Below are 56,500 nucleotides of genomic sequence, written 5' to 3'. Positions count from 1 at the left end.
CCAAGCTGTTCGACGTCCTGCCCGACGAGACGTGGATCTACCCCGGCCATGGCGACGACACCGCCCTGGGCGTGGAGCGTCCGCATCTGCCGGAGTGGCGCGCGCGGGGCTGGTAGGCGGCGCTCCCGCACGGGGGCGTCCGCCCCGGCGGGTGGGGCTTACGTCCGCGCCAGTCCCGGGCCGGCGAGCGCCGCGATCCGCTCCACCGCGAACACATAGCCCTGGACGCCGCATCCCGCGATGACCCCGTCCGCGCGGAGTGAGACGTAGGAGTGGTGCCGGAACGACTCACGCCGGTGGATGTTGGAGATGTGGACCTCGATCACCGGCAGCCCGTCACAGGCATTGAGGGCGTCCAGGATGGCCACGGAGGTGTGCGAGTAGGCGCCGGGGTTGATGACGATCCCGCAGTGGTTCAGCCGGGCCTCGTGGATCCAGTCCACCAACTGCCCCTCGTGGTTGGACTGGCGAAGCTCCACCGTGCCGCCCCGGGCGGCCGCCGCCCCGGCGCACATCGCCTCGACGTCGGCGAGCGTGTCGGACCCGTAGATCTCCGGCTGGCGCTGCCCGAGCAGGTTCAGATTGGGGCCGTTGAGGATCATGATCGGGGCGTTGGCCAGATTGCGGGGCACGGTTCCTCCGGTCCGTCGGGGGCGGGCGGTTCCCGGCGGAACCGCTGCTCGCCCCCGGTCTATCACGGTGCGGCGCGGGCCTGTCGGGCCCTGCCTCCCGGTCCGTGAGGCGGGCGACGCGGACCTGCGCACCCGGCGCCTCCCCGTGTGCGTTGTGGACCCCGGGCGCACCGGCCCGCACCGGGTGGTCCTCTCCGGGGACGTCGTCCGCGTCGACGGTTCCGCCCGGCGCGTCACCGTCACGTACGGACGCCGGGCGGAACCGCCCGCTACGGGTTGATCGCCAGTTCGAGGTAGGCGGCGAGCAGCACCAGGTGCACCCCTCCCTGGAGGGGTGTGGCCCGCCCGGGGACCACGGTCAGCGCGCCCACCACCATGGTCAGCGCGAGCAGCACCATGTGGGTGCTGCCGAGCCCGAGGACGAGCGGGCCGGTGAGCCAGAGGGAGGCCAGTGCGACGGCCGGGATGGTCAGGCCGATGCTGGCCATCGCCGAGCCGAGCGCGAGGTTCATGCTGGTCTGCACCTGGTTGCGGCGCGCGGCACGCACCGCGGCGATGGTCTCCGGGAGGAGGACCAGCAGGGCGATGATCACACCGACGACGGAGTGGCCCAGCCCCGCGGCCTGTACGCCCGACTCGATGGTGGGTGAGACCCCTTTGGCCAGACCGACCACGCCGATCAGGGCAAGGCCCAGCAGGCCCAGGCTGATCAGGGCGGTGCGGTTGGAGGGCGCCGGGGCGTGCTCCTCCGCTTTGGGCGTCTCGCCCTGCTTGGCCACCGGCAGGAAGTAGTCGCGATGTCTGACCGTCTGGGTCGCGACGAACAGGCCGTAGAGGACCAGTGAGGAGACCGCCGCGAACGAGAGTTGCACGGTGGAGAACTCCGGTCCGGGCTTGCTCGTCGTGAACGTCGGCAGGACGAGGCTGAGCGTCGCCAGCGTCGCGACCGTGGCGAGGGCCGCTCCGGTGCCTTCCGAGTTGAAGACCGCCGTGCCGTGGCGCAGTGAGCCCACCAGGAGGCTGATCCCGAGGATGCCGTTGACGGTGATCATCACGGCCGCGAACACCGTGTCCCGGGCGAGGGTCGCGCTCTGGTCCCCGCCGTCGATCATCAGCGTGACGATCAGAGCCACTTCGATGACGGTCACGGCGACGGCGAGGACCAGGGAGCCGAACGGTTCGCCGACCCGGTGTGCGACCACCTCGGCGTGGTGCACGGCTGCCAGCACGGACGCCGCGAGGACCAGGGTCACCAGGGCGACGATCCCGCCCGGCAGATCGCGTCCCCAGGTCAGCAGCAGCAGCAGCACGGCGAGCACGGGCACGATGGTCGTCCACCGCGTCGCGAGGGCGCTGAGCCGAGCGATCATGGTGTGATCGTCGCAGACGTGAAGGGGCACCGCACCTTGCTGGAGGCGCCCGCCCGCGGGGCGACCGAGGTCGGTACGGGAGTTGTCACCCCCGTGCGGCGTATCCCTCCGCGACGTCCTCCTGATCGCCTCGGGGTCATCAGGGTCATACATGGCCTCCTGGTACGGGTCGGATCGGTCGGCGGCGCCGGTGAGCGGCGCGTGCGGAGACAGAGGGTCACCGGGAGCGGTGGCCGGCGATGTACTGCGCCCCGCTCCCGGTGCCGGTGTCTCGATGTGCGTCCGACGGGGTCAGACGTCGATGCTGTTCTTCGCGGAGCTCTCGCCCTGATCGGCGGCCGGCGTGGCCTCCGCCATCTTCCGGGTGGCCCGCAGGCTGGTGAGCGTGGTGATGACCAGGACTCCGCAGATCACGCCCAGCGACACGGGGATGCTGATCTCGGGGACGTGAACCCCGGACTCGTGCAGTGCGTGCAGCACCAGCTTCACACCGATGAAGCCGAGGATGATCGACAGGCCGTAGGAGAGGTGGACCAGCTTCCGCAGCAGTCCTCCGATGAGGAAGTACAGCTGCCTGAGGCCCATCAGCGCGAACGCGTTCGCCGTGAACACGATGTACGGGTCCTGGGTCAGGCCGAAGATCGCGGGGATCGAATCGAGCGCGAACAGGACGTCCGTGGTGCCGATGGCGAGCATGACGACGAGCATCGGGGTCATGGCCCGCTTGCCGTTCTGCTCGATCCACAGCTTGGTGCCGTGGTAGCGGTCGGCCACGCCGAAGCGGCGCTCGGCGGCCTTGAGGAGCTTGTTCTCCTCGAACTCCTCTTCGTCCTGGTCTGCGCGGGCCTCCTGAATGAGCTTCCAGGCCGTCCAGATGAGGAAGGCGCCGAAGAGGTAGAACACCCACGAGAAGCTGGCGAGGATCGCGGCACCGGCGGCGATGAATATCGCGCGCAGCACCAGCGCGATGAGGACACCGACCAGGAGAACCCGCTGCTGATACTGCGACGGCACCGCGAACTTCGCCATGATCAGGACGAAGACGAAGAGGTTGTCGACGCTCAGCGATTTCTCGGTGATGTAGCCGGCGAAGAACTCGCCGCCTGCCTGTCCCCCGCCCCAGATCAGCAGGCCGACGCCGAAGAGTGCGGCCAGCACGATCCAGACGACGGTCCAGATTCCGGCTTCTTTGATGGATACGTCGTGCGGCTTGCGGCCGATGATGAAATCGACCGCGATCAGGGCGCACAGCCCCACCACGGTCAGGACCCACAGGGTCATGGAAACTTCCACTGCGCCTCCGGCAGATGCGTCACAGGCAATGTCAGCGTCGTCGCTGCCGGAGGTCTCTTCCACCCGGGCCGCCGGGCGCTGGTACACGTCCGGACGGTCCTTCGGGCCGACGCCCCGGGATCTGGCCTGATCCGTATTGACGGGGTCGCCGCACAGACAGGGAGTACTCCCCTCCGTGCTCCCCACCGTACCCAATCACCAAGGGTTGGTAAAGGGATGGGTAAAGAAATCTACAAGTGCACTGCTCAGGGGCCTTTGCATGATCTTGGTGAAGGCGGGTACGGGGTCACCGGTTCCATGCGCGGCGGGCCGCGGCGACCTGGGTGAGCACCTGATCGAGAATCTGACTGCCCGGCGGCACCAGCGGCGGCTCGTACGTCCAGGCATGGCCCACCCACGGGTCGGCCAAGTGATCGTCGGGCACGGGAGTCAGCCGCAGCAGCGCACGCCAGAGCGGATCCAGCAGCGGACCGTAGGCCGAGGACTCCTCACGGTCCGCGACCATCATCAGATGGACACCGACGGACGGGCCCTCGTCCGCGAGATAGCGCAGCTGGTTCACCGCCCGGTCGTCGAAGCCGTGCGGGAACTCGTTGACGATCAGCAGCTGTTGAGAGGTGTCGAAACCGGGCGGCAGCGCGTCCGGCGCACCTCCGCGCAGCGCCATCTGCACCAGGTCGACCCGCTGGGTGAGCCGGCCCAGCACGTCCGTGACGCCCGCGGCACCCTGGGCGGGCGGGCCGGCCAGTACTCCGGTCCGGATCAGCGGCGCCAGAGCCTGCGCGCCCGAGCCGGCCGGGTCGATGACGTGCACGGTGAACTCGCCCGCCGGGTACACGGCGAGCAGCCGGGCCGCGTGCGCGACCGCCGTCTCCACGGCGAGGCGCCGCGCGTCGTGCGAGTCGGTGAACGACCCGTCGAGGGAGTCGGTCCGTCCACTGTCGATCCACACGCCCCGCTCCAGGGGCAGCCGGAGCAGCATCGGAATGCGGATCCGGTCGGCCTCGGGGAGGCGCAGGTCGCCCAGGCGGACCGCCATGGGTATCTCCATGGGAACCCGGTAGGCGTGCCAGGCGGGGTTGTCCCAGCGGGCGAACGCCGGGGGGAGGGCGGGTTCGACGACCTCGGCCTCGGCGACGAGCTGGGCGAGGTCCCGATCGAGGGCCTCCTGTGCCTGGCCGACGAGCTGGGCGTGCCGGGCCCGTGCGGTCTCCCGGGCGGCGTCGCCCTGGCCGCCGATCCGGCTGCGCGGGTCGGACAGGGCCTGCTCGAGCTCCTTGTCCATCCGCGACTCGGCGAAGTCGACGGCGCTCCGATAGGCGGCGGTGGTGCGGGCCAGGTCTTCGAACATGCCCCAGACCTGGTTGTAGAGCCGCTCTTCCATGGACCAGCCGGTCGCGTCCCCCGCGACCGGCTGCGCGGGCTGCCCGGGCCGGGACTGCGGCGCGGTGGGCGGAGGCGACGGCGGAGCGGAGTTCTGCCGCCGGGGGTGGCTGTAGTCGACCGGGCCACCGCCGGTCGTCGCGGACGGGTCCGCGACGTCGGCCGCGCCGTAGGCCGGCTGCGGTCCCCCCTGACCGGGTCCATCGGCCGGCTGTCCGCCGTACGACGGCGGAACCGGGCCCGGTGCGCCCTGAGGCGCGGTGCCGCTCTGGTCGGGGCCGACCGCCGGCGCGGCCGCCTGCCGGGAGCGGTCGCCGTCGGAGGGTCGGGGCGGCGGCGCCTGCACGGAGCGGGCGAGGCCCCGCGCGACCGCCTCGTTGATGCTGCCCGCGAGCTGTACGGCCTCGGGCAGGCCCTGATCGGTGAGCAGTTCGGCCAGACCGCCCGCGTAGCCCTGGCCGACGGCGCGTACCTTCCAGGCGCCCTGGCGCCGGTAGAGCTCCAGCGCGACGACGGCCGACTCGGATTCCAGGCCGGTGATGGTGTAACTGGCGACCTCGTCGCCGTTCAGACCGGTGACGGCGACGAAGGGGGCCGCCACGGCGCCGAACCGGGTGGGTCCCGGCCCGCCCGGGGCGGGCAGGGCGAGCAGCACACTGACGCGGTGGACCGCGTCCGTCATGGCGTCCAGGTCCACCGCGAGACGGTGGTCGGCGGCCGCCTGACGCGGCACCTCAAGACCTGGCTGGGTGGGTGCACCGGGGTGCGCCACCCACTCCACTCCGTGGATCCTGCCGTTCTCGTCGCCGAGCGCGGCCGTGGCCACGACCGGCGTGCCGGCCGAGATCCGGATCTCCAGACGGGACTGGGAGAGCGGGTGGTTCTGTCCCCGCACCAGCTCGGCCGTCATCGCCTTCGTCCCCCTGCGTCGCGTGTGATGAGTCGTGTGCCGCTCACCGGCCCCGCCCCGGGACCGGTTCGCCCGCGGAGTCCTACAGAACCGGCACGATGGCCGGCATCAGATCCTGGAAGGTGCGGCCGTTCGCCGGGTTGCCGAGCGCCGTCATCGTCCAGCCGGTGCCGGAGCGGTGCACCTTGGCCATGATCTGGGCCGTGTAGGCGCCACCGCCGGCCAGTGTGTAGCGGGCCAGCTCCTGTCCGTTGGTCTCGTCGACGAGGCGGCAGAACGCGTTCTGCACCTCCTGGAACGTCTGGCCCGTGAAGGAGTTCACGGTGAAGACGATCTGGTCGATGTGGACCGGGACGCGCGCGAGATCGACGAGGATGGCCTCGTCGTCGCCGCCCTGGCCGACACCGCCGACGAGGTTGTCACCGGTGTGGCGCACGGAGCCGTCGTCGCTGACGAGGTGACGGAAGAAGACGACGTCGACCGGCTTCTTGTCGGCGAACAGGACGGCCGAGGCATCCAGGTCGATCTCGCGGGTGCGCGAGCCGAACAGGCCACGACGGGGAGCCGCCTGCCAGCCGAGACCCATGCGCACCGCGGTCAGGCTGCCACCGTCCTTCTTCTCCAGACTGATGGCCTGACCCTTGGTCATGTTGACGGTCACGCGCTGATTCCCCTCTCGAACTGTCCCCTGTTGCCGCGGAACCGCGGTTGACCAGAACCCTACGCAGGGGCACTGACAGTGACGTACCCAGGCCCGCACTTTGTGTCGGTCTTGCAACACATCCCGTACGGGACGTCAGGACAGGCCGGCCTCCTGCATCTGCCGCAGTTCCTTCTTCATCTCCGACACCTCGTCGCGCAGCCGTGCCGCGATCTCGAACTGGAGGTCCGCCGCGGCGGACCGCATCCGCGCGGTGAGTTCCTCGATCTGCCCGGCGAGTTCGGCGGCGGGGCGATCGGTGGGCACGGTCTCGGCGGCCTTCCCCCTGCCCTTCCTCGTGCCCTTGGCGGCCTTGTCGCCGAGGGCGGGGACGGGCGCCTTGGTGCCGCCGCCGTCCTTCTTGGCCTGGCGGTAGCCCGAGCCGAGCAACTGCTCGGTGTCGATGTCCTCGCGGGCTATCTGCGCGACGATGTCGTTGATCTTCTTGCGCAGGGGCTGCGGGTCGATGCCGTTCGCCCGGTTGTACGCGACCTGCTTCTCCCGGCGGCGGTTGGTCTCGTCGATGGCCTTCGCCATCGCCGGGGTGATCTTGTCGGCGTACATATGGACCTGGCCGGAGACGTTGCGCGCCGCGCGGCCGATGGTCTGGATCAGGGAGGTGCCCGAGCGCAGGAAGCCCTCCTTGTCCGCGTCGAGGATGGCGACCAGGGACACCTCGGGCAGGTCGAGGCCCTCACGCAGCAGGTTGATGCCGACGAGGACGTCGTACTCACCGCTGCGCAGCTCCCGCAGCAGCTCGACCCGGCGCAGGGTGTCGACGTCGCTGTGGAGATAGCGCACCTGGATGCCGAGTTCCAGGAAGTAGTCGGTGAGGTCCTCGGCCATCTTCTTGGTGAGTGTGGTGACCAGGACGCGTTCGTCCTTCTCCACCCGGGTGCGGATCTCGTGCACCAGGTCGTCGATCTGGCCCTCGGTGGGCTTGACCACGACCTCGGGGTCGACGAGGCCGGTGGGGCGGATGATCTGCTCGACGAAGCCGTCCGACCGGGAGAGTTCGTACGGTCCGGGGGTGGCCGACAGGTAGACGGTCTGGCCGACGCGCTCCTGGAACTCCTCCCACTTCAGCGGGCGGTTGTCCAGGGCGGAGGGGAGCCGGAAGCCGTGGTCGACGAGGGTGCGCTTGCGGGAGGCGTCGCCCTCGTACATGGCGCCGATCTGCGGGACGGTGACGTGCGACTCGTCGATCACGAGGAGGAAGTCGTCCGGGAAGTAGTCCAGCAGGGTGTTCGGCGGGGAGCCGGGAGAGCGGCCGTCGAAGTGCATCGAGTAGTTCTCCACGCCGGAGCAGGAGCCGATCTGGCGGAGCATCTCGATGTCGTACGTGCTGCGCATGCGCAGGCGCTGGGCCTCCAGTAGTTTGCCCTGCTTCTCCAGCTCGGCCAGGCGCTCGCCGAGTTCCTTCTCGATGTCGTTGACCGCGCGCTCCAGCCGCTCCGGGCCGGCGACGTAGTGGGAGGCCGGGAAGATGTACAGCTGCTGGTCGTCGCTGATGATCTCGCCGGTGAGCGGGTGGAGCGTGGACAGCGCCTCGATCTCGTCGCCGAACATCTCGATACGGACGGCGAGCTCCTCGTAGACCGGGAAGATCTCGATGGTGTCGCCGCGCACGCGGAAGGTGCCCCGGGTGAAGGCCATGTCGTTGCGCGTGTACTGGATGTCCACGAAGCGGCGCAACAGCTCGTCGCGGTCGAACTCGTCGCCCACGCGCAGGGGGACCATGCGGTCCACGTACTCCTGCGGTGTGCCCAGGCCGTAGATGCAGGAGACGGAGGCGACCACGACGACGTCGCGGCGGGTGAGCAGCGAGTTGGTGGCCGAGTGGCGCAGCCGCTCGACCTCCTCGTTGATCGAGGAGTCCTTCTCGATGTAGGTGTCCGACTGCGGGACGTACGCCTCGGGCTGGTAGTAGTCGTAGTACGAGACGAAGTACTCCACCGCGTTGTTCGGCAGCAGCTCGCGGAACTCGTTGGCCAGCTGGGCGGCCAACGTCTTGTTCGGCGCCATGACCAGGGTGGGGCGCTGGAGCTTCTCGATCATCCACGCGGTGGTGGCGGACTTGCCTGTGCCGGTCGCGCCGAGCAGGACGACGTCCTTCTCACCTGCTTCGATGCGCCGCGCGAGGTCGGCGATGGCCGTCGGCTGGTCGCCGCTCGGCTGATAGGGACTGACGACCTCGAAGGGCGCCACCGTGCGTTCGATCTGGGAAACGGGCCGCATGCCTTCCACCGTACGACCCCGCACTGACAACGGGTCCGGATCAGTGGCGCTGCGGGGTCCGGGAGCGGTGCTCGACGGGTCCGCGCAGCCGCAGGCGTGCGCGCGCCGGAGGATGGTGGGCCGGAGGGTGGGCGGGAATGCCGGGCCTGTGCTCGGCGGGGGGCCTGCCGGACCCGCCGGTGACCATCAGTGGGTCGAGGATCACCACGATGCCCGCGAGGACGAGGAAGGAGAGCGGACCGACCATCAGGGGTCCGAGCAGCGCGGCGGCGGATTCTCCCTGTGCGGGGGTGGCCGTGCCGTGGACGTGGACGTCGAGCGCTGCCATGCCGGTGTAGTGCATTCCGGTGACCGCGAGCCCCATGACGAGACTGGCGCCCACGCTCCACTGGAAGCCCCTGTCCTGTCCGGCCGCCCACAGGGCGGCACTGGCGGCGGCCATGGCGATGACCACGGAGACGGCGACCAGGCCGGTGTGGTACTCCAGCGTTCCGTCGAGAGTCATGCCGGCCATGCCGAGGTAGTGCATCGAGGCGATGCCGAGACCGGTGACAGTGCCCCCGGTGAACAGGGCCGTTCCGGAGGCGCCCCGGTAGCCGACGATGAAGATCCCGGTGCCGACCATGACGATGCCGACGGCGAGGCTCGCGAACGTCAGGGCGCGGTCGTAGTGGATCGGGGTGCCCTTGATCGCGAAGCCCATCATGCCGATGAAGTGCATCGTCCATATGCCGGAACCGATGGCGACGGATCCCAGGGTGAGCCAGCCGGCCCGCCGGCGCCGGGACGCCGACCTGGATCTGGTGGTGCAGCGCAGACCCAGTGCGCCGCCGAGGCAGGCCATGAGAAAGGCCACCAGCGGTGTGACCAGGCCGTAACTGAATCCGTCGACCGTGCCTTGCATGCGCGGCTGCCCTTCCGCCCGGTTGGTCTCGCGATATCCCGATGTCAGCCCCCTCCCAGATCCGCGACGGCGTCCCGGGTTGCCGCAGAGAGTATGACCCCCACCGGAATGGTCGAACGACTTTCCAGTAAACAAACACGTCCTTGCCCCAGGTGTGTGGCACCGGTGTGCGGACTTCGGGCAACTTCGTTCAATTCATGGCCATCCCGCGCCCGTCTCGTATTGACCCTCTGCTGTCAGAGTTGAGCTGACCGTGATCGTTCGACGCGAGGAGTACGCATGCATGCACGCGCCGTCGCCGCCTCGACCACCGCGCTCCTGGGAGCAGCCGCCTTCCTGCTCCCGTTCACCCCCGCGCGGGCCGCCGACCACGGCGGTCCCCGGCCCGTGATCGCCGACGCCGGCATCCCCCGCCCCGTGATCGTCGACCACGGCACCGCCCACCCCGTGATCGTCGCCCACCGGGGCGCTTCCGCCTACGCGCCCGAGAACACGCTCGCCGCCGTCGACAAGGCCGCCGCGCTCGGTGCCGAGTGGGTGGAGAACGACGTCCAGCGCACCAGGGACGGAGAACTCGTCGTCCTCCACGACGACAGCCTGCAGCGCACCACCGACGTCGAGGAGGTCTACCCCGACCGGGCTCCGTGGAAGGTGAAGGACTTCACCGCGGCGGAGATCGCCCGGCTGGACGCGGGCAGCTGGTTCGACCCCGCGTACGCGGGCGCGCGCGTTCCCACACTTGAGCAGTTCGTGCACCGCGTGGAGCGGAACGACCAGAAGCTGCTGCTGGAGCTCAAGAACCCACAGCTCTATCCGGGCATCGAAGGCGAGACGCTCGAGGTCCTGAGCAACGAGGGGTGGCTCGACGACCGGCATGTGCGGAACCGGCTGGTCGTGCAGAGCTTCAGCGCGGACAGCGTGCGTACGGTCCATGATCTGAAGCCCGCCGTGAAGACCGGGTTCCTCGGAACGCCGCCCGTCGCGGACCTGCCCTCGTACGCGACCTTCACCGATCAGATCAACCCCTCGCACGGCTCGCTGTCCACCCCCTACGTCGCCGCCATACACGGCTTCCGGGGGCCGCACGGACAGCCGATGGAGGTGCTCACCTGGACCGTGAACGACGCGGCGGCGGCCCGCCGGGTGGCCGGGTTCGGGGTGGACGGGATCATCACCAACACGCCCGACGTGGTGCGGGACGCGGTGGGCGGCTGATCGTCCCTCCGGGGCACCGGCGTCCGCCCGGCATTGTCAGCGGCGGGTCGTACGGTGGGGCGCATGAACAGCCATGGGCAGGACAGGCAACGGGTCGTGTGGGCCGTCGTAGGCACCGGCATCGGCCCGCTGCTGCTGGCCACGACCCGCGAGGGCCTGGTCAACGTCGTGTTCCACGCCACGGAGGAGGTGCGCGACAGAGCCCTGGAGCGGCTGGCGTCCCGGCTCGGCACCGAACCGGCCGAGCGGGGCAGTGTGCCGGCCGAGGAGTCCGGCTCCGTGCTGCTGGATGAGGCGATGCGCCAGGTGGAGGCGTACTTCGCGGGTGAGCGGCAGTCCTTCGAGCTGCCACTGGACTGGTCGCTGATATCCGGCTTCCCCCGCGAGGTGCTGCGGGAGCTGGCCGCCGGTGTGCCGTTCGGCACGGTCGTCGGGTACGGCGATCTGGCCGGACGGGTGGGGCAGCCGGGCGGCGCACAGGCGGTGGGGGCGGCCATGGGCGCCAACCCCTTGCCGGTGGTCGTGCCCTGCCACCGGGTCGTGGAACGCGACGGGGGCATCGGCGGCTTCGGCGGCGGGCTGGAGACCAAGCGCCGGCTGCTCGCCCTGGAGGGTGTACTGCCCGAGCCGCTGTTCTGACGGCGCGGGAGCACCGGGCGCCACCGGCCGGTCAGTCGTAGTGCCGCGCCTCGAACACATTGCCGTCCGGGTCGCGGAAGTAGAAGCTGCGCCGGGCCTGTCCGCGGGCCCCGAAGGAGTCGTACGAGAGGTCCGTCACCTGTACGGACTGCTCCTCCAGCCGGCTGCGGAGGGCGTCGAAGCGGTCGGCCGGCAGGGACAGGCAGACGTGGTTGACGGGGTGGCCCGAGCTTTCCGCGGCGCCGGGAAGCATCGTCATGCGTTCCGCCATGGTCAGTGGCATGAGGTCGAGAATCGTCTCCTCGTTGACCCGCACCGAGGGAAAGGGTGCCTCGCCCGCGGAGTATTCGGTGAGCCGGACGGGCTCCAGGCCCACCGCCTTGTCGTAGAAGCCGGCGGCCGCGATGGGGTCACGCACCCACAGGACGATGTGGTCGAGACGAGTCGTCTGGTCCGTCATGTCTGCCAGCCTCCGTGATCGGTGTCGGGGCACGCAAGGGGTTTGGCCCGGGGCGTGGCCCGCCAGAGATGAGGGAGAGGCGGCAGACAGGAGGCAGGCGCGTGGTGCTCACGGTGTCCGAAGAGGTGCGGGAGGCGATCGCCGCCGGCCGGCCGGTGGTGGCCCTCGAGTCCACGATCATCGCGCATGGGCTGCCCCGGCCGCGCAATCTCCGGGTGGCTCTGGAACTGGAGGCGGCCGTACGGCAGGAGGGCGCGGTCCCGGCGACCATCGCCGTGCTGGACGGTCGTCCTCGGGTCGGTCTGGACAAGGAGCAGCTGGAGCGGGTCGCGAACGAGGACGGCATCCGCAAGCTGGGCCATCGTGATCTGCCTCTCGCGGTGGCCACCGGGGCGAGCGGGGCGACCACGGTGTCCGCCACGGCCCTGCTCGCGGCGCGAGCGGGGATACGGGTGTTCGCCACCGGAGGGCTCGGCGGTGTGCACCGGGAGTGGACGGTGACCCAGGACGAGTCGGCGGACCTGGGTCTGCTGGCGCGGACGCGCATCACCGTGGTGTGCGCGGGGGTGAAGTCGATCCTGGACGTACCGGCGACCCTGCAACGGCTGGAGACCCTGGGGGTGGCGGTCGCGGGGTACGGCACGGACCGCTTCCCCGGCTTCTATCTGTCCGACTCGGGTCACCCCGTGGACTGGCGGCTGGACACCCCGGAGCAGGTGGCGGGGGTCATGCGGGCCCAGAGTGCGCTCGGCGGGCCGGAGTCGGCGCTGATCGTGGCCAACCCCGTTCCCGAGGACGAGCAGCTGGATCCCGGGGTGCACGCGCGGGTGCTCGACGAGGCGCTGCGCGCATGCGAGGCGGAAGGGGTGACGGGGCAGGGGGTCACCCCCTTCCTGCTCGGTCATCTGGTCCGTGGCACCGACGGCGCCTCGCTCGCCGCGAACCTGGCCGCGGTCCGGGGCAACGTACGCCTGGCGGCACGCGTCGCGTCGGCCTGGGCCGCCGGGGAGTGACGGGACCGTGCGGGAGGGGGCGCTGCTGGTCGTCGGCGATGTGATCACGGATGTGGTGGCCCGGCACCGGGGCCCGCTCGCCTCGGGAACGGACACGCCGGCGGTGATCCGGACGGTGCCGGGTGGCGCGGGCGCCAATGTGGCCTGCTGGGCGGCGCGCCGGGGCGGCGTCGAGGTGCGTCTGCTGGGGCGGGTGGGCTCGGACTCGGCGGCCTGGCACGAGAGGGAGCTGGCCGCCAGTGGGGTCCGCCCCCTGCTCGTCGTGGACGGACAGGCGCCGACGGGGACGGTGATCTGCCTGGTGGACGACGGTGCGGCGGCCGAGCGGACCTTCCTCACCGACAGCGGCGCGTCGCTGCGGCTCGGTCCCGGCGACTGGTCGGACACACTGCTGGACGGTGTGGCGCGACTGCATCTGTCGGGCTATCTGCTGTTCACCGAGCCGAGCCGCGCCTTCGTCGCGGTCGCGTTGAGGGCGGCGCGTGCGCGGGGGGTGCCGGTGAGCCTGGACCCGGCGTCGGCCGGGTTCCTCGTCACGCTGGGCACCGACCGCTTCCCGGCCCTCGTCGAAGGGGTGGACGTGCTGCTGCCCAGCCGTGACGAGGCGTGCCTGCTGACCGGGGCGTCCGATGCCGCGGACGCCGCGGCGGGGCTGAGCCGCCATGTTCCGCTGGTGGTGGTCAAGCAGGGGGCGCGGGGCGCCCTGCTGGCGCGGTCCGGCGAGGTGTACGCCCGCGTCCCCGCCGTGCCGGCGACGCCCCACGACACCACGGGCGCCGGCGATGCCTTCACCGGCGCGTTCCTCGCGGCCCTGCTCACGGGCGCCGACCCGGAGCAGGCGGCGGCCGAGGGCTGCGGGGCGGGCGCGCTGGCGGTGGAGCGGACCGGTGGCCGCCCGCCGGCACGCGCCTGACGCGCGGCCCTCGCCGGGGCACACCCCCGTTGTCCACAGGCGGGAACGGAGCGGGGCAGGCGTTGTCCACAGGCCCGCCCGCGTTTCCCGGCGGACTGGCAGACTGCCGATGCGGCGCGAGGAAGGACCACCGCGTGAGGAAGCCGCGCGAGGGGACGTGAGGGGGCCTGATGGTGAGCGGACTGATATCGACGGTGTGAGACGGTGTGACTGGTGCGGTGCGCCGTGGTCCGGGGCGGGTCAGCCCGTGGCGGACCTGGCGTAGACGCTCTCGGCCCAGGTGGCGATCTGGCTCTCCGTCAGGTGCTGGGCGAGATCGGCTTCGCTGATCATGCCGACGAGGCGCTTGTTGTCGATGACGGGGAGCCTGCGGATCTGGTGGGTCCGCATCTCCCGCAGGACGTCGTCGACACCGGCATCCGCCTCGATCCAGCGCGGGGTGCCCTTGGCCATCTCGCCGGCGGTGACCTGGGCGGGATCGTGGCCCATCGCCACGCAACCGACGACGATGTCGCGGTCGGTCAGGATGCCGCAGAGCCGCTCGTTCTCGTCGCTGATGGGCAGCGCGCCGACGTTCAGGTCGCGCATCAACTGGGCGGCACGGTCGAGGGTTTCGTGAGCGGGGATCCACTGGGCGCCGCGGTGCATGATGTCTGAGGCGGTGGTCATGGAGTACCTCCTGTTTCCGGACGGCCGGCGCGGCGCGGGTCGCACCGCGAGTCCCGACGTCCCTCATTCTCGTCGCGCCTTCCGCGGACGGCACCCGGAGCGGGACGAGGCCGGGCACAGCGGGGAGAGCCGGGAGGAGCCACCCTGCCGGCGGAGGTCAGCCGCGCCAGGCCGGATGGCGGGGATCGTCGGCCCGCACCAGTACGTCGGCCGTGCGGGCCGGGTCGGTCTCCTGCTCGTAGCGCGCGAAGGCCGGGAGCATCCAGTGGTCGGCCTCGGGGGTACGACGGCGCAGGGCTCCCGGGGAGAGGAGGACATGGACGCTCAGATCGAAGGGGAACCAGTGGCGCAGAAGGAGGGGGCCGTGCAGCAACAGCACACCACCGGGCGGTAGTTCGGTGTAGGGACTGCGGGTGGCCCGGTCCGTGACGGGGTCCCGGAGATCGGGCAGGACCCGTCCGCTCCCGCCCGGTTCGAGGCGTCCGAACACCTCGCGCCACAGGGCTCCGGTGTCGTACCAGCCGTTGTAGTAGGACTCCTCGTCCTGGTGGCCGTACTCGAGCCGGACCGAGGCCGGGCGCAGAAAGCCCTCGGTGCCCACGACCAGGGAGGGACGGCCGCGTATCCGCAGCGCCTCGGCGACCCGCTCGGCGAGGTCTCCCGGGCGAGCGGCCGGGGCGCCGTCGAGGGCCACCCGGGGCCAGGGTCCGCCGTCGGCCGTCTTCAGCTCCAGCAGGCGGTCGGCGAGGAGGTCGCCGAGCCGGTCCCAGGTGATCGCTTCGAGTCGCACACGGCCATGATGCGCCGCCCGGTGTCCGGGGCGCGGCTCGGGGCCGGTGAAGGCAGGGAATCAGGGAGGAGGCCCCCGCCCACCCGCGGCCGCCTGCTGATGAGCGGGTACCGCAGGACAGACGCGGCGGTGGGGAGGGTGCGGAGACGGTGGTCGCAGGACCGGCCGGGTTCCGCGGGGTGGCGAACGGGGCGTTCACCACAGCGGTGCTGGACGCTCGCGTATGCGTCGGCGTCGCCCGGCCATGGCCGGGCGTGCGGGCCACGCGTTCACTGGTGGTGGGTCGGCCGGGCAGGGTCCCGGCCGGGAGACGGGGGTGAGGACATGATCGATGGACCGTACTTCGTGCTGACGGTGCTGGGCGTGCTCGGGACCGGGCTGGTGGCGGGTGCCTTCTGCGCCTTTTCGGCCTTCGTGATGAGAGGGCTCGCGGCGCTGCCGCCCGCGCGGGGCGTGGCGGCGATGCAGGCGGTGAACGCGGCGGCGGTGCGGCCGGGCTTCATGCTGGTGTTCCTGTGCTCGGCCGTGTTGTGCGCGGTGCTCACGGTGGTGACGTTCGTGCGCCGGCCGGAGGAGGGGGCGGTCGAGCTGACGGTGGGCGGTGCGCTGTATCTCCTGGGGTCGTTCGGGCTGACCGTGATCGCGCACATACCGCGCAACGATGCGCTGGCCCGGCTGGAACCGGGGAGCCCCGAGGCGGCCGCGTACTGGCCGGTCTTCGTGCGCGAGTGGACCAGGTGGAACCACGTGCGCACGCTCGCCTCGGGCGGGGCGGCGCTGGCGTACGTGCTGGCCCTCACCGGGTGACGGGCCGGCGGCGCGGCAGGGGCGGCCGGACGATGTCGGGGCGCTCTGCGGGCGGGGCCGGGCGGACGTATCGTGGCCGGAGGAGTGTCGTCCGACGACGTGGTGTCCGACGCCGCACGGTCTGTCACCCGCGGACACGAGGAAGACGGCCATGGCCGATCCCAAGGGTTTCCTGACCACACCCCGCGAGGAGTGGCCGCGCAGGCCGGTGGCGGAACGGGTTCGTGACTGGGACGAGGTCGTCGTTCCCGGTGCGTTGCTGCCCATCATCGGCCGGCAGGCCGACCGGTGCATGGACTGCGGTGTCCCGTTCTGTCACGAGGCCTGTCCGCTGGGCAATCTCATCCCCGAGTGGAACGAGCTGGTGTCCCGGGAGGACTGGCGGGCGGCGGCGGAGCGGCTGCACGCCACCAACAACTTTCCCGAGTTCACCGGGCGGTTGTGTCCCGCGCCGTGCGAGGCGGGCTGTGTGCTCGCCATCAACCAGCCGGCGGTCACCATCAAGAACGTCGAGTGCGCCGTCGCCGACCGGGCGTGGGAGGAGGGCTTCGCTCCGCCGGCTCCGCCGGACCGGCTCTCGGACCGGACGGTCGCGGTCATCGGCTCGGGCCCCACCGGCCTGGCCGCCGCTCAGCAGCTGACCCGGGCGGGTCACACCGTCGCCGTGTACGAGCGGGACGACCGCCTCGGCGGGCTGATGCGATACGGCATCCCCGAGTTCAAGATGGAGAAGCGTCATCTGGAACGGCGCCTCGCGCAGATGCGGGCGGAGGGGACGAAGTTCCGTACGTCCACGACGGTCGGGCGGGATGTGGACGCGGCGGAACTGCAGGCCCGGTACGACGCGATGGTGGTCGCGACGGGGGCCACCGCCTGGCGTGAACTGCCCGTGCCGGGCCGTGAACTGGCGGGGATTCACCAGGCGATGGAGTATCTGCCGCTGGCCAACCGGGTGTGCGAGGGGGACCTGGAGTCGTCGCCGTTGTCGGCGGCGGGCCGGCATGTGGTCATCGTCGGGGGTGGTGACACCGGTGCGGACTGTCTGGGGACGGTCGTGCGGGAGGGCGCGGCGTCGGTCACCCAACTCGACATCTACGCCCGGGCGGGTACCGCGCGGGACGAGGACGCGGATCCCTGGCCCACCTATCCGAAGCTGTACCGGATGACGCCGGCGCACGAGGAGGCGGGCGGGTTGGGCATGGCGCCGGAGGCGGATGCGGATGTCCGGGTGTTCGCGGCGTCGACGCTGCGCTTCGCCGGGGACGCGGAAGGCCGGGTGTGCCGGCTGGATCTGGTGGAGGTCGACTCCGGGCGGCGGGCCGTGGCGGGAACGGAGCGGTCGTTGCGTACGGATTTCGTGTTGCTGGCGCTCGGGTTCTCCGGACCGGACCGGGGGGACGGGCTGATCGCCCGGCTGGGGCTGGAGACGGAGCCTCGTGGCACCATCGCACGGGATGCGGGGTTCGCCACGAATGTGCCGGGGGTCTTCGTGGCGGGGGATGCCGCACGGGGGCAGTCGTTGATCGTGTGGGCGATCGCGGAAGGGCGGGCCGTGGCGGCGTCGGTCGACAGCCATCTGACCGGTGGTGAGGCCCGGTTGCCGGCTCCGATCGGCCCCTTCGACCGTCCGATGACCGTCTGAGCGCATGTGCCGGGGCGGGCTCCGGGACACCCCGGTGCCGGCACGTTGCCCCGTGCCCGGGGCATGGCTGCCCGCGGGGGCGGGGCAGGCCCGGAGGGTGGCGAGGGCGCCCCCGTCGAGCGCGGGGGCGCCTCGCGGGCAATTACGGTTTGCGGGCCACCGCTCCGTAGCCGGGGATGATGCCGTCACCCTGGCCCGGGACCGGCTCACCCAGTTCCGGGTGCCACTCCTGGGGGACCTGGACACCGGGGGCGGCCAGGTCGAGGCCGTCGAAGAAGCGGGTGAACTCCTCTCGGGACCTCAGGGCGAGGGTGACGCCCGCCGCCCTGAGTTTCTCGGTTGCCGCCGCCGACTCCTCGGGAGTGAAGTCGGACGTCGCGTGGGTGATGACGAGGTGGCTGCCCGGGGGCAGTGCGTCCACCAGCCGCCTCACCAGCTCGTGCGCGCCGTCCTCGTCGGGAACGAAGTGCAGCAGCGCGATGAGCGACAGGGCGACCGGCTCGTTGAAGTCGAGGACCTTGCGCGCGCCCTCCAGGATGGCCTCCGGATCACGTACGTCCGCCTGGAGGTACTCGGTCACGCCCGCGTCCGTGCCCCGCAGCAGCGCCGCCGCGTGGGCCAGCACGATGGGGTCGTTGTCGCAGTACACGACGCGGGCGTCCGGCTGGATCTTCTGGGCCACCTGGTGCAGGTTGGGCTCGGTGGGGATACCGGTGCCGATGTCGAGGAACTGACGTACACCCTGGCCGGCCAGCCAGCGGGTGGCTCGCTGCATGAACGCACGGTTCACGCGCGCCATCACCGGCACTCGCGGATCGAGCGCCAGCATCTGCCGGCCCATGGCCTCGTCGACCGGGTAGTTGTCCTTGCCTCCGAGGTACCAGTCGTACATCCGCGCGGGGTGCGGCCTGCTCGTGTCGATCTCCACGGGGTGCTGCCCGGTCATGACGGACTCCATAAGTCTCTGCAAGCGTTAATGATCAAGTCGATGCCACGTCGGAAAGGGGACGAGCGCAAAGGTAGAGCGGACAACAAGGCTCAGGACAGCAGGAAATCCGCCTCTCCCGCCTTCGCTCCCTCGATGAAGGCCGTCATCTCGGCGGAGGTGTAGATGAGCGCGGGACCGTCCGGATCGGTGGACTGGCGTACGGCGATCCGGCCGTCGTCGAGCTTCATCGCCTCCAGGCAGTTCCCTCCGTTGCCGCCGCTCCACGGCTTGTGCCAGCCCTCGCTGCCCAGCTCCCGCGCGGGCATGCCGTTGTAGATCCGCTCGGTGCGGCCCCGCGACGGGGACAGGGATTTACGGGACTCCATGAGTTCCATTCACAGCTCCTTGCGGAGATCCCGGAGGATCTCCTTCGTGCGATGTGCCGTGGCGGCCTGCGCCGCCATGCGGTCCATGACTTCGAGGTGGGTCGCCACCTCGGTGCGCGCGTCCAGGTAGACGGCACCGGTCAGGTACTCGCTGTAGACCATGTCCGGAAGTTCGGGCACGGCGAATCGGAACAGCACGAACGGCCCGTATGTACCGGGGTGCGGTCCGCCGGCGAAGGTCGCGACCTGCAGTGTCACATTGGCCAGCTTCGTGGCCTCGAGCAACTTGTCGATCTGGGCTCGCATCACCTCCGGGCCGCCGACCTGGCGGCGGAGCACGGTCTCGTCCATCACGACCCACAGGCGGGGCGCGTCCTCACGAGTGAGCAGTTCCTGCCGTTGCATGCGCAGGTCGACGTGGCGCTCGATGTCCTCGGGCCGGGTCTGCCCTATGGCACCGGAGCGCAGCACGCCGCGCGCGTAGTCCTCGGTCTGGAGCACTCCGGGGACGAAATGGGGTTCGTAACTGCGGATGAGGGAGGCGGCGCCCTCCAGGCTGACGTACATCGAGAACCAGCCGGGCAGGATGTCGTGGAAGCGCTGCCACCAGCCGGGGCGGTTGGCGTCCTCCGCCAGTTGCACGAAGGCCTCGGCCTCGTCGTCGGAGACGCCGTACGCCTTCAGCAGGAGCTGGAGATACGGGATTTTCAGCCCGACCTCGGCCATCTCCATGCGGCGCACGGTGGCGGGGGCGACCCGGAGGACACGGGCGGCCTCCTCGCGCTTGAGTCCCGCGCGTTCGCGCAGGTCCAGCAGGCGCCGGCCGAGGACGACCTGGCCGACCGTCGGCGCGGACCGGGGTTCGCTCACACTCCACCTCCCTCGAACAAATCCTGACAGCCCGGCGGCGCCATTCGAAGATCGTTTCGAAGACTCTTACGATTCGAACTTTCGTTCGAACCTGGCTTCGGGCGATCCCAACTGGCGCCGCGCGAGATGCTGTTGCGAGCAGTGTGCCACGGCCGTGCAGACCGTCACACAGCACTCTGCATTTTTCAGAGTGACACTTGCCAAGTGTTCACGGCGGGGCGATAGTGGCAAGCGTGATTCCGTCCGCGCCCTTAGGAACAGACGCCGCCGCAGGATCCGTCGGCCTCGGCGCCGCCTCGGTACCCGCCCCTTCCGGGGCCGCAGCCGAGCGCCGGTTCCGTTTCGAACTGACCGCCCATCCGGGTTCCCCGGCTCAGGCGAGACGCCTGACGAGGGCACGGCTGACCGGCTGGTCGGTGTGCGAGGACACCTGCGACACGGCGGAACTGGTCGTCTCCGAACTCGTCACCAACGCCATCGTGCACACCGCGAGCAGCCACATCGTCTGCGAGCTGCACGACGGCGGCGACGTGGTGCGCATAGCCGTGCGGGACGAGGGCTGCGCACCGGACAGGCCCCGGGCGAACATCCGGCAGCGGCCCGAGGACGAGCACGGGAGGGGACTGCTTCTGGTCGACGCCCTGTGTCACTCCTGGGGCGCCCACGAGCACGGTCCCGGGCTGCTGGTCTGGGCCGATCTCCCCCACAAGGCGGACACCCCGCGCGACCCCGCCGAGCCCCGCAACGACCTGGGCTGGGGCGCCCGCCCGAAGCCCGGTTCATCCGACGGCCCGGACAACGGCGACGGCGAGGGCGACACCGACGAGGCCGCCCACCGGGACGGAGGGCCGGCGTGACGAGCGCGACCGGCACCCGTGTGCTGACCCTGGACTCGCTGGTCGGCCTCCGGCGCGGACGGGACCCCCGAGCCGTCTCCCGGCGTCTGCAGGTCCCCGAGGGCATGACGGCCCCCATGGGCTGTGACGCCGTGGCGGTACCCGCCCGCTTCGGCCCGCTGGTGCTGCCCCGGCTGCCCCGGGTCGGGTGCGTCTACGCCGATGAGGCGCACTGGTGGTGGCTGGTCCCGTCCGACTCCGACTACGCCCTGGAGTGGCCCGCCCCCGCGCACTACGCGGCCGGCGCAGTGCTTCCCGACGCGGAGGCACCCGGTCTTCCCGGTCTGATCCACCGCCCCGACGGCACGCTCCCCTACACGCCGCCGATACCGCTCTATCTGGCCGTCTGCCGTCTGACGGGAACCGCCCCCGCCTGGTCCCGCCCGGTCACCGCGTAACAGCCCGTCACCAGGCTCCCCGGGGCACGGGCGCCCTCCGGCATCCGCTCACGCCGTCACATCACCGCCACCGTCCGCGCGGACGATCACCAGGAACATGTCGGTCGCGAGGTCCATGACAACCTCGGCGGGCAGGCCCTCCAGGCGCCGCGCATGCGCGAACTCCTCCGCCGGCCACGAGCCGCGCGGCCCACCTGCGGGAAAGCGTTCGAGCACAGTTCGCCCGTTCACCCTGCCACCTCCATGTCACGCTGTACTCGTAGAGTTAAACGCCAACCATGGGGTGAACACCTCGTTCAGTGACGGTACTGAGACGTAGTTGACATCCGTTCACCGCCAAGTGTGAGCGGGCTCTCGACTTTACGGAGTAACCCGTCACCTTCCGTAGCGGTGCTCGCACGCGTGGTATCGGCCGACCGGGCACTCACCGTGGCGCCGGTGGTACGCGAGGCACCCGGTCCTCGTGGCACGACCACGTCCTTGATCGTCGTGCGTGCGGACGGCGCGTGCGGTGATGATGAGCCCGGCGGGACTCTCCACCGCAGAAGGCGTCATCACGTCGACGTACGACGCGTTCCTGACCGGGGGTGAGCCGAGCCGTGACATCCCGTCGCGGCTCTGTCGCGGGGCGGGCCGGGCACGCACCCTGGCCTCACCACGAACCCGCCCACGGCTGAAAGGGGCCCGCGATGCTCCTCGGCACCTGGAATCTGGAGAACCTCTACCGGCCCGGCGGCCCCTTCGGTCCCGGGGACGAGGCCGCGTACGAGTCGAAACTGGCGGCGCTCGCCGCCGTGATCACGGAGCTCGATCCGGAGCTGCTCGGCGTGCAGGAGGTCGGCGACCCCAGCGCACTGGAAGACCTGGCCAGGATGCTGGACGACGCCTGGCACATCGCCCTCTCGGAGCACCCCGACGGCCGGGGCATACGGGTCGGCTTCCTGAGCCGCAGGGAGCTGACGGTGGTCGCAGACACCGCGGCGTTCCCGGCGAAGCTGCGCCCGGTGCAGGCGGACGACGCGGGACCGACCGCCGGTGCGGCGGGCCGGGGCTTCCTCGCCGTGGAGGTCGCCGGCGAGCAGGGGCCGTTGCGGGTGGCGGTGTGTCATCTCAAGTCGAAGCTGCTGTCGTATCCGAACGGCCGCTTCCATCCGCGGGACGAGGGTGAGCGGGCTCGTTACGGCGCCTACGCCCTGTACCGGCGGGCGGCGGAGGCGGCGACGCTGCGCGCCCTCGCGGACGAGTTGCTCGACGGCGACGGACGGGACCGGGACGTGGCGGTGCTCGGCGATCTCAACGACGAGGTGCAGGCGGCGACCACACAGATCCTGCTCGGCCCGCCGGGATCGGAGATCGGCACGCCGGGTTACGACCGCCCCGACAACGGCGACGCGGCCCGGCTGTGGGACGTGGCCCCGCTCATCCCGGCAGCCCAGCGCTACTCCCGGGTCAATGCCGGACGCCGGGAGCTGATCGACCATGTGCTGCTCAGTCATCGTCTGGTGCGGCGGGTGGCGGAGGCGGGTACGGGGCTGCCGGACGAGGGGGCGCCGCGACTGCCGTCGGTCGGGCCGGACCCCGCGGAGCGGCGTGGGGCGGCGGGATCGGACCACGCGCCGGTATGGGTACGGGTGGCCTGACCGGCCGGGTGCAACCGCCCTGCCCGGGCACCGGCGACCCGAGCCCGGCACCCGGACCGACGCCCCAGGCCCGGCGACCCGAGCCCGGCACCCGGACCGACGCCCCAGGCCCGGCGACCCGAGACCTGCCGAGGCCATCCGACGCCTCGCCATGTCCGGCACCCGGATCTGGCGGGCTGAGACCGGCCCCCAGACCAGCACCCCAAGCTCCACGGCCCAGGACCCGGCCGAAGCCACCCGGTCGCCGCCAGGTCCGGCCCCCAAAGCCCGGTGGCCCAAAGCCCGGTGGCCCAAGACCCGGTGACCCAGGACCCGGTGACCCAGGACCGGCCGAAGCCATCCGGTCGCCCGCCGGTCCGGCACCCCGAGCCCGGCGATCCAGGACCGGCACCCCGAGCCCGGCGGCCCGGCCGAAGTCATCCCGCGGTCAGCAGGTCCGGCACCCGGAGCCGCACACGGCCGTGGCGCCGGGTGAGTTCGTCCCGCAGCCCCGCGAGTCGTGCCACATGCCGGGGATCGATCCGGCCGGTGTCGTCAAGGTGGACGGCACAGGCGGTGGTGGTGTCGACGAACAGTTCGAGGGTGGCGGCGATCTCGTCGGCGCCGTGCGCGTGCCGGGCGAGCGTGGGCAGTTCGGCGGAGGCGAGGGCGATGGCCGTACGGGCTTCCGCGAGGGTGCGGTAGGCCTCGCGGCGCAGCGCCCAGCGGGTCTCGCGGTCACCGGACGCGCCGAGCACGTGGTCGAGGTAGGTCTGTGCGGCGGCGCCCGCTTCGGCGAGTCTGGCGCGGATGGCGTCGCCGCGCTGTCCCGGCATCGGCAGATGGCCGACGACCAGGATGACGGCGCAGGCCAGCAGCGTCTCGCCGATGCGGGCGGTCGATGCCTGGGGTTCGCCGCCGGCCATGACCAGGGCGAGGACGAGCACGGTGACGACGGCGGTCTGCGCCGCGAAGTGCCGGGCGGCCACCGGGAGCAGCGCCCCGCTGACCACGACCAGCGCGACGAGCCCTTCCGGACGGGGCAGCAGCGCGGCGAACCCGGCGAACAGCAGCGCCCCGAGGACGGTTCCGGCGGCCCGGGACAGCACCCGGGAGGCGAGCGGCCCGAGGTCCGGCTTGACGAGGAAGACGGCGGTGGCGGGCAGCCAGTACCAGTGTTCGTGCTGCCCGTACCAGCGGGAGTGATGGAGCGCCTGGGCCAGGGCGGCGCTCACGCCGAAGCTCAGGGCGACCCGCATGCCGTACTCACGCCCGCGGGCGCCCAGAACGGTCTTCAGCCGGACGGCCCGGGACCGCTTCCGGCTGTGCAGGTCGCCGCCCTCGCCCCGGTCGAAGGCCTCCGCGGCACGCAGCAGGGCGTCGTCGAGGGCACGCAGTGCGGGGACGGTCCGGGAGGGGGCGGGCAGCGGTCCGGTGGGGGTGCCGGCGCGTACGGCGACGGCCAGGCGGCGGGGTCCTTCGGAGGCGCGGGCCGGCACGGGGTCCCCCGCCCATGCCAGTGCGGTCGCGGCCTCGGCGAGCGGGAGGGCGGCGGCGTACCGGGCGTGCAGCCGGCGTTCCGTGGCGGAGGAGGCGTACCGCCGCAGCCGGGGCCCGGCGAGGGCGTCCTGCGCCTGGTCGAGGGTGGCGGTGAGTGCGGCGCGGCGTGCCGTGGCGGTGTCCGTACCGGCGGCGTCGAGGAGCGCGGCGATGGCCTCGTACACCCCGGCGACGGCGGCCCGCTCGCCGTCGAACCGGAAGTCGAGCCGGAAGTCGAGCCGGGCGCCGGACCGGAGGTTCCTGGCCGACGCTCCCGGCATCGCGAGCCGCAGAAGCAGCAGCCACCCGGCCCCGGCGAGGAAGGCGAGCGCCCGCTGCCATCCCGTTTCGGGCAGCGGCATGCCGGCCCCGACGGCGGCACCGACCAGCAACTGCGTACCGGCGGAGGAGCCCACCGGTCCCGGCGCGCTGACGGCTCCGGCGAGCAGCCCGAGTGCGGTCAGCATCAGGGTGAGCGGCACGGCGGAAAGGTGATCGCCGGCGTACGTCCCGAGGAGCAGCCCGGCCGCTCCCGCGAGCGCGGGCCCGCCGATCCGTCCGACCGAGGCGCGACGGCTGCCGGGCCGGTCGTTGATCCCGGCGAACATGGCACCGATGGCCGCGACCACCCCCACGGTGGGCCGCCCGGCGAGAACGGCGGCGAGCAGCAGGGGGCCACCACCGAGCGCGCCTCGGGTGACCGCGCTCCATGGGACGGGTCCACGCTGAGCGCGGAGGGCATGGGCGAGCCATGGAGGTGGCGCGGGGCGGGTCACGGGGCTCCAGTCGACGTGTCGGGAGGGTGCTCGCGGGCGACGGTGACCGGGCCGAGGGACGTGTGATCTCCACGGTAAGCGGGGGCGTGGCAGGAAAGCGAACGGCCGTGTTTCCGGGACATGACGAGAGACATGGCGAGGGACATGGCGATGCCGCCCGCGAGGCGCACTCCCCCGGCCACGGCAGTGCCCCGGGTCCGGGATCAGCGGTCGCGGGGCTCACCCTCGCGCTTCGCTCCACGCGGTCTGCCGGGCGGAGCGAACCCGGCGGACTCCGCCCACGCCCGCGGCACGGGGCCGGCCATGGGATCGGTCACGGCCTTCGCGTCCCGCGATTGGGCTGTTGGAAGGAATTACGCCGCCCCGCGCGCCCGAGCACCCGGTTCGATCTACGCTGCCGTGAGGGGGAGGAAAGGCCCACGCCATTCCTGCCGAGGAGATTCGATGGCTGAACGCGTTACAGCTCCACCGCGTCGTCGGGGTTATAAAGAAGGTCTCGGCGGTGAGATGCTGGCAGAATTCCTGGGAACATTCGTCCTGCTTCTCCTGGGCGCGGGATCGGTGGCTGTCGCCGTCGTCGGTCTGCCCGGTTCGGGGCGACAATTCGTGGAGTTCGGGCCGGCCAACTGGCTCATCATCGCATGGGGCTGGGGTCTCGCCGTCGTCTTCGGCGTCTATGTGGCAGGCGGCATCAGCGGCGCCCACATCAATCCCGCGGTGACCCTTGCCTTCGCCGTACGCAGGGACTTCCCCTGGCGCAAGGTCCTGCCGTACTGGCTGTCCCAGGTCGTCGGAGCCTTCGTCGGCGCCGCGCTCGTCTATGCCTGCTACCGGTGGGCCATCGACGCGGCCGACGCCAAAGCGGGACTCCCACGGGACGAATCGCTGGGTACGTACTCCATCTTCGCCACATTCCCCGCCGAATACTTCGGTGATTCCTGGTGGGGTCCTCTGCTCGACCAGATCGTGGGAACCGGAATTCTCCTGCTGCTCGTCTGCTCCCTCATCGACCTGCGCAACGTGGCTCCCCTGTCGAATCTCCACCCGTTCCTCATCGGCCTGGTGGTCGTGGCCATCGGTCTGACATTCGGCACCAATGCCGGATACGCCATCAATCCCGCACGAGATTTCGGGCCCCGGCTGTTCACGTATTTCGAGGGATGGGGCTCGATCGCCCTGCCGGGGTCATTCGGGTGGTTCAGCGGCTACTGGTGGATCCCCATTGCCGGCCCGCTGATCGGTGGGATCGCGGGCGTCCTCGTATACGACCTGATCATCAAGCCGGTGATCGATGCCAGGGCAGGGGCGCAGGAGGAGGGCCCGGCCACCGAGGAACCGTAGAAGATCCCCAGGCTCTGTCGTCACACCAGGAGAGGTGGCAGTGATGCCCGAATTCGTCGGCGCGGTGGACCAGGGGACCACCAGCACCCGCTTCATGATCTTCGACCACGCGGGAAACGAGGTGGCCAAGCACCAGCTCGAGCACCAGCAGATCCTGCCGCGGTCCGGCTGGGTCGAGCACGACCCGGTGGAGATCTGGGAGCGCACCAACACGGTGATCCAGAACGCCCTGCGCGACGGGGGCCTGTCGGCCACCGATCTGCGGACCATCGGCATCACCAACCAGCGTGAGACGACCGTGGTCTGGGACCCGCGCACCGGCCGCCCGTACTACAACGCGATCGTCTGGCAGGACACCCGCACCGACCGTATCGCCACCGCCCTCGAACGCGACGGCCACGGCGACGTCATCCGCCACAAGGCGGGGCTGCCGCCGGCCACGTACTTCTCCGGCGGCAAGATCAAGTGGCTGCTGGAGAACGTCGACGGGCTGCGCGAGGCCGCCGAGGCGGGCCACGCCCTGTTCGGCAACACCGATGCCTGGGTGCTGTGGAACCTCACCGGCGGGCCCAACGGCGGTGTGCACGCCACGGACGTGACCAACGCCAGCCGCACCATGCTCATGAACCTCGAGACCCTGGACTGGGACGACGAGCTGCTGGGCATCTTCGGCATCCCCCGCTCCATGCTGCCGGAGATCCACGCCTCGTCCGACGCCGAGGCGTACGGCCACGCCCGCACCTCCCGGCCGCTGAGCGCCGCCATCCCGATCACCGGGATGCTCGGTGACCAGCATGCCGCGACCGTGGGCCAGGTCTGCTTCTCCCCCGGTGAAGCCAAGAACACCTACGGCACCGGCAACTTCCTGGTGCTCAACACCGGCGAGGAGCTGGTGCGCTCCCGCAGCGGACTGCTGACGACGGTGGCGTACCAGTTCGCGGGCAGCCCCGCGATCTACGCCCTGGAGGGCTCCATCGCCGTCACCGGCGCGGCCGTGCAGTGGCTGCGCGACCAGCTGAAGATCATCGGGAGTGCGCCGGACAGCGAGCAGCTGGCGCGCACGGTGGAGGACAACGGCGGAATGTACTTCGTGCCGGCCTTCTCCGGTCTGTTCGCGCCCTACTGGCGGTCCGACGCCCGCGGCGCCATGGTGGGCCTGGCCCGGTACAACACCGGGGGCCACATCGCGCGGGCCACGCTGGAGGCGATCTGCTACCAGAGCCGTGATGTGGTCGAGGCCATGGAGCAGGACTCGGGCGTGCATCTGGACGTGCTCAAGGTCGACGGCGGCGTCACCGCGAACGACCTGTGCATGCAGATCCAGGCCGATGTGCTGGGCGTACCGGTCAGCCGTCCCGTGGTCGCCGAGACCACCGCGCTGGGCGCCGCCTACGCCGCCGGGCTCGCCGTCGGCTTCTGGCGGGACACCGACGAACTGCGCACTCACTGGCAGGAGTCGAAGCGCTGGACCCCCGAGTGGAGCGAGGAGCGGCGCCGGGAGGGCTACCAGGACTGGAAACGGGCGGTGGAGCGCACGCTGGACTGGGTCAAGGTCAGCGACGACTGAGCGACGACTGACGGGACGGTCAGCGGTCAGCGGTCAGCTGTCAGCGGTCGGCGATGTCCTCGCGGAGGCCGTCGGAGAACTCCCACCACGACAAGGGCAGCCAGTCGCCGTTCACGAAGCCGTCTACCGTCGCGCCGCGACCACGGACCGTCACCGTCGTGCCCGGCGGATAGGTGGTGCCGGACAGCCCGGGCACCGGGACAAGCAGGGTTCCCAGCCGCTGCGCCGCCATCTCGACCCCTCTCCGTTCTCGTCGGTTCGTGTCTGTACGCGTCCGCGCGTCTGACACGCGGGGGTGTGCGTCGTCCTCGCCGGACGACCTGTGTGCGGACATTACCGGCTTGCCCCGTCGGACAGACCGGAGAATCATGAGATATCGGTCACGCGGAACATCAGGGCGGGGCGCGCCACCGGACCCATGCATGCCATCGAGTGGAGGTCACAGCCATGAAGGCCGTCGTGTACAAGGGACCGTTCGAGGTCGCGGTCGAAGACGTCGACAATCCCACCATCCAGCATCCGAACGACGTGATCGTACGCGTCACCTCGACCGCGATATGCGGCTCGGACCTGCACATGTACGAGGGCCGTACCGCCGCCGAGCCCGGCATCACCTTCGGCCACGAGAACATGGGAACCATCGCGGAGGTCGGCTCGGGCGTCACCTCGCTCAAGGAGGGCGACCGTGTGGTCATGCCCTTCAACGTCGCCTGCGGTTTCTGCACCAACTGCGTGGAGGGGTTCACCGGTTACTGTCTGACCGTCAACCCCGGTTTCCCGGGCGGCGCCTACGGCTATGTGGCCATGGGCCCGTGGAAGGGCGGCCAGGCCGAGTACCTGCGCGTCCCCTACGCCGACTTCAACTGCCTGAAACTGCCGCCGGGAAAGGAACACGAGAACGACTTCATCCTGCTCGCCGACATCTTCCCGACGGGCTACCACGGCTGTGAACTCGCCCAGGTACGCCCCGGCGAGAGCGTCACGGTGTACGGCGCGGGCCCGGTCGGTCTCATGGCCGCCTACTCGGCGCTGCTGCGCGGCGCGAAGAAGGTGTTCGTCGTGGACCGGGTCCCCGAGCGGCTGCAGAAGGCCGAGGAGATCGGAGCGGTCCCGATCAACTTCGCCGAGGGCGACCCGGTCGAGCAGATCTACGAGCAGACCGAGGGCATGGGCACCGACAAGGGCGTCGACGCCGTCGGCTACCAGGCGTCGGCGGGCGGCACGGAAACGGACCGCGAGGAACCGGCGACGGTCCTGAACTCCCTGGTCCGCACGGTCCGGGCCACCGGGATGCTCGGCATTCCCGGGCTCTACGTCCCCTCCGACCCCGGAGCCCCCGACGAGCAGTCCAAGCAGGGCATGCTCCTCGTCGCGGTCGGCAAGCTCTTCGAGAAGGGCCTGAAGCTGGGCACGGGGCAGTGCAACGTGAAGCGCTACAACCGGCAGCTGCGCGACATGATCATCGAGGGGCGGGCCACACCCAGCTTCGTCGTCTCCCACGAACTGCCCCTGGACCAGGCCCCGTCGGCCTACGACAAGTTCGACAAGCGGATCGAGGGCTACACGAAGGTGGTACTGCACCCGTAGCACCGCCGCACAGGGCACCGCGGACGCGGACGTAATTCGGATGCGGGCGCGTTCCGCGCGGTGGACGATCGACGGCGTCGATCGTCCACCGCTTCAGGAGCCCTCGTGATCCAGCGCGTCACCGTGCCCTCGCTCTTCGCACCGCCCGCCTACTCCCACGCCTCCGTCGTCGAGGCCGGCACCAGGCTGGCGTTCCTCGCCGGTTCCGTCCCCCTGGACGCGGACGGGGAGCTGGTCGGCGAGGGGGATCCGGTGCGGCAGGCCCGGCAGGTGATCGCCAACCTCGAGGAACAGCTGCGGGCGGTGGGCAGCGGCCCGGAGCACGTCGTCACGACGGACGTGTACGTCGTGAGCGGTGAGCCCACCGTGCTCCACTCCGTCTGGGACGTCGTCGAGGCGTCCGGGCTGAGCGCGGGGCCCCACTCGTCGACCCTGATCGGGGTGGCGTGCCTCGGATACACCGGGCAGCTCGTGGAGATCACGGCGACGGCGGTCGTACCGGACCCGTCCGGCTCATGACGGCCGACGAGCGGGCGGTGGTCCTGCGCCGGGCCGTCGCCTCCGACGCCGGGGACGCGGCCGATGTCTGGCTCCGCTCCTTCGCCGCCGCGCTGCCGGGCGTGGTCCGGCCCCGGTCCGACGACGAGGTCCGGGAGTACTTCCGGCACGTTCTGGTACCCCTGCGGGAGACATGGGTGGCGGAGGCCGCGGGTGAGGGTGTCGTCGGTGTGCTGGTGCTGGCGGGTGAGGAGCTGGAGCAGCTGTACCTCGCCCCGGGGTGGCGCGGCCGTGGGGTCGGTGACCGGTTCCTCGCCCTGGCGAAGAAACGCAGCCCTGGCGGGCTGTTCCTGTGGACTTTCGAGGTCAACGCGCCCGCGCACCGCTTCTACGAGCGGCACGGCTTCACTGCCGTGGAGCGCACGGACGGCTCGGGCAACGAGGAGCGGGAGCCGGACGTGCGGTACGTGTGGCGGCCGTAGGACCTCTCGCCAGCGGTGAGGCGTCAGGTGTGCGGGGACGGACGCTTGGTGGGGGGAGGACGTCAGGTGGGGGGAGGACGTCAGGTGCGGGAGCGGGCGTACCGGTCCGTCGCCGCCACCAGCGCCGCGTCGCCGACCGCACCCGCGTCGTGGCCGGCCTCGTCCACGATCACCAGCTCGCTGTCCGGCCAGGCGTGGTGCAGCCGCCAGACGATGCCGAGAAGGTTGCCGAAGTCGAGGCTGCCCTGGACCAGCGTGCCGGGAACGCCCTTCAGGAGATGCGCGTCGCGCAGGACGACACCCTCGTCGGCGCCCTCCCGTGCGTCCTTTCCCTCGCCGAGGAAGTGGTCGTTGCCCCAGTAGTGGGTGACGGTACGGGCGAAGCCCAGACGGAACTCCGGGTCCCGGAAGCGTTCGACCGAACCGGGCGGGGCGGGGATGATCGCCGTCTCCCAGTCGGTCCAGGCCCGCGCGGCGCGTTCCCTGACCTCCGGGTCGGGCGACTCCAGCAGCCTGTTGTACGCCGCCGCCGGATTGCCGTCGCGTGCGTCGGCGGGCAGGGCGGCGAGGAACCGTTTGTGGGGCCCGGGGAAGATCGCCCCCAGCCCTCGGGTCAGCAGGGCCACTTCGGCGTTCGAACCCGTGGCGACGCCGGTGAGGACGAGTTCGGACACGATCCCCGGGTGGGTCTGCGCGTACCGGAGTCCCAGGACCGATCCCCACGACACGCCCCAGACGAGCCACCGCTCGATCCCCAGGTGGACACGCAGCAGTTCGAGGTCCGCCATGAGGTGGGCCGTCGTGTTGACGCTCATGTCGGTGGCGGGGTCGCTCGCCGGGGGCAGCGACCGTCCGGCGCCGCGCTGGTCGAGCATGACGATCCGATAGGCGGCCGGGTCGAAGTAGCGCCGGAGATTCGGACCGGCCGCGGAGCCGGGGCCACCGTGCAGCACCAGCGCGGGCTTGCCCCGCGGGTTCCCGCTGGTCTCCCAGTACACGCGGTTGCCGTCACCGACGTCGAGCATGCCGCGGTCGTACGGTTCGATCTCCGGGTATCTGCTCATCGGAGCACCGTAGCCCCATGGGCCGGGCCCGCTCATCCCCTTTGCGATGTGCCCGGTCCCGTTTCCGACGTGCCGAGTCCCGCCGCGGCCGCCGCCGTGCGCAGGGCCTCCCTGAGCATCGCGGGGGTGAGCCGGCCGGTGAAGGTGTTGCGTTGGCTGACGTGGAAGCAGCCGAGGAGGTGCAGAGCGGGGCCGTCGGGGGCGTCCAGAACGGTGTGGGCGCCGTGCGCGAAGGCCGGCCTGGGCCGGGGTACGGTCCAGCCCGCCTCGGCGAACGCGGGCAGCGCCGCCTGCCAGCCGAAGGCACCGAGGACGAGTGCGGCCCGGACCGTCGGCCGCAGCAGGTGCAGCTCCCGCACCAGCCAGGGCCGGCAGGTGTCCCGCTCCTCGGGGGTGGGCTTGTTGACGGGCGGGGCGCAGTGCACGGGCGAGGTGACGCGCACGCCGTACAGCTCCAGTCCGTCGTCGAGGTGGGTGGAGCTCGGCTGCGAGGCCAGCCCCACGTCGTACAGCGCCCGGTACAGCACGTCCCCGGAACGGTCGCCGGTGAACATCCGCCCCGTACGGTTCCCACCGTGTGCCGCGGGCGCCAGCCCGACGATCAGCAGCCGGGCGTCCGGCGGCCCGAAGCCGGGCACCGGCCTGCCCCAGTACGTCCAGTCCGCGAACGCGGCCCGTTTGGTACGGGCGACCTCCTCACGCCAGTCGACCAGCCGGGGGCAGGCACGGCAGCCGACGACGCGCTGATCGAGACGGGAGAGGCCGCTGGGGTCCATGGCTCCACGGTAGGCGCCGGCCCGGCCGGAGAAATGCCCGCGTCACCGGTCGGCTCCGGAGACTAAAGTCGGCACCATGGCTTCCGAGAGTGACGAGGACCCCAGGACCGCCGCTGCCGTGGCGGCCGCCGAGGCGGCCGGACCGGGGAGCGGTGGATCCGTGCGGATCGACAGCTGGATCTGGTCGGTACGGCTGGTCAAGACGCGGTCTCTCGGTGCCGCCGCCTGCCGGGGCGGACATGTCCGGGTGAACGGCGAGCGGGTGAAGCCCTCACACTCCGTCCGCGTCGGTGACGAGGTGCGGCTGCGGGCCGAGACCCGCGAGCGGATCGTCGTCGTCAAGCGGCTGATCCGCAAGCGGGTCGGCGCTCCGGTGGCCGTCCAGTGCTACGTCGACAACTCCCCGCCGCCCCCGCCCCGCGATGCGATCGCCCCGGCCGGAATCCGCGACCGGGGCACCGGCCGCCCGACCAAGCGCGACCGTCGCGAGATGGAACGCCTGCGCGGGCTGGGCGGACCGCTCGCTTCCGGCGGCCCCGCGGAGCCCGGCGGCCGCCGCGGCAGCGGTGGGCCGGCCTGACGCGTCGGACCCGATGGCCTGGGCGCCGGACGCTCGGTGATGCCGGGGCCTGTGGCGGAAGCGGTGGCCGGCGTGCGGGCGACAGGACCGGTGGTCGCCGGACGGCCGGTGGCCATGGCGGGACATCTTCGGCGGGACCACCGACGGTGGCAGCGCCTCGGCCGGGCCGCCACCGGTGACCGCGGGCCCCGCGGCGGACGACTCGGCACCCTGGGCCGCGCGCGACCGGACGGTCTCCGGCGGAACCAGGGATCGTGGCCGCGCCACTGACGAGGGCGGGCCGGGCCCGACCGTCCGGGCCCGGCCGTCCGGGGGCCGACCGCAGGTTCCGCGGCGGACCACGTGCTGACCCATCGGGCGCCACCGGACGGTGCCGGGGTAGTCCCCTCCGTCGCACGGCCGTGGCCGGACGGTGTCGGCGAGGGCGCGTATCCGTCCCGCGGGACCTCAGCTTCGGTGGCGCAGCCGCCGCAGCAGCTCCGTGTTCCGGTCCCGGCGGGCCCAGGCGATGAGGACGAGCGGCACGATCAGGATGACCGGTGTCGCCGCGTTCTCACCGTCGAACACCGTGATCTGCGTGACGAACGCGCCCACCATCAGCGCGGCGAGCCCCGTCGCCGCCGCCGACTGGAGCACCGGCACCAACAGGCCTATCGCTCCCGCGAGTTCGAGCACGCCGATGGCGTACATCCCCGTACTGCCCCAGCCCATCTCGTCGAAGGTCCCGACCGCCGAGGAGTGAGCGATCAGCTTGGGCAGCGCGCTGGCGACGGCGTAGAACAGGGCGAGCAGTATCCGCAGTCCGCGCAGGGCGACACGGGCACGCCGTCTGTGGGCGGACGCGGACTCGGACGCGGACGCGGCGACGGTCCGGGGAGAGGAAGCGGCGGCGGGCGGGGCGGGAGCGGTGGTCTCGGGCACGGGAGTCTCCTGGGGGATACGGTCCGTTCGCTGTCACAGGGGCAGACCGCTCGCCGCCCGTGAACTCATCGCTGCCCAAGGCGTTTTCCGCGCTCAGTTCCCGGCCGTCGGCACCACCCTCACCCATGTCCCGTCCGCCGTCAGATACCGGTCCACCCTCAGCCCCTCCTCCTCCAGTGCCTCCTCGAACTGCTGCGGGGTCAGGGGCCGGGCGCGGAACGTCTGTGTCCAGACCGCGTCCGGGAACACATACTCCGCGCGCACCGAGTCGGCCCCGTCGCCCACCGGCTCCGCCGACACGATCCGCAGGGTGCAGCCGGCCGGGTCGACCCGCTCGCGCGGCACGTCGGTGTGGTAGTCCTCGCCCTCCCGCTGGATCAGCACGCAGCCGCCCTCTGCCAGGTGCCGCGCACAGGTGCGCAGCAGGCCCCGCCGCACCTCGACGTCCCCCGCGTGCACCAGGAAGGACGCCAGCAGCACCACGTCGAACGTCTCACCGACGTCGAGGTCCTCTATGCGGCTGCGTATCGTCCGCGCCCCGCGCACGCGCTCCAGCATCTCCGCGGACTCGTCCACCGCGGTGACGTCGAATCCTCGCTCCAGCAGCGCGTGGGTCATCCGTCCCACGCCGCTGCCCAGCTCCAGCACCCGCGCTCCCGCCGGCACCGCGGCGGCGACGATGTCCGGCTCGTCCCCGACGGGGAGCCGGGAGTAAAGCTCCACCGCGCAGCCGTCCGGGGTGATCGCCCCGGGGCCCGTCCCCTCGTACCCGTCACGCATGCGCAGTTCCATGTCCGTCCAACGGACGACGTCCGCACGCCCGTTCCTACCCGCCGCAGGTTCACCCGTCCGAGTGAGTACCGGCCTTGTGCGCGAGGTGAACCGGGCCGATCCGGGCACTCGGACGGGGAGAACCGCGGCTCGCGGGCGGCATGGGTGGTGAGGACGATGCGTACGGGCAGTGAACCGGCGACCGCCCGCAGTGCGCTGCGGATGCGGTTCTGGCTGAGCATCTGGGGTGTGGTCTGGACGGTGGCCGGGACCGTGGCGTTCGCGCTCGCGGGACACCCCGGCTGGGCGGTGGCGTGCGGGGCGCTGTGGCTGCTCGTCACGGTCGACCTGATCGTCGTCGTCCGGCACATCCGTCAGGGGCCGCACTACCAGCCGGGCCCGGACGTCCCCCCGTACGAGCCGCCGAGGCCGCGGCCGTAGCGGCGGACCGTGCGCGCCGCCGTCACGCGTCGAAGCGGGCCGCCTTCAGGTACTCCGGGTTCGGGTCCAGGGCGGCCGCCAGCCGGAAGTGCCTCCTGGCCGGATGCGGACGGTTCTGCCGCTGATAGGTGCGGGCGAGCGCGAAGTGGGCGAAGGCGTTGTCCGGCTCGCGCTCCAGCACCAGGGAGAACTCCAGTTCGGCGGGCCGTAGCTGGGCCGCCGCGAAGAAGGCACGGGCACGCAGCAGCCGCGCGGCGGTGTTCTCCGGATGGACGTCGATCACGCCGTCCAGAAGCTTCACCGCGCCCTGCGGATCCCGGGAGGCGAGCAGTCGCTCGGCGGCACGGAAGTCGATGACATGGGTCTCCGGCGTACGTCCGGTCGGACCACTGATCTCGGGCACGGCGGAATCCTTCCCTTGCTCGACGGTGTGAACCACCCGCTGGAAGCCCTCTATTCCGGGCGGGGCGCCCGCGCCCGGCGGACCAGCTCGGCCCCGATGTCCTTGACGCGTCGTTCCAGCTCGCCGAGGGGTACGTCGTTGTCTATGACGATGTCGGCGATCGCCCGGCGCTGCTCGCGGGTCGCCTGGGCGGCCATCCGCGCGCGGGCGTCCTCCTCCGTCATGCCGCGCCGGCCCACGAGCCGGTCGAGCTGGGTCTCGGGGCTCGCGTCGACGACGATCACGAGATCGTAGAGGGGCGCGAGGCCGTTCTCGGTGAGCAGCGGGACGTCGTGGACGACGACGGCGTCCTCGGCGGCGGCCTCCTCCAGTTCGCGGGAGCGGGCGCCGACCAGGGGGTGGACGATCGAGTTGAGGACCGCCAGCTTCTCCGGGTCGGTGAAGACGATCGAGCCCAGTCGGGGCCGGTCGAGGGTGCCGTCCGCCGCCAGGACCTCCTCGCCGAAGGCGTCCACGACCGCGGCGAGACCCGGCGTGCCCGGTTCGACGACCTCACGGGCGATGCGGTCCGCGTCGATCAGTACGGCCCCGCACTCGGCGAGCAGCCGCGCCACCTCACTCTTGCCGGCCCCGATACCGCCGGTCAGACCCACTGTCAGCATGCACAGCAGCCTAGGGCCTGTCCGGCGGCAACCGTCGGGGAGGGCGTCGACGTGACACCGGCGACCGAGGACGGCGCCGGAAAGGCCGACGACGTCAGTGGTCGCCTTCCCGCTCCGCCAGGAAGCGCTCGAACTCGCGGCCGATCTCGTCCGCCGACGGGATCTCCGCCGGCTCGGCCAGCATGTTGCCCCGGGTCTCCGCGCCCGCTGCGGCGTCGTACTGGTGCTCGAGGCCCTGGACGAGGGCGGTGAGTTCGTCGTCGCCCTCCCGGATCTGGCGGTCGATCTCGGTCTGGGTGCGGTGCGCGTCGGTGCGCAGGGAGTGCGCGACCCCGGGCAGGACCAGGCCGGTGGCGGCCGTGACCGTCTCCAGGGCGGTCAGCGCCGCGTCCGGATAAGGGGAACGGGCGATGTAGTGCGGCACGTGCGCGGCGACCCCCAGGACGTCGTGTCCGGCCTGCATGAGCCGGTACTCGACCAGCGCCTCGGCGCTGCCGGGCACCTGCGCCTCGTCGAAGACGCTGCTGGTCACCGGGACGAGGTCGGTACGGTTGCCGTGCGGGGTGATACCGACGGGGCGGGTGTGCGGGACGCCCATGGGGATGCCGTGGAAGTTCACCGACAGGCGGACGCCCAGCCGCTCCACGATCTGCTGGACGGCCGCGGCGAAGCGCTCCCATTCGACGTCCGGCTCGGGACCGGACAGCAGCAGGAAGGGCGCCCCGGTGGCGTCCTGGACCAGACGCACCTCCAGCGCGGGCACCTCGTAGTCGGTCCAGCGGTCGCGGGTGAAGGTCAGCAGCGGGCGCCTGGCGCGGTAGTCGACGAGTCGGTCGTGGTCGAAGCGTGCGACGACCTGGTGGGGCAGCGAGCCGAGCAGCCGGTCGACGATCTGGTCCCCGGTCTCCCCCGCGTCGATGTATCCGTCGAAGTGGTAGAGCATGACAAGTCCGGCCGACTCCTGGGCCAGCGCCATGTCGACGACGCCGAGCCCCTTCGGCTCCCATGCGTACAAACCCTGCGGATCAAGCACAGTGACCGCTCCTCCTCGTGTCCCTAGACCACAACGTGGCCGCCGACACCGGAATTCCCGGGCACGAGCCCATCAGGGGCAACTTCTCGTTCAAGGGCGAGGGAACTCCCCCAGGGGCGCGGGGAACTGCGCGACAGGACCTCACCGGCTCGCAGCCGGTCCGCACGCCCGGAACCGGGACGGCACTGAGGGGCCGCACCTCGAAAGGTACGGCCCCTCAGTCAACGGCTAGGCCTCAGCGGAGAGCGTTCAGCTCTGCCCGCCCGCCAGCTTCTCGCGCAGCGCGGCCAGCGCCTCGTCCGAAGCCAGCGCGCCGGACTGGTCGCCGCCCTCGGAGGAGTACGAACCGCCACCACCGGACGCGGCCGGAGCCGCACCCGCGGTGTCGCCACCCTCGGCAGCGGCCTTCTCGTCCGCCTCGCGGGACTTGATGACCTGCGCCTGGTGCTGCTCGAAGCGGGACTGCGCCTCGGCGTACTGGGTCTCCCACGCCTCGCGCTGGGTCTCGTAGCCCTCGAGCCAGTCGTTGGTCTCGGGGTCGAAGCCCTCGGGGTAGATGTAGTTGCCCTGGTCGTCGTAGGACGCGGCCATGCCGTACAGGGTCGGGTCGAACTCGACCGCCGACGGGTCGGCACCGAAGGCCTCGTTGGCCTGCTTCAGCGAGAGGCTGATGCGACGGCGCTCGAGGTCGATGTCGATGACCTTGACGAAGATCTCGTCGTTGACCTGGACAACCTGCTCCGGGATCTCCACGTGGCGCTCGGCCAGCTCGGAGATGTGGACCAGACCCTCGATGCCCTCGTCCACGCGGACGAACGCACCGAACGGAACCAGCTTCGTGACCTTGCCGGGCACGACCTGGCCGATCTGGTGGGTGCGGGCGAACTGCTGCCACGGGTCTTCCTGGGTCGCCTTCAGCGACAGGGAGACGCGCTCGCGGTCCATGTCGACGTCGAGGACCTCGACCGTGACCTCCTGGCCGACCTCGACGACCTCGGAGGGGTGGTCGATGTGCTTCCAGGACAGCTCGGAGACGTGGACCAGACCGTCGACGCCACCCAGGTCCACGAAGGCACCGAAGTTGACGATCGAGGAGACGACGCCGGAACGGACCTGACCCTTCTGCAGGGTGGTGAGGAACGTCTGGCGGACCTCGGACTGGGTCTGCTCCAGCCAGGCACGGCGGGACAGGACCACGTTGTTGCGGTTCTTGTCCAGCTCGATGATCTTCGCCTCGAGCTCCTTGCCCACGTAGGGCTGGAGGTCGCGGACACGGCGCATCTCGACCAGGGAGGCCGGGAGGAAGCCGCGGAGGCCGATGTCGAGGATGAGACCACCCTTGACGACCTCGATGACGGTACCGGTGACGATGCCGTCCTCTTCCTTGATCTTCTCGATGGTGCCCCAGGCACGCTCGTACTGGGCGCGCTTCTTCGAGAGGATCAGGCGGCCTTCCTTGTCCTCCTTCTGGAGAACAAGGGCCTCGATCTCGTCACCGACGGCGACGACCTCGTTGGGGTCGACGTCGTGCTTGATCGAGAGCTCGCGGCTCGGGATGACACCTTCGGTCTTGTAACCGATGTCGAGCAGGACCTCGTCCCGGTCGACCTTCACGATGACGCCGTCGACGATGTCGCCGTCGTTGAAGTACTTGATCGTCTCGTCGATCGCGGCGAGGAATGCTTCCTCGTTACCGATGTCGTTGACCGCAACCTGCGGGGTGGTGGCGGTGGTCTCGGTGCTGCTCGTCATGTGGGAAAGGGCTCCGGTACGGACATTGAAGTCGTAGGTACTGCTACGCCGGAGCCCGTTTCGCTCTGCAGAAGCCGGACAGCCAAGGAAGCGCCCCACCAGATACTGGCGACGACGCCTCGAGAACCGAGGGGACATACAACAGATGCGAGCGCAGCCTGCTACGTCTGAGGCGCGCAAGCTCGCAGCGCAACTTGTAGCATACGGGGGCAGCCGGGCAGGGTCAATGTGCGAAGCCGCCCACCCGGGGAGGATCGCCGCATAACCGGCACAAGTCCCATCATCCGAGGCCACGCAGGGGCTGTGAACCCGCCTCTGCGCGACACGCCGGAGTCCGGTTGGACGGAAGAGTACGACGAGGGAGCAGATCATCCAAGAGCCCGTAGCACCCGAACCGGAGGCGACCCGGCGGGAGGCCGACGTCGCGGAGAGCACACGCGCCAACCGGGGCTGGTGGGACCGCAACGCGGACGAGTACCAGACCGAGCACGGCACCTTCCTCGGCGACGACCGCTTCGTGTGGGGTCCCGAGGGTCTGGACGAGGTGGAGGCGGAGCTGCTCGGCCCGCCGGAGGAGCTGAAGGGACGGGACGTCCTGGAGCTGGGCGCCGGCGCGGCGCAGTGCTCGCGCTGGCTGGCCGCCCAGGGGGCGCGTCCGGTGGCCCTGGACATCTCGCACCGGCAGTTGCAGCACGCGCTGCGGATCGGCGGGCCGGTCCCGCTGGTGTGCGCCGACGCGGGCGCGCTGCCGTTCGCCGACGGCTCCTTCGACCTGGCCTGCTCGGCGTACGGGGCGCTGCCCTTCGTCGCCGATCCGCGGCTGGTGCTGGGCGAGGTGCGCCGGGTGCTGCGGCCCGGGGGCCGGCTGGTGTTCTCCGTGACGCATCCGATCCGCTGGGCGTTCCCCGACGAGCCGGGCCCGGAGGGACTGAGCGTCTCCGGGTCGTACTTCGACCGCACGCCGTACGTCGAGCAGGACGAGGACGGCCGCGCGGTGTACGTCGAGCACCACAGGACGCTCGGGGACCGGGTGCGTGATGTCGTCGCCTCCGGGTTCCGGCTGGTGGACCTGGTGGAGCCGGAGTGGCCGGCCTGGAACACCTCCGAGTGGGGTGGCTGGTCCCCGCTGCGCGGGAATCTGATCCCGGGGACGGCGATCTTCGTGTGCGTACGGGACTGAGTGCGTGATCCGTCACGACGCGCTGGACGCCCTTCCCGTACGCGAGGCCCTGCCGGGGCTGACCGACGCGCTCGACGCGCACGGCACCGCCGTGCTGGTGGCACCGCCCGGGACCGGTAAGACCACGCTGGTGCCCCTGGCGCTGGCGGGGCTGCTCGGCGCGGGCCCCGCGCGGCGGGTGGTGGTCGCCGAGCCGCGGCGGATCGCCGCCCGCGCGGCGGCACGGCGGATGGCGTGGCTGCTGGGTGAGCGGGTCGGCGAGTCGGTCGGTTTCACCGTGCGCGGGGAACGGGCGGTCGGTCGGCACACGCGCGTGGAGGTCGTCACGACCGGTGTGCTCGTGCAGCGGTTGCAGCACGACCAGGAGCTGGCCGGGGTGGACGTGGTGGTGCTCGACGAGTGCCACGAGCGGCATCTGGACGCGGACACGGCGGCGGCGTTCCTGTGGGACGTGCGCGAGACGCTCCGGCCGGAGCTGCGGCTGGTGGCCGCCTCGGCGACGACGGACGCGGAGGGCTGGGCGCGGTTGCTGGGCGGCGCGCCGGTGGTCGAGGCGCGCGGTGCCGCGTACCCGGTGGAGGTGGTCTGGGCGCCCCCCGTGCGTGCGGTACGGCCGCCGCACGGCATGCGGGTCGACCCGGTGCTGCTGACGCATGTGGCGTCGGTGGTGCGCAGGGCTCTGGCCGAGCGGGACGGGGACGTGCTGGCGTTCCTGCCCGGCGTGGGCGAGATCGCGCGGGTGGCCGGACAGCTCGCGGATCTGGCCGGCGTGGAGCTGCTCCAGGTGCACGGGCGGGCGCCGGCCGCCGTGCAGGACGCGGTACTGGCGCCCGGGGAGCGGCGCCGGGTGGTGCTGGCGACGTCGGTGGCGGAGTCGTCACTGACGGTTCCCGGGGTGCGGGTGGTCGTGGACGCGGGGCTCGCACGGGAGCCGCGGGTCGACCACGCGCGGGGGCTGAGCGCGCTGGCGACGGTGCGGGCCTCCCGCGCGGCGGGGCGGCAGCGGGCGGGGCGGGCCGGGCGTGAGGCACCGGGTGCGGTGTACCGCTGCTGGGCGGAGGCGGAGGACGCGCGGCTGCCGCGGTTCCCCTCCCCCGAGATCAAGGTGGCCGACCTGACGGCGTTCGCGCTCCAGGCGGCCTGCTGGGGCGATCCGGACGCCTCGGGGCTGGCGCTGCTGGATCCCCCGCCGGGCGGGGCGATGGCGGCGGCCCGCTCCGTCCTGACGGCGATCGGGGCGGTGGGCCCGGACGGGCGTGCCACGGAGCGCGGTACCCGGTTGTCGCGCCTGGGACTGCATCCCCGGCTGGGGCGGGCGCTGCTGGACGCGGCGCCGGTGGTCGGCGCGGGCCTCGCGGCCGAGGTGGTCGCCCTGATCGGCGAGGAGCCACCGCGCGGCTACGGCGACGACCTGGCCGGCGCGCTGCGCACCGCTCGGCACGGCGGCGACGCGTACGCCGCCCGCTGGCGCACAGAGGTCCGCCGGCTGCGCCGCCTCACCCCCGGGACCCCGGTCCGGCACCCCGCACCGGACTCCCCACCCGATCGACTGCCCGGAACCGGCACCCGTGCCACCCACGTGCCCCCGCCCACCGCGCCCGCGGCACCGGACTCCCCGCCACGCCCCCAGGACGGCGCCGGACCCGCGCCGGGCACGCTGTCCGGGACGGAGGGCGTCCCTCACACCCGGACCACCGTCCGGACACCGGACTCCTCCCCGCGTCCGGACGACGGTGCCAGGCCCGAGGCGGGCCCGCAGTCCGGGGCGGAGGGCGGAAGCCGCGGCCGGACGGCGACGCCGGCATCGGGCTCCCCGCCGCACCCCCGGCACCGCTCCGAGCCCGCCACGGCCCAGAACACCGAGGACTCGGAACGACCACCCGCACCGGGCGCCGCACCATGCCCGGAGGACGGCGCGGGACCCGTGGTGGCGGGCTCGCCTGCCGGGGCGGAGGGCCGCGGCCGGGTGACGGCCCCGGCACCGGGCTCCCCGTCACGCCCGCAGGACGGTGACCGGGCCGAAGCGGGTCCGCCGTCCGAGGAGGGCGTGGGGCAGGGGGCGGGGTTCTCGCCGGGGGTGTCGGGCTCGGCGGCCGGTGAGGGATTCGAGGTCGGTGGGGAGGACGGGCGGGTCGGGGTGGTGGTCGCGCTCGCGTTTCCCGAGCGGGTGGCCCGGGTGGACGGCGGGGCCTATCTGATGGTGTCCGGGACACGGGCCGAGGTGGGGGCGGGCTCCGTGTTGCGGGGTGCGGAGTGGCTCGCCGTCGCCGTGGCCGACCGGCCGGTGGGACGCGGGCACGCGCGTGTGGGGCTCGGGGCGGTCGTCGACGAGCGGATCGCGCGGCAGGCGGCCGGCGTGCTGCTGGAGCACCGTGAGGAGGTGCGCTGGGCCGACGGGGACGTCGTCGCGCGGCGGGTCGAGCGGCTCGGGGCGGTGGAGCTGGCCGTACGGCCGTACACCGGCGCGGACCCCTCACGCGTCCGGGCCGCCCTGCTGGACGGACTGCGGCAGGAAGGGTTCGGGCTGCTGCGGTGGCCCGCCGGCGCCGCCGTACTGCGGCAGCGTCTGGCCTTTCTGCGCGGCCGGCTCGGCGAGCCGTGGCCCGATGTGTCCGACGAGGCGCTCCACACGCGTGTGGAGGAGTGGCTGGAGCCGGAGCTGAGCCGGGCCCGGCGGCGCGCCGACCTCGCCAGGATCGACGCCGGGCAGGCACTGGGGCGGCTGCTCCCCTGGGCCTCCGGAGAGGCCGCGCGCCTCGACGAGCTCGCGCCCGAACGGATCACCGTGCCCAGTGGCTCCGCGATCCGGATCGACTACTCCGACCCGCTGCGGCCGGTGCTCGCGGTGAAGCTCCAGGAGATGTTCGGGCTCCAGGAGTCGCCCCGGGTGGCCGGGGTGCCGCTGCTGGTTCATCTGCTGTCCCCGGCCGGGCGGCCGGCGGCCGTGACCGCCGATCTCGCCTCCTTCTGGCGGGACGGCTACAAGGGCGTACGGGCCGAGCTGCGCGGGCGGTATCCCAAGCATCCGTGGCCGGAGGATCCGGCTGGCGCCGAGCCGACCCGGCACACCAACGCGCGGCTCAGGCGGTGAGCCGCGCCGCTGCGGGCACGCGTGAGGGCGCCCCCTCCGTGGTGCGTGGGGGCGCCTTCGCGCGCGTGCCGTACCGTCCGGTTCCGTGCCGTGCCGTCAGGCGGTGGGGCTCGCCGACGGGGCCGGGGACGGCGCCTCGGTCTCCGTCGCCGCCGCCACGGTCAGTTCGACCGTGAGGGTCGCTCCGCCCGCGGTGGTGACGCGGAGCAGGAACGTGCCGGTGGTGTCGTCCGCGTACAGTTTCGGCAGCTTCAGCAGACCGTTCGCGTCGGTCCTGAGACCGCTCAGCGTGCGGACCGCCTTGCCGTCGGCGTCCTTGAAGTAGGGGCCCTTGTCGTTCTCGGCCGGGTCGTCGGCGGACCTGACCAGCGTGGCGGTGGCGGCGACCTTGTCGGCGACCGCCCCGTCGTAGGTGGCCTTCAGCTCGACCGGCTCGGCGAACTCGCCGCCCGGGGTGCAGGTCAGTGCCGCGTCGCCGGTACGGACGAGGGTGTCGGCGGCTCGTTCGGTGACCGTCGCCTTGTAGACGACGCCCGGTACCTCACGGCCCACGACGACGGCACGGACCGCGAACACGCCGGTCTTCTCCCCGGCCCGGAGCGCGGGCGCCACGGCCACGCCCGAGCTGTTGGTGACGACGGTGGCCACGCTCTCGCCGCCGGAGAAGGTGGCGTCGGTGTCGCCGAGGACGCTGAAGCGGATCCGCACCTTGGCCACCGCCTTGCCGGCTGCCGTCTCCGCGCGGGCACTGACCCTGTCGGTGAAGACGTCGCCGGCCATCGCGGTGAGCGTCGCGGAACCCGCGTCCTCCAGGTGGTCCACCGTGTCGGTCGGAGTCGGAGGGGTGGTGCTTGGCGGAGTGGTGGGCGGCGGAGTGGTGGGCGGCGGAGTGGTCGGGCTTCCGGAGCCGGGCGGCTTCGGACTCGGAGTCTGGCCGGAGCCGCCCGGCCTGGTGGGCTCGGGGTTGGGCTTCGGTGACGAGGTGACCGGTGCCTTCGGGGAGGGCGAGGGACGGGTCGTCGTGTCGTCGCTGCGTCCCCCGGGCAGGGCGCCGGTGCCGTCCGGAACCTCGTGGGTGCCCTTGCGGTAGTACTCCAGCCACGACAGGACGGTGTTCAGATAGTCCGTCGAGTTGTTGTAGCTGAGGATCGCCTTCCTGAGGTCGCCGCGGTCGGACAGGTCCCAGTCGAAGCGGCACAGGTAGTGACCGGCGGAGAGGGCGGCGTCGTAGATGTTGTTCGGGTCCTTGCGGCCGTCGGCGTTGCCGTCGCGGCCCGCCCAGTCCCAGGTGGAGGGGATGAACTGCATGGGGCCGACGGCCTGGTCGTAGGCGCTGTTGCCGTCGTAGGCGCCGTTGTCGGTGTCCTTGATGAGGGCGAAGCCGTTGCCGTCGAGCTGGGGGCCGAGGATCGGGGAGAGCGTGGTGCCGTCGGCGTCGACGTTTCCGCCGCGGGCCTGACCGGACTCCACTTTGCCGATGGCGGCCAGGAGTTGCCAGGGCAGGTGGCAGCCCGGCTTCTTCTCGCGCAGTGCGGCCTCGGCCTGCTTGTAGGCGTCGAGGACGGTCGCGGGTATGCCCGCCTCGGCCTCGCCCGAGGCGACCGTCTCCGTAGCGGAACTCGGTGAGGGATTCGGGCTGTTGAGCGGGGGCAGGTCCGTGTAGTACGGCGAGTTGCCGGTCGCGCTGCCGCCGTCGGCGGCCTCCTCGGGCGAGGGCGTGGCGTCGGAGGCGGACCGTCTGCCCTGGTCGTCGAGGGTCACACCCGGGGCCTGGGAGGCGGACAGGGCCGCCACCGCTGCCGCGGCCAAAGCGGTGGTCGCCGCTCCCTTGCGCAGCCGCCTGCCGAAATGCGCCGCCATAGAGTGAACCCCTCCCGAGGACGCTGTGGCGCCCGTCAACGTGTGCTGTGCCCGCCCTGTTGTGACGATCTCGCCGCCCCGCCGGTTGCGCGTACGGCCGTGCGGCATGGCGACCCTCGCGACCCTACGACAACTTCCTTTGCGCGGACACCTGTTCATGACCGATATTCACCGGTTGGCCACGTTCCCGCCGCGATCGGGCCAGGAGGGGAGTCCCGCATACTGGGGCCCACCGATCGACGGCCTCCGACGGGCCCGGTCAACACGTGCCGCGAGGAGCCGAGTTGCCGTTCACGCTGAGCCATGCGATGGCGGTGCTGCCGGCGGTGCGCGCCGACGGGAGCGGCCGGGGCACCCTGGTCCCCTCCGTACTCATCGCGGGCAGCTTCGCTCCCGACATGACCTATTACGCGGCGAGTGTCCTGTCGGGAGCCATGGAGTTCGGCGATGTGACGCATGCCTTCCGGGGTGTGTTCACGGTCGATGTGCTCATCGCCTGGGCACTGGTGGGGTTGTGGCTGCTGGTCCGCGAGCCGCTGGTGGCGCTGTTGCCGCGAGCACGGCAGGGGCGGGTGGCGACGCTGGCGCGCTGTGGTGCGCCGCGGGCGCGCGTGCGTTTGTCGCTGGTGGCGCGCTGGTACGTCTCCGCGGTGCTGGGGGCGCTGACGCATGTCGTCTGGGACGCGTTCACCCATCCCGACCGGTGGGGGATGCGGGTGTTTCCCGTACTGGGCGAGGAGATCGCGGGGTCGCCGCTGTACTGGTACCTGCAGTACGGCGGTTCAGCGGTGGCGGCGGTCGTGGTCGCGTCGTTCGTCGCGCGGGCGCTGCGCCGGGTGGTGCCCGGGGGTGCCGGGGCGGCGGGACCGGCGGGGGTGCCGGTCCTCTCGGCCTCCGACCGGTGGGGGGCCGTCGCGCTGCTGGGCGGGTGTGCGCTGGGGGGTGCGGTGCAGCGGGCCTCGCGGTGGTGGGCCTACTGGGGCGCGGCCGCGAAGCCCTGGGAACTGATCCCCACGGTGTGCTTCGGCGCGGGCGCGGGACTGGTCCTCGCTCTTCCGCTGTACGCCCTGGCCGTCAGGGCGTGGCGTCCGGCCGGCCGGGCCACGGCGGGCCCTGCGGACGGCGGTACGCGGCGGCCGGACCGTACGGTCGCACGCTGAGGGTGTCGCTCGCGGCGACGAACACGGTGACGGTACGGACGGGGCGGGGCCGGGACAGCAGGGTGACCACGAGGGTAAGACGGGCGCGGGCCAGTTCGGCCCACAGCCTCCAGGGTGCCCGCTCGCCGGTGGAGGTGCGGTCGTCCGGCCGGCGGCCGGCGGTGAGGCGGCGGCCGAGGTCCGCGGTGGCGTGGCGCAGCGCGGTCGTGAGGGTGACGGGGATGCGGGCGGTACTTGCGGCGGCCGCGAAGACCGGAGCCGGCGGAAACGCCTTGAGAGGGGGTCCGTCGGCGTCGGCCCGCGGGGGTGCCGCTGTGCGATGCAGCATGCGTATACCCATGCGTCGCATCCTGTCGGCCGCCCCGGCCGACGGCGTCTCCGCGGGGGCCACGCGAGTGACGTTCCCTCCGGGGGGGTTCGACGGGGGGCACCCTTGCCCGGGGGGCGACACCACGCGAGAGCCGCCCCGGCCGACGGCATCCCCGCAAGGGCCACGCGAGTGACGTTCCCTCCGGGGGGTTCGACGGAGGGGGACCCTTGCCGGGGGGCGACACCGCGCGGGCCCGGCCCCGGCGCGGGCACTGCCGTGCCGGGGCCTTGGTCCGGCGTGTCGACCGTCAGGCTGCGACGGAAGCGGTCCGTCGGGGGCCGCGGCAGCCGCCCGTCTGGCCCGGCGTGCATCCCGGGCCCGGCCGTCGATGTCGACTGTGCGCAGGGAAGCGGAGGGCGATGTCGGCGACCGGGCGCGGCGCCCAGGCGTATCGCTGCTGCGGGCGCCGACGGGGCCTGCGTGGTCGTTCAGCCGCGGGTCAGGTCCTGGATGCCGACCACGCGCAGCAGCTCCAGCCGCTCGTGGGAGTCGCTGCCCGGGCGGGCGGTGTGGACGATCAGTCGCTGGTCGTGCTCCGGGGTCAGCAGTACCTCGCAGTCCAGCTCCAGCGGGCCGACGACCGGATGCAGGAAGCGCTTGACGTCGGCGCGGCGGACGGCGACGTCGTGGGTGTCCCACAGCGCCGAGAACTCCTCGCTCCGGGCGCGGAGCCGGCGTACGAGCTCCGCCGGCCGCGGGTCGTCCGGGCGGCGGGCGAGTGTGGCGCGCAGGTCCGCCACCGCCGTGCGGGCGGCGCGGTCACGGTCTTCGGCCGGGAAGAGTTCCCGCGCGGACGGGTCCGTGAAGTAGCGCCAGGCGATATTGCGCTCCGGCTCGGGGCGGGCGGACGCGTCACCGTGGAGGGCTTTGGCCATCGCGTTCTGCGCGAGGATGTCGCCGCGGTCGCTCACCACCTGGGCGGGAGTGTCGGTCAGCCGGTCGAGGACGAGGAGCAGGCCGGGACGGACGTGCTCCGTGGCCGTCTGGTTGCGTGGGGGCTCCTCGCCGGCCAGATGGAAGAGGTGGTCCCGTTCGTCGCCGGTCAGCCGCAGCGCGCGGGCGACGGCGGCGAGCATGTGACGGGACGGGCGTGAGCCCCTGGCTTGCTCCAGGCGCGTGTAGTGGTCGGTGGACATGCCCGCCAGCTGCGCCACCTCCTCGCGGCGCAGTCCCGGGGTGCGGCGCCGCGCGCCCTGCGACAGCCCCACGTCGGCAGGGGCGAGTCGGGTACGGCGGTGGCGCAGGAAGTCGGCCAGTTCGGTTCTGTCCACCGCTCCACCATGCCCCGCGGCGCCGGACGCAGCCAGGGACAGCCCGTCCCTGGACAAGGACGTCTCTCCCGCCGGGGCCCGCACCACCGCACGCTGGAAGCCGGCCCGGCGGACCGGCGGCGCCCTGCGGGTGCGACGGGACGAGCACCGTGCCGCGTGGCACACGCGGTGCCCGCCCGACGGTCGTATCCCGTCGTTCGCGGGTTTGCCGGTGTTCCGAATGATCCGGATCTTTTCGTGAGAGAAAGGCATGGTTCGCATGCGGTACCGCACGCTCGGCCGGACCGGTATCAAGGTCAGCCCTTATGCACTCGGCGCGCTGATGTTCGCCACGTCCGTCGGCAACCCCGACCCCGACGAATCGGCCCGCATCATCCACAAAGCGCTGGACGCGGGCATCAACCTCATCGACACCGCCGACGCCTACCGCGACTCCGAAGACATCGTCGGCAGGGCGATCAAGGGGCGCCGGGACAACGTCGTCCTGGCGACCAAGGTGAGCATGCCGATGGGCGACGACCCCAATCAGCAGGGCGCCTCGCGGCGCTGGATCGTGACCGCGGCCGAGAACTCGCTGCGCCGCCTGCGGACCGACCACATCGACCTCTACCAGATCCACCGGCCCGACCCCACCACGGACATCGAGGAAACGCTGTCCGCGCTCTCCGACCTGATCCGCAGCGGGAAGGTCCGTGCGATCGGGACGTCCACCATGCCGGCTTCCGACATCGTCGAAGCCCAGTGGGTCGCCGAACGGCGCGGCCTGACACGGTTCCACACCGAGCAGCCGCCGTACTCGCTGCTCAACCGCGGCATCGAACGCGAGGTGCTGCCGACCGCGCAGCGCCACGGGATGGGCACGCTGGTGTGGGGCCCGCTCGGGCAGGGACTGCTCACGGGACGCGTCCGCAAGGGCGGGCCGAACGAACTCCGCCGCGCAGGCTTCTTCAAGCACCTGGGCGACGAGCACCGTCTCGACACCGTCGAGCGGTTCATCTCGCTCGCCGAGGAAGCGGGCCTGCCGCTGACCCACCTCGCCATGGCCTTCGCGATCGCCCATCCCGGGGTGACCAGCGCGATTGTCGGACCGCGCACGATGAGCCACCTCGACGACCTCCTCGGGGGCGTCGACGTGGCCCTCACCGACGACATCCTCGACCGGATCGACGAGATCGTCCCGCCCGGCACCGACGTCGGCACGCTCGACCAGGCCTACGTGCCACCGGCTCTCCAGCAGACGCACCTGCGCCGACGACCCGTCAGCGAACGCACCGCCGCCCACCCTCACGCCGCCTGACCTCCAACGGCCCGGGATGTCCGGCACATCCCACCACCGACGTCAGGGGGGCTCCTCCCGACTGACAGCAGGCGCCGGAGGCGAGGCGTCGCCGGGAGGAGGTCAGCCCCTGCCTGGCAGCGCCAGGCGGTAGTCAGGGACGCGGGGCCGGCAGCCCCGGTATCAGCGAGCGGGCCGCTCACCCGACGGGCGGCACGTCGATTGCGCGGCCAACGACGCGGGACGAGTCACTAGTGCGCTGCCGACTCCCAGTCCGGGCCCGCGCCCACCGAGACGCCCAGGGGGACCCGGAGCCGGACGGCGGTGGCCATTTCCCGGCGGACCAGGTCCTCCACCGTCGCGCGCTCGCCCGGGGCGAGTTCCAGGACGATCTCGTCGTGGACCTGGAGGAGCATGCGGGAGCGCAGGTCCGCCTCGCGCAGTGCGCGGTCCACGTTCAGCATGGCGATCTTGACGATGTCCGCCGCCGTGCCCTGGATCGGTGCGTTGAGCGCCATGCGCTCGGCCGCCTCGCGGCGCTGACGGTTGTCGCTGTTGAGGTCGGGCAGGTAGCGGCGGCGGCCGAACAGCGTCGCCGTGTAACCGGTCGCCCTCGCCTCGTCGACCACCCGGCGCAGGTAGTCCCGTACGCCGCCGAACCGCTCGAAGTACGCGTCCATCAGGGCACGCGCCTCGGCCGCCTCGATGTTCAGCTGCTGGGAGAGGCCGAACGCCGACAGCCCGTACGCCAGGCCGTACGACATCGCCTTGATCTTGCGGCGCATCTCCGCGTCGACCGCGGACTGCTCGACCGAGAACACCTGGGCGGCCGCCGTGGTGTGCAGGTCCTCGCCCGAGGTGAACGCCTCGGTCAGGCCGGCGTCCTCGGAGAGGTGCGCCATCACGCGCAGCTCGATCTGGCTGTAGTCGGCGGTCAGGAGGGACTCGAAGCCCTCGCCGACGACGAAGCCACGGCGGATCGCGCGGCCCTCGTCCGTGCGGACCGGGATGTTCTGGAGGTTGGGGTCCGTGGAGGACAGACGGCCCGTCGCCGCGACGGTCTGGTTGAACGTGGTGTGGATGCGGCCGTCCGCGGCGATCGTCTTGATCAGGCCCTCGACGGTGACCCGCAGCTTCGCCTGCTCCCGGTGACGGAGCATGATCACCGGCAGTTCGTTGTCGGTCTGGCCCGCCAGCCAGGCCAGCGCGTCGGCGTCCGTGGTGAAGCCGGTCTTCGTCTTCTTCGTCTTCGGCAGGGCCAGCTCACCGAAGAGAACCTCCTGGAGCTGCTTCGGCGAGCCCAGGTTGAACTCGTGCCCCGCCGCCGCGTGCGCCTCCTTGACCGCCTGCTGCACGGCGCCGGCGAACATCTGCTCCATGGCCTGGAGGTGCTCCCGGTCGGCGGCGATGCCGTGCCGCTCCATGCGGGCCAGCAGCGCGGACGTGGGCAGCTCCACGTCGCGGAGCAGATCCGCCGCGCCCACCTCCTCCAGGCGCCCCTCGAAGGTCTCGCCCAGGTCGAGGATGGCGCGGGCCTGCACCATCAGCGCCTCGGCCTCCGCGCCCTCGTCCGCGCCGAAGGCCAGCTGGCCGTCGGGCGCGGCGGCGGGCGCCAGCTCGCGGTGCAGGTATTCCAGGGACAGCGCGTCCAGATCGAAGGAGCGCCGGCCCGGCGTCACGAGGTACGCGGCGAGGGCGGTGTCCATCGTGACGCCCTCGATGCTCCAGCCGTGCTCGGCGAAGACACGCATCGCGCTCTTGGCGTTGTGGAACACCTTGGGGCGCTCCGCGTCGGCCAGCCACGCGGCGAACGCCTGCTCGTCGGTCTCGTCCAGCTCGGAGGGGTCGAACCAGGCGGCCGGTCCGGCGGCCGCGGCCAGCGCGATCTCGGCGACCGAGCCGGTACCGAGGGCCCAGGTGCCGACCGTGGCGACCCCGAGGGGGCCGGTGCCGTGCTCCGCGAGCCAGCCGGTCAGGTCGCCGGTGCCCAGCACCGTGCCGTCCAGCTCCACGCCTTCCGCGACGACCGGGCTGGTCTCGGCCTCCTCCGCGCCCGGGTCGACGGCGAACAGGCGCTCGCGCAGCGAGGGGTTCCTGATCTCCAGGGTGTCCAGGATCATCGCCACGGCCTTGCGGTCGTAGGCGGTCCGCTCCAGGTCGGGGACGGCCCTGGGCAGCTCGACCCGGCGCTCCAGCTCGGTGAGCCTGCGGTTGAGCTTGACGGACTCCAGATGGTCGCGCAGGTTCTGCCCGGCCTTGCCCTTGACCTCGTCGACGCGCTCGACCAGTTCGGCGAAGGAACCGAACTGGTTGATCCACTTCGCGGCGGTCTTCTCGCCGACGCCGGGGATGCCGGGCAGGTTGTCGGAGGGGTCGCCGCGCAGCGCGGCGAAGTCGGGGTACTGGGCCGGGGTCAGGCCGTACTTCTCGAAGACCTTCTCCGGGGTGAAACGGGTCAGCTCGGAGACGCCCTTCGTCGGGTACAGCACCGTGGTGTGCTCGGAGACGAGCTGGAAGGAGTCCCGGTCGCCGGTGACGATCAGTACCTCGAAGCCCTCGGCCTCGGCCTGGGTGGCGAGGGTGGCGATGACGTCGTCCGCCTCGAAGCCCTCGACGGCGAAGCGCTGCGCGTTCATCGCGTCAAGCAGCTCGCCGATCAGTTCGACCTGGCCCTTGAACTCGTCCGGGGTCTTGGAGCGGTTCGCCTTGTACTCGGTGAACTCCTCCGAGCGCCATGTCTTGCGGGAGACGTCGAAGGCGACGGCGAAGTGGGTGGGTGCCTCGTCACGGAGTGTGTTGGCCAGCATCGACGCGAAGCCGTAGATCGCGTTGGTCGGCTGGCCCGTCGCGGTGGTGAAGTTTTCCGCGGGCAGCGCGAAGAACGCGCGGTACGCGAGTGAGTGCCCGTCCATGAGCATCAAGCGGGGGCGGGGGCCGCCGGGGGTCTGGTCGGTCGTCTTCGATGCTGTGTCTGCCACGTGTCCGATCCTGCCATGTGCCACTGACAGTCGAGGGCGGCCATGTGGGGTGAGGTGGATTCGCCCCCTCCGCCCCTTCCCATTCCCCTCCCGGCCCCGGCGGGCCGGGCCCCTGACCCTCCGGGGGCCCTACGGGCACCGTCCGACGGCGTCCCGCCGCGTGGTGCAGCCGATCAACCCGGCGTGATCTGCCGGTCGCGGCACGAGTCGTCTTCGCCGGAGGTCCCGTTGCGGCTTGCCGAACCGGGACCGGCGATGATCGCGCGACGGACCTCGGCGGCACGTATCGGACGGCTCCGACGCGGAGGCGACAGACCGTGATCGGCACACCACGACGGCGGACAGGACCCCTCGTCCTCAGCCGCCGGGCCGGCCGAAAGGCGGGTGCGGGCGGGCCGGAAGGCGTACTTCGGGCGGGTTGATGGGGCGTGGGAGGATCGGAGACATACCTCACACGTGTGCGTGGACAGGAGTGCGCGATGCCGACGAAGCCGCCGAAGGGCGATCCGGTTCAGGACGCCCCGCAGGTCGCCGAGCCGAAGCGGACGGCCGCCGGGCTCCCCGCGATCGGCCACACCCTGCGGATGGCCCACCAGCAGATGGGCGTCAAGCGCACGGCACTGACGCTGCTCAGCGTCAATCAGAAGGACGGCTTCGACTGCCCCGGCTGCGCCTGGCCGGACCCGGAGCACCCGCACAAGGCGGAGTTCTGTGAGAACGGCGCGAAGGCGGTGGCCGAGGAGGCCACCCTGCGCCGGGTCACCCCGGAGTTCTTCGCCGCGCACCCCGTCGCGGATCTGGCCGGCCGCAGCGGCTACTGGCTGGGGCAGCAGGGGCGGCTGACGCACCCCATGTACCTCCCCGAGGGCGGCGAGCGCTACGAGCCGGTCACCTGGGAGCGCGCCTTCGACATCGTCGCCGAGGAGATCACCGCCCTCGGCTCCCCCGACGAGGCCGTCTTCTACACCTCGGGCCGCACCAGCAACGAGGCCGCCTTCCTCTACCAGCTGTTCGCCCGCGAGCTCGGCACCAACAACCTGCCGGACTGTTCCAACATGTGCCACGAGTCGTCCGGCTCGGCCCTGTCGGAGACGATCGGCGTCGGCAAGGGCAGCGTCCTGCTGGAGGACCTCTACCAGGCCGATCTGATCATCGTCGCCGGACAGAACCCCGGCACCAACCATCCGCGCATGCTGTCCGCCCTGGAGAAGGCCAAGGCGAAGGGCGCGCGGATCGTCAGCGTCAACCCGCTGCCCGAGGCGGGCCTGGAACGCTTCAAGAACCCGCAGACCGCCAAGGGGCTCGCCACCGGCACGGCCCTGACCGATCTGTTCCTGCAGATCCGCCTCGGCGGCGACCAGGCCCTCTTCCGCCTCCTCAACCGGCTGATCCTGGACACGCCGGGCGCGGTGGACGAGGAGTTCGTACGCGAACACACGCACGGCTACGAGGAGTTCAGCGAGGCCGCACGCGGCGCCGACTGGGACGAGACGCTCACCGCGACCGGTCTGACGCGCGGGGACATCGAGCGGTGCCTGCGGATGGTCCTCGAATCCGAGCGCGTCATCGTCTGCTGGGCGATGGGCCTCACCCAGCACAAGCACTCCGTGCCCATCATCCGGGAGATCGTCAACTTCCTCCTGCTGCGCGGGAACATCGGCCGTCCCGGCGCGGGTGTGTGCCCGGTGCGCGGTCACTCCAATGTGCAGGGCGACCGCACCATGGGCATCTTCGAACGCCCCGCGCCGGCGTTCCTCGACGCCCTGGAGAAGGAGTTCGGCTTCGCGCCGCCGCGCGAGCACGGATACGACGTCGTACGGGCCATCCGCGCGCTGCGCGACGGGAAGGCGAAGGTCTTCTTCGCCATGGGCGGCAACTTCGTCTCCGCCTCCCCCGACACGGAGGTCACCGAGGCCGCGATGCGCCGGGCCCGGCTGACGGTGCATGTGTCCACCAAGCTGAACCGCTCGCACACCGTCACGGGCGCGCGTGCGCTGATCCTGCCGACGCTGGGCCGCACCGAGCGCGATGTGCAGGGCACGGGCGAGCAGTTCGTGACGGTCGAGGACTCCATGGGCATGGTGCACGCCTCGCGCGGTCGCCTCGAGCCGGCGGGCGGGCAGTTGCTGTCCGAGCCGGCCATCGTGTGCCGGCTGGCCCGCCGTGTGCTCGGTGAGGGCAGCACGGTGCCGTGGGAGGAGTTCGAGAAGGACTACGCGACGATCCGCGACCGCATCGCGCGGGTGATCCCCGGCTTCGAGGACTTCAACGCGCGCGTGGCGCGTCCCGGGGGCTTCGCACTCCCCCACGCCCCGCGCGACGAGCGCCGCTTCCCCACGGCCACCGGCAAGGCCAACTTCACCGCCGCGCCGGTCGAGTACCCCGAGCTGCCGGAGGGCCGGCTGCTGCTGCAGACGCTGCGGTCGCACGACCAGTACAACACCACGATCTACGGCCTCGACGACCGCTACCGGGGGATCAGGAACGGCCGCCGCGTGGTGCTGGTCAACCCCGAGGACGCGCGGGAGCTGCGGCTCGCGGACGGCGGTTACGTCGATCTGGTCGGGGAGTGGAAGGACGGCGTGGAGCGCAGGGCTCCCGGGTTCCGTGTCGTGCACTACCCGACGGCGCGGGGCTGCGCGGCGGCGTACTACCCGGAGACGAACGTCCTGGTGCCGCTGGACGCCACCGCGGACACCAGTAACACCCCGGCCAGCAAGTCCGTGGTGGTGCGTCTGGAACAATCGGCGACCGACTGAGCGTTCGCTCAGCAGACAGCCGTACCGACGCACGACGAAACGAATGGAGCCGGCCCATGGGAGAGCAGCAGCAGGTGAAGTTCCCGCAGGGGGTCATCGACGAGTACGCCGCGCTCGGCGTCGATCTGCCGGCCCTGTTCTCCGCGGGCCACCTGGGCACGCGGATGGGCGTGCAGATCCTGGAGGCCTCGGCGGAGCGGGTCGTCGGGACGATGCCGGTGGAGGGCAACACCCAGCCTTACGGGCTGCTGCACGGCGGCGCCTCCGCCGTGCTGGCCGAGACGCTGGGGTCGGTGGGCTCGATGCTGCACGGCGGCAGCTCCAAGATCGCGGTCGGCGTCGACCTCAACTGCACGCATCACCGCGGAGTCCGTTCCGGCCTGGTCACCGGAGTCGCCACGCCCGTGCACCGGGGGCGGTCGACGGCGACGTACGAGATAGTCATCACCGACGAGGCGGACAAGCGGGTGTGCACGGCGCGGCTGACCTGCCTGCTGCGGGACGCCGGGCCCGGCGAGGCGGTACAGGCGGCGGGCTGACCGGCCCTGCCTCGTGGTGCGGGGCCACCCGCCCCGCCCCACGAGCCCGCCCCACCCCACGGGCCCGCCCGCGCCCCAGCGCCGCCCCACGAGCCCGCGCGCACCGCGCCGGCGCCCCCCTCCACCCGGCATCCCACGTGTCCGCCCGGACCCGCTGTACCGCACCCCCACACCCGCCCGTCCGGACCATGGGACCGCCCCGCGTGACACGTCACGCGCACCGGACGCGCGCCCCTGCCGAAGGGCCGCGCCGCCCCGCACCACGCGAGCCTGTCCGCGCCGCGGCCCCGCGCGCACCGCGCCACGGTTCTTCGACCACCGAGCGTCTCCACGTGACGACACACCCACCCGCACGCGAGCCCCTCACCCGCCCCTCCGTACCCCGCGCCCCCGCGCCCCCGCGCCCGTGTGCGCCACCCCGACCCCGACCGCTCCAGGGCCCCGGCCGCCCGGCCCTCGTCGCGCAGCGCCATTGCCTCCGGCGCACGGGCGCCTTAGCGTTCGGGCATGCGACGGGGAGGCGCCTCTCGGGCGCGGGCGGGGGCGTTCGGTCTGCCCCTCACGGCCGCGCCGCCGACGGACTCGGCGATGACCGGGTGCGGCGCGACGGATTCCGGCCACGTGCGAAGAGTTCCGTCGGCCGAGGGCGGAGCCGGGGCGGCCGGCCGCGGTCGCGCCTCCTTACCGTCACCCCACGTGACATCCGGCGCGGCCCCGTGCACGAAGAGCGCCGGTCACCGGTCGCGCCGGGTTCTCGACGGCCGTGTCGACGGCGGCCACCCGTCCATGGGGCTGCCCGGCGGGGCATACCACGTCCTGCGCGAGGCGGCCCGTTCCGCACGGACGGCGAGGCGCCAAGGAGCTTCCGCGATGCGGCAGTTGACCGACCGTGAGGCGCGAGAGGGCCCCCGCGCGCGGCACCGCGCCGGCGGACCGGACGAAGGGCCCCGGCGATGAGCGGGGTCGGCCCCGTCGAGCCCGAAGAGGGCACCCACGTCCTGGACGTCTCCCCCGCGTCCCGCCCCCGGCGGAGCGGCTACGCACGGAAGTTCGAGCGGCACCGCAGGACCGTGTCGGCCGGCCTCCTCGCCGCCGCCGTCCTCACCGGCGGCGGCTACCTCTACATCACCCGCCCTCGCCCCGAACCG

Annotated in this window: 52 protein-coding genes (2 of these 52 cut by a window edge); 24 read left to right on the top strand and 28 right to left on the bottom strand. The window is 72.0% G+C overall.

What is annotated here, in order from left to right; genetic code table 11:
• Positions 1 to 116, top strand: partial view of an MBL fold metallo-hydrolase gene (locus ACIF9R_RS05060; RefSeq protein WP_399974500.1) — the final stretch only. Its footprint begins 538 nt before the window's first position; 116 of the gene's 654 nt are visible here — the last part of the coding sequence; the start codon falls outside the window, past its left edge; the stop codon is at positions 114 to 116.
• A gap of 42 nt (positions 117 to 158) precedes the next feature.
• Here ACIF9R_RS05060 and aroQ read toward each other — a convergent pair whose 3' ends face one another.
• The 7 genes from aroQ to ACIF9R_RS05025 all read right to left on the bottom strand — a co-directional run bounded on the left by aroQ (position 159) and on the right by ACIF9R_RS05025 (position 9,430).
• Complete coding sequence (gene aroQ, locus ACIF9R_RS05055) at positions 159 to 632, bottom strand: type II 3-dehydroquinate dehydratase (RefSeq protein WP_399974497.1); 474 nt, start codon at positions 630 to 632, stop codon at positions 159 to 161.
• 269 nt (positions 633 to 901) lie between these two features.
• The gene (locus ACIF9R_RS05050) at positions 902 to 2,002 is read right to left on the bottom strand and encodes a calcium:proton antiporter (RefSeq protein ID WP_399974495.1); all 1,101 of its coding nucleotides are present in this window, start codon (positions 2,000 to 2,002) and stop codon (positions 902 to 904) included.
• A gap of 291 nt (positions 2,003 to 2,293) precedes the next feature.
• Positions 2,294 to 3,295 carry a TerC family protein gene (locus ACIF9R_RS05045; RefSeq protein ID WP_399974493.1) on the bottom strand — a complete coding sequence of 334 codons (1,002 nt, stop codon included), beginning with the start codon at positions 3,293 to 3,295 and terminating at the stop codon, positions 2,294 to 2,296.
• Between the two features lie 286 nt (positions 3,296 to 3,581).
• Positions 3,582 to 5,588, bottom strand: coding sequence for a TerD family protein (locus ACIF9R_RS05040; RefSeq protein WP_399974490.1), 2,007 nt, complete (start codon positions 5,586 to 5,588; stop codon positions 3,582 to 3,584).
• A gap of 82 nt (positions 5,589 to 5,670) precedes the next feature.
• The gene (locus ACIF9R_RS05035) at positions 5,671 to 6,249 is read right to left on the bottom strand and encodes a TerD family protein (RefSeq protein ID WP_399974488.1); all 579 of its coding nucleotides are present in this window, start codon (positions 6,247 to 6,249) and stop codon (positions 5,671 to 5,673) included.
• Positions 6,250 to 6,384: 135 nt separating this feature from the next.
• A complete protein-coding gene (gene uvrB / locus ACIF9R_RS05030) occupies positions 6,385 to 8,526 on the bottom strand; it encodes an excinuclease ABC subunit UvrB (RefSeq protein ID WP_399974486.1) in 2,142 nt (713 codons plus the stop codon).
• Between the two features lie 40 nt (positions 8,527 to 8,566).
• Complete coding sequence (locus ACIF9R_RS05025) at positions 8,567 to 9,430, bottom strand: MHYT domain-containing protein (protein WP_399974483.1); 864 nt, start codon at positions 9,428 to 9,430, stop codon at positions 8,567 to 8,569.
• 279 nt (positions 9,431 to 9,709) lie between these two features.
• On the opposite strand from ACIF9R_RS05025, the gene ACIF9R_RS05020 reads away from it, so the two are divergent.
• Positions 9,710 to 10,645, top strand: coding sequence for a glycerophosphodiester phosphodiesterase (locus ACIF9R_RS05020; RefSeq protein ID WP_399974481.1), 936 nt, complete (start codon positions 9,710 to 9,712; stop codon positions 10,643 to 10,645).
• A gap of 63 nt (positions 10,646 to 10,708) precedes the next feature.
• A complete protein-coding gene (locus ACIF9R_RS05015) occupies positions 10,709 to 11,284 on the top strand; it encodes a methylated-DNA--[protein]-cysteine S-methyltransferase (RefSeq protein WP_399974479.1) in 576 nt (191 codons plus the stop codon).
• 31 nt (positions 11,285 to 11,315) lie between these two features.
• Here the strand turns inward: ACIF9R_RS05015 and ACIF9R_RS05010 are convergent, their stop codons facing one another.
• Positions 11,316 to 11,744: a VOC family protein gene (locus ACIF9R_RS05010; RefSeq protein ID WP_399974476.1), complete on the bottom strand. Its 429-nt coding sequence runs from the start codon at positions 11,742 to 11,744 to the stop codon at positions 11,316 to 11,318.
• 101 nt (positions 11,745 to 11,845) lie between these two features.
• Here ACIF9R_RS05010 and ACIF9R_RS05005 point away from each other — a divergent pair, with 101 nt between their 5' ends.
• A complete protein-coding gene (locus tag ACIF9R_RS05005) occupies positions 11,846 to 12,757 on the top strand; it encodes a pseudouridine-5'-phosphate glycosidase (RefSeq protein WP_399974474.1) in 912 nt (303 codons plus the stop codon).
• Between the two features lie 7 nt (positions 12,758 to 12,764).
• Positions 12,765 to 13,670 (top strand): carbohydrate kinase family protein, encoded by a 906-nt coding sequence (locus tag ACIF9R_RS05000; RefSeq protein ID WP_399974471.1) that lies wholly within the window; start codon positions 12,765 to 12,767, stop codon positions 13,668 to 13,670.
• A gap of 240 nt (positions 13,671 to 13,910) precedes the next feature.
• Here ACIF9R_RS05000 and ACIF9R_RS04995 read toward each other — a convergent pair whose 3' ends face one another.
• Together ACIF9R_RS04995 and ACIF9R_RS04990 are read right to left on the bottom strand one after the other, a co-directional pair.
• Positions 13,911 to 14,339: a CBS domain-containing protein gene (locus tag ACIF9R_RS04995; protein ID WP_399974469.1), complete on the bottom strand. Its 429-nt coding sequence runs from the start codon at positions 14,337 to 14,339 to the stop codon at positions 13,911 to 13,913.
• Between the two features lie 157 nt (positions 14,340 to 14,496).
• Positions 14,497 to 15,129: a uridine kinase gene (locus tag ACIF9R_RS04990; protein WP_399974467.1), complete on the bottom strand. Its 633-nt coding sequence runs from the start codon at positions 15,127 to 15,129 to the stop codon at positions 14,497 to 14,499.
• Positions 15,130 to 15,453: 324 nt separating this feature from the next.
• On the opposite strand from ACIF9R_RS04990, the gene ACIF9R_RS04985 reads away from it, so the two are divergent.
• Both ACIF9R_RS04985 and ACIF9R_RS04980 read left to right on the top strand, forming a co-directional pair.
• Entirely contained in the window at positions 15,454 to 15,936 is a 483-nt protein-coding gene (locus ACIF9R_RS04985) for a DUF1772 domain-containing protein (protein ID WP_399974464.1), read from the top strand.
• A 151-nt stretch (positions 15,937 to 16,087) separates the two neighbouring features.
• A complete protein-coding gene (locus ACIF9R_RS04980) occupies positions 16,088 to 17,578 on the top strand; it encodes a glutamate synthase subunit beta (RefSeq protein WP_399974462.1) in 1,491 nt (496 codons plus the stop codon).
• 142 nt (positions 17,579 to 17,720) lie between these two features.
• Here the strand turns inward: ACIF9R_RS04980 and ACIF9R_RS04975 are convergent, their stop codons facing one another.
• The 3 genes from ACIF9R_RS04975 to ACIF9R_RS04965 all read right to left on the bottom strand — a co-directional run bounded on the left by ACIF9R_RS04975 (position 17,721) and on the right by ACIF9R_RS04965 (position 19,762).
• Positions 17,721 to 18,524, bottom strand: coding sequence for an SAM-dependent methyltransferase (locus ACIF9R_RS04975; protein ID WP_399974460.1), 804 nt, complete (start codon positions 18,522 to 18,524; stop codon positions 17,721 to 17,723).
• 92 nt (positions 18,525 to 18,616) lie between these two features.
• Positions 18,617 to 18,901, bottom strand: coding sequence for a DUF397 domain-containing protein (locus tag ACIF9R_RS04970; RefSeq protein WP_399974458.1), 285 nt, complete (start codon positions 18,899 to 18,901; stop codon positions 18,617 to 18,619).
• Positions 18,902 to 19,762, bottom strand: a complete 861-nt coding sequence (locus tag ACIF9R_RS04965; RefSeq protein WP_399974455.1) for a helix-turn-helix domain-containing protein — start codon at positions 19,760 to 19,762, stop codon at positions 18,902 to 18,904.
• A 224-nt stretch (positions 19,763 to 19,986) separates the two neighbouring features.
• Between ACIF9R_RS04965 and ACIF9R_RS04960 the strand changes: the two genes are divergently transcribed.
• Entirely contained in the window at positions 19,987 to 20,619 is a 633-nt protein-coding gene (locus tag ACIF9R_RS04960) for an ATP-binding protein (RefSeq protein ID WP_399974453.1), read from the top strand.
• Complete coding sequence (locus ACIF9R_RS04955) at positions 20,616 to 21,056, top strand: hypothetical protein (protein WP_399974450.1); 441 nt, start codon at positions 20,616 to 20,618, stop codon at positions 21,054 to 21,056. Before ACIF9R_RS04960 ends, ACIF9R_RS04955 begins: the two co-directional genes overlap by 4 nt.
• A gap of 48 nt (positions 21,057 to 21,104) precedes the next feature.
• Here ACIF9R_RS04955 and ACIF9R_RS04950 read toward each other — a convergent pair whose 3' ends face one another.
• The gene (locus ACIF9R_RS04950) at positions 21,105 to 21,287 is read right to left on the bottom strand and encodes a hypothetical protein (RefSeq protein WP_399974447.1); all 183 of its coding nucleotides are present in this window, start codon (positions 21,285 to 21,287) and stop codon (positions 21,105 to 21,107) included.
• A 458-nt stretch (positions 21,288 to 21,745) separates the two neighbouring features.
• Between ACIF9R_RS04950 and ACIF9R_RS04945 the strand changes: the two genes are divergently transcribed.
• Positions 21,746 to 22,696 carry an endonuclease/exonuclease/phosphatase family protein gene (locus tag ACIF9R_RS04945; RefSeq protein ID WP_399974444.1) on the top strand — a complete coding sequence of 317 codons (951 nt, stop codon included), beginning with the start codon at positions 21,746 to 21,748 and terminating at the stop codon, positions 22,694 to 22,696.
• A 416-nt stretch (positions 22,697 to 23,112) separates the two neighbouring features.
• On the opposite strand, the gene ACIF9R_RS04940 is transcribed toward ACIF9R_RS04945, so the two are convergent.
• Positions 23,113 to 24,990 (bottom strand): FUSC family protein, encoded by a 1,878-nt coding sequence (locus ACIF9R_RS04940; RefSeq protein WP_399974441.1) that lies wholly within the window; start codon positions 24,988 to 24,990, stop codon positions 23,113 to 23,115.
• 507 nt (positions 24,991 to 25,497) lie between these two features.
• Here ACIF9R_RS04940 and ACIF9R_RS04935 point away from each other — a divergent pair.
• On the top strand, positions 25,498 to 26,331 hold the full coding sequence (locus ACIF9R_RS04935) for an MIP/aquaporin family protein (RefSeq protein WP_399974438.1): 834 nt from the start codon (positions 25,498 to 25,500) through the stop codon (positions 26,329 to 26,331).
• 43 nt (positions 26,332 to 26,374) lie between these two features.
• Complete coding sequence (gene glpK, locus ACIF9R_RS04930) at positions 26,375 to 27,898, top strand: glycerol kinase GlpK (RefSeq protein WP_399974435.1); 1,524 nt, start codon at positions 26,375 to 26,377, stop codon at positions 27,896 to 27,898.
• Positions 27,899 to 27,938: 40 nt separating this feature from the next.
• On the opposite strand, the gene ACIF9R_RS04925 is transcribed toward glpK, so the two are convergent.
• Positions 27,939 to 28,130: a hypothetical protein gene (locus ACIF9R_RS04925; RefSeq protein ID WP_055627909.1), complete on the bottom strand. Its 192-nt coding sequence runs from the start codon at positions 28,128 to 28,130 to the stop codon at positions 27,939 to 27,941.
• Between the two features lie 215 nt (positions 28,131 to 28,345).
• Here ACIF9R_RS04925 and ACIF9R_RS04920 point away from each other — a divergent pair, with 215 nt between their 5' ends.
• The 3 genes from ACIF9R_RS04920 (at position 28,346) to ACIF9R_RS04910 (ending at position 30,465) form a co-directional block, all read left to right on the top strand.
• Positions 28,346 to 29,485 (top strand): glutathione-independent formaldehyde dehydrogenase, encoded by a 1,140-nt coding sequence (locus ACIF9R_RS04920; RefSeq protein WP_399974433.1) that lies wholly within the window; start codon positions 28,346 to 28,348, stop codon positions 29,483 to 29,485.
• 105 nt (positions 29,486 to 29,590) lie between these two features.
• A complete protein-coding gene (locus ACIF9R_RS04915) occupies positions 29,591 to 30,004 on the top strand; it encodes a RidA family protein (protein ID WP_399974430.1) in 414 nt (137 codons plus the stop codon).
• Entirely contained in the window at positions 30,001 to 30,465 is a 465-nt protein-coding gene (locus tag ACIF9R_RS04910) for a GNAT family N-acetyltransferase (protein WP_399974426.1), read from the top strand. Before ACIF9R_RS04915 ends, ACIF9R_RS04910 begins: the two co-directional genes overlap by 4 nt.
• An 80-nt stretch (positions 30,466 to 30,545) precedes the next feature.
• Here ACIF9R_RS04910 and pip read toward each other — a convergent pair whose 3' ends face one another.
• Both pip and ACIF9R_RS04900 read right to left on the bottom strand, forming a co-directional pair.
• The gene (gene pip / locus ACIF9R_RS04905; protein ID WP_399974423.1) at positions 30,546 to 31,529 is read right to left on the bottom strand and encodes a prolyl aminopeptidase; all 984 of its coding nucleotides are present in this window, start codon (positions 31,527 to 31,529) and stop codon (positions 30,546 to 30,548) included.
• 32 nt (positions 31,530 to 31,561) lie between these two features.
• Positions 31,562 to 32,305, bottom strand: a complete 744-nt coding sequence (locus tag ACIF9R_RS04900; protein ID WP_399974420.1) for a uracil-DNA glycosylase — start codon at positions 32,303 to 32,305, stop codon at positions 31,562 to 31,564.
• 76 nt (positions 32,306 to 32,381) lie between these two features.
• Between ACIF9R_RS04900 and ACIF9R_RS04895 the strand changes: the two genes are divergently transcribed.
• Positions 32,382 to 32,885 (top strand): RNA-binding S4 domain-containing protein, encoded by a 504-nt coding sequence (locus ACIF9R_RS04895; protein WP_399974417.1) that lies wholly within the window; start codon positions 32,382 to 32,384, stop codon positions 32,883 to 32,885.
• A 447-nt stretch (positions 32,886 to 33,332) separates the two neighbouring features.
• Here ACIF9R_RS04895 and ACIF9R_RS04890 read toward each other — a convergent pair whose 3' ends face one another.
• The gene (locus ACIF9R_RS04890; protein ID WP_399974414.1) at positions 33,333 to 33,806 is read right to left on the bottom strand and encodes a DoxX family protein; all 474 of its coding nucleotides are present in this window, start codon (positions 33,804 to 33,806) and stop codon (positions 33,333 to 33,335) included.
• Positions 33,807 to 33,899: 93 nt separating this feature from the next.
• Complete coding sequence (locus ACIF9R_RS04885; protein ID WP_399974411.1) at positions 33,900 to 34,586, bottom strand: class I SAM-dependent methyltransferase; 687 nt, start codon at positions 34,584 to 34,586, stop codon at positions 33,900 to 33,902.
• Positions 34,587 to 34,754: 168 nt separating this feature from the next.
• On the opposite strand from ACIF9R_RS04885, the gene ACIF9R_RS04880 reads away from it, so the two are divergent.
• Positions 34,755 to 35,018 carry a DUF6343 family protein gene (locus ACIF9R_RS04880; protein WP_399974408.1) on the top strand — a complete coding sequence of 88 codons (264 nt, stop codon included), beginning with the start codon at positions 34,755 to 34,757 and terminating at the stop codon, positions 35,016 to 35,018.
• Between the two features lie 22 nt (positions 35,019 to 35,040).
• On the opposite strand, the gene ACIF9R_RS04875 is transcribed toward ACIF9R_RS04880, so the two are convergent.
• From ACIF9R_RS04875 to rpsA, 4 genes are all read right to left on the bottom strand, one after another.
• Positions 35,041 to 35,421, bottom strand: a complete 381-nt coding sequence (locus tag ACIF9R_RS04875; RefSeq protein ID WP_399974406.1) for a tetratricopeptide repeat protein — start codon at positions 35,419 to 35,421, stop codon at positions 35,041 to 35,043.
• A 50-nt stretch (positions 35,422 to 35,471) separates the two neighbouring features.
• Positions 35,472 to 36,083 carry a dephospho-CoA kinase gene (gene coaE, locus ACIF9R_RS04870; RefSeq protein WP_399974404.1) on the bottom strand — a complete coding sequence of 204 codons (612 nt, stop codon included), beginning with the start codon at positions 36,081 to 36,083 and terminating at the stop codon, positions 35,472 to 35,474.
• Positions 36,084 to 36,177: 94 nt separating this feature from the next.
• Complete coding sequence (locus ACIF9R_RS04865) at positions 36,178 to 37,116, bottom strand: PAC2 family protein (protein ID WP_399974402.1); 939 nt, start codon at positions 37,114 to 37,116, stop codon at positions 36,178 to 36,180.
• 249 nt (positions 37,117 to 37,365) lie between these two features.
• Positions 37,366 to 38,868 carry a 30S ribosomal protein S1 gene (gene rpsA, locus ACIF9R_RS04860; RefSeq protein ID WP_399974399.1) on the bottom strand — a complete coding sequence of 501 codons (1,503 nt, stop codon included), beginning with the start codon at positions 38,866 to 38,868 and terminating at the stop codon, positions 37,366 to 37,368.
• A 367-nt stretch (positions 38,869 to 39,235) separates the two neighbouring features.
• Between rpsA and ACIF9R_RS04855 the strand changes: the two genes are divergently transcribed.
• On the top strand, positions 39,236 to 40,048 hold the full coding sequence (locus ACIF9R_RS04855) for a class I SAM-dependent methyltransferase (protein ID WP_399974939.1): 813 nt from the start codon (positions 39,236 to 39,238) through the stop codon (positions 40,046 to 40,048).
• A 4-nt stretch (positions 40,049 to 40,052) separates the two neighbouring features.
• On the top strand, positions 40,053 to 43,139 hold the full coding sequence (locus ACIF9R_RS04850) for an ATP-dependent helicase C-terminal domain-containing protein (RefSeq protein ID WP_399974396.1): 3,087 nt from the start codon (positions 40,053 to 40,055) through the stop codon (positions 43,137 to 43,139).
• A gap of 96 nt (positions 43,140 to 43,235) precedes the next feature.
• Here the strand turns inward: ACIF9R_RS04850 and ACIF9R_RS04845 are convergent, their stop codons facing one another.
• Complete coding sequence (locus ACIF9R_RS04845; protein ID WP_399974393.1) at positions 43,236 to 44,999, bottom strand: lytic transglycosylase domain-containing protein; 1,764 nt, start codon at positions 44,997 to 44,999, stop codon at positions 43,236 to 43,238.
• Between the two features lie 284 nt (positions 45,000 to 45,283).
• On the opposite strand from ACIF9R_RS04845, the gene ACIF9R_RS04840 reads away from it, so the two are divergent.
• The gene (locus ACIF9R_RS04840; protein ID WP_399974390.1) at positions 45,284 to 46,159 is read left to right on the top strand and encodes a DUF4184 family protein; all 876 of its coding nucleotides are present in this window, start codon (positions 45,284 to 45,286) and stop codon (positions 46,157 to 46,159) included.
• Here the strand turns inward: ACIF9R_RS04840 and ACIF9R_RS04835 are convergent.
• Complete coding sequence (locus ACIF9R_RS04835; protein WP_399974388.1) at positions 46,074 to 46,499, bottom strand: hypothetical protein; 426 nt, start codon at positions 46,497 to 46,499, stop codon at positions 46,074 to 46,076. The two genes, ACIF9R_RS04840 and ACIF9R_RS04835, sit on opposite strands and share 86 nt — an antisense overlap.
• Positions 46,500 to 46,957: 458 nt before the next feature.
• Entirely contained in the window at positions 46,958 to 47,800 is an 843-nt protein-coding gene (locus tag ACIF9R_RS04830) for a helix-turn-helix transcriptional regulator (protein WP_399974385.1), read from the bottom strand.
• Between the two features lie 259 nt (positions 47,801 to 48,059).
• Here ACIF9R_RS04830 and ACIF9R_RS04825 point away from each other — a divergent pair, with 259 nt between their 5' ends.
• Positions 48,060 to 49,097, top strand: a complete 1,038-nt coding sequence (locus tag ACIF9R_RS04825) for an aldo/keto reductase (protein WP_399974382.1) — start codon at positions 48,060 to 48,062, stop codon at positions 49,095 to 49,097.
• Between the two features lie 230 nt (positions 49,098 to 49,327).
• Here the strand turns inward: ACIF9R_RS04825 and polA are convergent, their stop codons facing one another.
• Positions 49,328 to 52,054, bottom strand: a complete 2,727-nt coding sequence (polA, locus tag ACIF9R_RS04820; protein ID WP_399974379.1) for a DNA polymerase I — start codon at positions 52,052 to 52,054, stop codon at positions 49,328 to 49,330.
• A gap of 479 nt (positions 52,055 to 52,533) precedes the next feature.
• Between polA and ACIF9R_RS04815 the strand changes: the two genes are divergently transcribed.
• From ACIF9R_RS04815 to ACIF9R_RS04805, 3 genes are all read left to right on the top strand, one after another.
• Entirely contained in the window at positions 52,534 to 54,813 is a 2,280-nt protein-coding gene (locus ACIF9R_RS04815; protein WP_399974377.1) for an FdhF/YdeP family oxidoreductase, read from the top strand.
• A gap of 56 nt (positions 54,814 to 54,869) precedes the next feature.
• Complete coding sequence (locus tag ACIF9R_RS04810; protein ID WP_399974374.1) at positions 54,870 to 55,352, top strand: PaaI family thioesterase; 483 nt, start codon at positions 54,870 to 54,872, stop codon at positions 55,350 to 55,352.
• Positions 55,353 to 56,305: 953 nt separating this feature from the next.
• Positions 56,306 to 56,500, top strand: the 5' end (the start) of a protein-coding gene (locus tag ACIF9R_RS04805) for a Tat pathway signal sequence domain protein (protein WP_399974371.1). Its footprint extends 408 nt past the window's final position; 195 of the gene's 603 nt are visible here — the first part of the coding sequence; the start codon lies at positions 56,306 to 56,308; its stop codon lies off the right edge, out of view.

This window comes from Streptomyces sp. NPDC086080 (genome assembly GCF_044540255.1).
Taxonomy (GTDB): domain Bacteria; phylum Actinomycetota; class Actinomycetes; order Streptomycetales; family Streptomycetaceae; genus Streptomyces.
The sequence above is the reverse complement of the archived record's forward strand: the minus strand, read 5'-3'. Positions and strand labels throughout refer to the sequence as shown.

Bases quoted from the DNA above. Each gene is read 5' to 3' on its own strand.
- ACIF9R_RS05050 (WP_399974495.1), bottom strand. From the start codon at position 2,002: ATGATCGCTCGGCTCAGCGCCCTCGCGACGCGGTGGACGACCATCGTG.
- ACIF9R_RS05040 (WP_399974490.1), bottom strand. From the start codon at position 5,588: ATGACGGCCGAGCTGGTGCGGGGACAGAACCACCCGCTCTCCCAGTCC.
- uvrB (WP_399974486.1), bottom strand. From the start codon at position 8,526: ATGCGGCCCGTTTCCCAGATCGAACGCACGGTGGCGCCCTTCGAGGTC.
- ACIF9R_RS05025 (WP_399974483.1), bottom strand. From the start codon at position 9,430: ATGCAAGGCACGGTCGACGGATTCAGTTACGGCCTGGTCACACCGCTG.
- ACIF9R_RS05020 (WP_399974481.1), top strand. From the start codon at position 9,710: ATGCATGCACGCGCCGTCGCCGCCTCGACCACCGCGCTCCTGGGAGCA.
- ACIF9R_RS05015 (WP_399974479.1), top strand. From the start codon at position 10,709: ATGAACAGCCATGGGCAGGACAGGCAACGGGTCGTGTGGGCCGTCGTA.
- ACIF9R_RS05010 (WP_399974476.1), bottom strand. From the start codon at position 11,744: ATGACGGACCAGACGACTCGTCTCGACCACATCGTCCTGTGGGTGCGT.
- ACIF9R_RS04995 (WP_399974469.1), bottom strand. From the start codon at position 14,339: ATGACCACCGCCTCAGACATCATGCACCGCGGCGCCCAGTGGATCCCC.
- ACIF9R_RS04985 (WP_399974464.1), top strand. From the start codon at position 15,454: ATGATCGATGGACCGTACTTCGTGCTGACGGTGCTGGGCGTGCTCGGG.
- ACIF9R_RS04980 (WP_399974462.1), top strand. From the start codon at position 16,088: ATGGCCGATCCCAAGGGTTTCCTGACCACACCCCGCGAGGAGTGGCCG.
- ACIF9R_RS04975 (WP_399974460.1), bottom strand. From the start codon at position 18,524: ATGACCGGGCAGCACCCCGTGGAGATCGACACGAGCAGGCCGCACCCC.
- ACIF9R_RS04970 (WP_399974458.1), bottom strand. From the start codon at position 18,901: ATGGAACTCATGGAGTCCCGTAAATCCCTGTCCCCGTCGCGGGGCCGC.
- ACIF9R_RS04945 (WP_399974444.1), top strand. From the start codon at position 21,746: ATGCTCCTCGGCACCTGGAATCTGGAGAACCTCTACCGGCCCGGCGGC.
- ACIF9R_RS04935 (WP_399974438.1), top strand. From the start codon at position 25,498: ATGCTGGCAGAATTCCTGGGAACATTCGTCCTGCTTCTCCTGGGCGCG.
- glpK (WP_399974435.1), top strand. From the start codon at position 26,375: ATGCCCGAATTCGTCGGCGCGGTGGACCAGGGGACCACCAGCACCCGC.
- ACIF9R_RS04925 (WP_055627909.1), bottom strand. From the start codon at position 28,130: ATGGCGGCGCAGCGGCTGGGAACCCTGCTTGTCCCGGTGCCCGGGCTG.
- ACIF9R_RS04920 (WP_399974433.1), top strand. From the start codon at position 28,346: ATGAAGGCCGTCGTGTACAAGGGACCGTTCGAGGTCGCGGTCGAAGAC.
- ACIF9R_RS04910 (WP_399974426.1), top strand. From the start codon at position 30,001: ATGACGGCCGACGAGCGGGCGGTGGTCCTGCGCCGGGCCGTCGCCTCC.
- pip (WP_399974423.1), bottom strand. From the start codon at position 31,529: ATGAGCAGATACCCGGAGATCGAACCGTACGACCGCGGCATGCTCGAC.
- ACIF9R_RS04900 (WP_399974420.1), bottom strand. From the start codon at position 32,305: ATGGACCCCAGCGGCCTCTCCCGTCTCGATCAGCGCGTCGTCGGCTGC.
- ACIF9R_RS04895 (WP_399974417.1), top strand. From the start codon at position 32,382: ATGGCTTCCGAGAGTGACGAGGACCCCAGGACCGCCGCTGCCGTGGCG.
- ACIF9R_RS04885 (WP_399974411.1), bottom strand. From the start codon at position 34,586: ATGCGTGACGGGTACGAGGGGACGGGCCCCGGGGCGATCACCCCGGAC.
- ACIF9R_RS04880 (WP_399974408.1), top strand. From the start codon at position 34,755: ATGCGTACGGGCAGTGAACCGGCGACCGCCCGCAGTGCGCTGCGGATG.
- coaE (WP_399974404.1), bottom strand. From the start codon at position 36,083: ATGCTGACAGTGGGTCTGACCGGCGGTATCGGGGCCGGCAAGAGTGAG.
- rpsA (WP_399974399.1), bottom strand. From the start codon at position 38,868: ATGACGAGCAGCACCGAGACCACCGCCACCACCCCGCAGGTTGCGGTC.
- ACIF9R_RS04845 (WP_399974393.1), bottom strand. From the start codon at position 44,999: ATGGCGGCGCATTTCGGCAGGCGGCTGCGCAAGGGAGCGGCGACCACC.
- ACIF9R_RS04835 (WP_399974388.1), bottom strand. From the start codon at position 46,499: ATGGGTATACGCATGCTGCATCGCACAGCGGCACCCCCGCGGGCCGAC.
- ACIF9R_RS04825 (WP_399974382.1), top strand. From the start codon at position 48,060: ATGCGGTACCGCACGCTCGGCCGGACCGGTATCAAGGTCAGCCCTTAT.
- ACIF9R_RS04815 (WP_399974377.1), top strand. From the start codon at position 52,534: ATGCCGACGAAGCCGCCGAAGGGCGATCCGGTTCAGGACGCCCCGCAG.
- ACIF9R_RS04810 (WP_399974374.1), top strand. From the start codon at position 54,870: ATGGGAGAGCAGCAGCAGGTGAAGTTCCCGCAGGGGGTCATCGACGAG.